Genomic DNA, 50,343 nt, shown 5'->3' on the forward strand with positions numbered 1-50,343 from the left:
ACGGACATTAATCAACGAAAACTATCGCCATCGAGATCGCCCATGCTCATTCATTTAAGAACACTCGCTTTAACACTAAGCACCCTGCTTACGATCATCATTCCACCGGCTTCCGCTGATGAGAAATTCACGAAAACTCCGCTCTACTTCTATGTATTTCTGCACGACGATATCCCACAAGCTGAACGCGAAAATATCGCTAAAGACTACTTCTCGTGGCTGCGCAAGGACCTTGAAAGCTTCACCCGGCGCAGGGTGTACATAGACTTCATACAGAACGTCGCGCCCATAACCCAATACCCGTATCAAGGTGAAAACCTGACAAAAATACTGGACGGCTGGCAACGAGAAGTGAATGACTACATCGACAAAAACAATCTGCCCATGAACAGCAGAACCAAGTATTTGCTGTTAACACACGAAAAAATAAACGGGATGACTTTGGGTGTCGCCAGAGACAAGAGTTACGCAGGCATTGCATCGCTGGGCAGTTACTCTGCCGCCGCGCATGAAATAGGTCATCTGCTCGGCGGGACGCATGAGCACTCAGAAGTTTTATTCAAAGGCAGTTGGTGGTGTGAAACCAATATATTCCCGACCCGCATCAACGTAAGAGCGAACTGTTACCACTACAGCGACAAAAACAAAGAAGCCATCGCCGCTTATTTGAGCGAATCGCCTTAAGCACTCAAGACGCACCCTGTGCCGCACCGCCTTCCAGCTTGCGCCACAACAACCGCACGTTGGCCTTGCGCACCAACGCACAACGGTACAAACGAATTTCCAGCGGCACATGCCATTGTGGGCCACCACACACCACCAACTCACCCCGCGCCAGTTCAGCACGCACGCTGAGCTGCGGCACCCAGGCGATGCCCAGGCCTTCGAGCGCCATGCTTTTCAGGCTGTCCGCCATGGCTGTTTCGTAGACCGTAGTGAAGCGCAAGCTGCGCTGACGCAGCAGCAGGTTCACCGAGCGCCCCAGAAATGCTCCGGCGCTGTAGGCGAGCAACGGCACACTGGCATCGCCTTCAAGGTCGAATAACGGTTGGCCGTTGGCGTCTGCCGCGCAGATGGGCAACATCTCCGTATGCCCAAGGTGCAGCGAGGGGAAAATTTCAGCGTCCATCTGCAGCGCCGCATCCGGGTCGTAGAACGCCAGCATCAGATCGCAACCGCCCTCACGCAACGCATGTACCGCATCGCCAACGTTGGTCGCCACCAGCCGGGTGGCAATGTTCAGCCCTTCGTTACGCAGCTGGGCAATCCAGCGCGGGAAAAAACCCAAGGCCAAAGAGTGCGCCGCCGCGACTTGCATGACTTCGCCCTGCCCGCCCTCCAGGTGATGCAGATGACGCAGCACCTCGCCAAGCTGCTCGACGACGGTGCGCGCGGTTACCAGAAACAGTTGTCCGGCAGCCGTCAGCTCGATGGGCGTGCGCGAGCGATTGACCAACGTCAGGCCCAGTGCCGACTCAAGGCTGCGAATCCGGCGGCTGAAAGCAGGTTGCGTCACGAAGCGACGCTCAGCCGCCTGGGAAAAACTGCGGGTGGCGGCCAGGGCACTGAAGTCCTCCAGCCATTTACTTTCCAGGTTCATCACGTCCTCCAATCACGGCAGGGACGGACTTGCAACGACCCGCCCCGCACCTGCAAAAAAGCAACTACATCTTGTTCATACGCTCGTCACAATCGTAACGTCACATCGACATTATGCCGTTTGTGCATAGGCCAGCGCTTAACAGCATTAGCCCAAAATTGCCCACAAGCCTAGCATCAGCGGCGTTCCGGCATTATCCGTGCCTTTCTTGAGACTATCTCTATCATGTCCTCCGCTGCATCATTGCGCATCGAAAAAGACCTGCTTGGCGTCCTTGAAGTACCCGCTGAAGCGTACTACGGCATCCAGACCCTGCGGGCGGTGAACAACTTCCGTCTCTCCGGCGTTCCGATTTCGCATTACCCGAAGCTGGTCGTGGCCCTGGCCATGGTCAAGCAAGCCGCCGCTGACGCTAACCGCGAACTCGGTCACCTCAGCGAAGCCAAGCACGCTGCCATCAGCGAAGCCTGCGCCCGTTTGGTTCGCGGCGATTTCCACGAGCAGTTCGTGGTGGACATGATTCAAGGCGGCGCTGGCACTTCAACCAACATGAATGCCAACGAAGTCATCGCCAACATCGCGCTGGAGGCCATGGGCCACAGCAAGGGCGAGTACCAATACCTGCACCCGAACAATGACGTGAACATGGCGCAGTCGACCAACGACGCTTACCCGACGGCAATCCGTCTGGGCCTGCTGCTCGGTCACGACGCCCTGCTCGCCAGCCTCGACAGCCTGATTCAGGCATTCGCCGCCAAGGGCCAGGAATTCAACCACGTTCTGAAAATGGGCCGTACCCAGTTGCAGGACGCCGTGCCGATGACCCTCGGTCAAGAGTTCCGGGCCTTCGCCACCACCTTGAGCGAAGACCTCAATCGTCTGCGCAGCCTCGCTCCGGAACTGCTGACCGAAGTGAACCTGGGCGGCACCGCCATCGGCACCGGCATCAACGCCGACCCCCGCTACCAGCACCTGGCCGTATCGCGTCTGGCGCTCATCAGCGGTCAACCGCTGGTGCCTGCCGCCGACCTGATCGAAGCCACGTCCGACATGGGCGCCTTCGTCCTGTTCTCCGGGATGCTCAAGCGTACTGCGGTCAAGCTGTCGAAAATCTGCAACGACCTGCGCCTGCTGTCCAGCGGCCCACGTACCGGCATCAATGAAATCAACCTGCCAGCACGTCAGCCAGGCAGCTCGATCATGCCCGGCAAGGTCAACCCGGTTATCCCGGAAGCGGTCAACCAAGTGGCTTTCCAGATCATCGGCAACGACCTGGCACTGACCATCGCCGCAGAAGGGGGTCAATTGCAGCTGAACGTGATGGAGCCGCTGATCGCTTACAAGATTTTCGACTCGATCCGCCTACTGCAACGCGCCATGGACATGCTGCGCGAGCATTGCATCGTCGGCATCACCGCCAACGAAGCGCGCTGCCGCGAACTGGTCGAGCACTCGATCGGCCTGGTCACCGCCCTGAACCCATACATCGGTTATGAAAACGCCACCCGTATCGCCCGCATCGCTCTGGAAAGCGGCCGTGGCGTACTGGAACTGGTGCGCGAAGAAGGCTTGCTCGACGACGCCATGCTCGCCGACATCCTGCGCCCGGAAAACATGATTGCGCCACGCTTGGTGCCATTGAAGGCCTGACCTTCAGCCCCAGGCAGCAACACGCTCACCAGGCTGAGAGACTAGACACCTCTCTCCCTTTTGAGGGCCCGAAGATCACTCTTCAGGCCCTTTTTTTTGCCAGCTTGTTTTTACTTTTCACTAGACACGCCATAGCCTTGGCCGATCACCCAAAGGAGAAGTGCCATGAATCGCGAAACCCCGCCACCCGCTCAGCAGGTCATGGTGCTCTACACCGGCGGTACCATCGGCATGCAGGCCAGCGCCAACGGGCTGGCTCCGGCTTCGGGATTCGAGGCGCGGATGGCCGAGCAACTGGCTGCCCAACCAGAACTGAAGGTACCGAACTGGCGGTTTCGCGAACTACTGCCGTTGATCGACAGCGCCAACATGACCCCCACCTACTGGCAGCGTCTGCGTGAAGCGGTGATCGAGGCCGTGGATGTCGATGGCTGCGACGCGGTATTGATCCTGCACGGCACTGACACCCTGGCCTACAGCGCGGCGGCGATGAGCTTTCAGTTGCTCGGGCTGAGCGCACCCGTGCTGTTCACCGGTTCGATGCTGCCCGCTGGCGTCGAGAACAGTGATGCCTGGGAAAACCTCAACGGCGCCCTGCTTGCCCTGGGCCAAGGCTTGGCGCCGGGCGTGCAGCTGTACTTCCATGGCGAGCTACTGGCACCGACCCGCTGCGCAAAAATTCGCAGCTTTGGTCGTCATCCGTTCGCCGCGTTGCAGCGCTCGCGGGAGGGTAAGTCGGCGCAGTCTGTGCCCGCTGCACTGGATTACCGTCAGCCGAAAAGCATCGCCAACGTCGCCGTGCTGCCCTTGTTTCCCGGCATCAGCGCGCAACATCTGGATGGTTTACTCGACAGCGGGATTCAGGCGCTGGTCCTGGAATGCTTCGGCAGCGGCACGGGCCCGAGCGACAACCCGGCATTCCTCGCCAGCCTGCAACGCGCCCGGCAACGCGGCATCTGCGTGGTTGCCATCACTCAGTGTCATGAAGGCGGCGTCGAACTGGACATCTACGAAGCCGGCAGTCGTCTGCGCGGGGTTGGCGTACTGTCCGGCGGCGGCATGACCCGCGAAGCCGCGTTCGGCAAACTCCATGCGTTGTTGGGCGCAGGGCTTGCGCAAGATGAAGTACGACGCCTGGTTGAGCTGGATGTGTGTGGGGAGTTGCGATAACCGTCAGGCCGCCTTCGCGGGCAAGCGCGCGCCCATTAGGGCGCGGCATACAACTTGCTCCACTCCCGGTTGTTACCCACCGCCGGAATTCGCTCATGCTGCATTCCCATCTCACCACCCTCAATGCCGTGTCGCTGGTACTCAGCACCTTCGAGGCTGAAGGTTTGTCCGGCGATGCGCTGCTGGCAGGCAGCGGGATCACTGCTGCGGACTTGGGCAGGCCCGATATTCGTATCGCCACCCACCAGGAAATGCAGGTCTGCGCCAATGCCGTTGCACTGCGCAAGGAAATCGGCCTGGAGTTGGGACGGCGCATGCACGTGTCATCCTATGGTGTCCTCGGTTACGCCCTGCTCACGAGTGCCACCTTAGGTGACGCCTTGCGCCTGGCGCTGATGTATCCGGCGCTCTTGGGAACACTGTTCGAACTGCGCCTGCATGACGATGGCGACCGCGTCTGGCTAAGCGCCAGCGATTACCGCGACAGTGAATCGCTGGCGGTTTTTAACGCCGAGCTGTGCCTGGCCTCGCTGAAAGTCATTTGCGATGACTTGCTCGGCAAGCCCCTGCCATTACTCAGCGCACGTTTCGCCCACGACGCCCCTGATTACACCGCCAGCTATCACGAAAGCTTTGCCTGCCCGTTGCAGTTCAACGCCCCCTTGTATGATCACGCCTTCGCCTTCGACAAACGCTGGCTTGAACAGCCGTTGCCGCTGGCAGACCCGATCACCCATCGCGACATGCACGCACGCTGTCGCCGGCAAAATATCGAGTTCACAGGTCGCCAGGCCTGGCTCGAACGCATCCGCCAATTGCTCGCCGCCCAACTTAGCTGCGCACCCGGCCTCGGCGGTCTGGCGCAACAGATGAACTGCTCGGAGCGCACGTTGCGCCGGCACTTGCAGGCACTGGGTAGCAGCTACCAACAATTGCTCGACGAGCTACGCTTCGAGCGAGCCAAGCACTTGCTGCATGAGGCCCGGTTACCCATCCACCGCATTGCCGAGGAACTGGGCTTCAGCGAGACCGCGAGCTTTCGTCACGCCTTCCTGCGCTGGAGCGGCGTCGCGCCCAGCCACTTCCGATTCTGATGCTGTTTGCACCCTCGCCTCGGTTTAGGGCGTGACGCCTCAATAAGAGGCGATATCCGGTCAGTGTTATTGGCCATATTTATCCCCTTTTGGCCGTTGCCGTCGTTCACTGATCCGCCGCGCACCGCAAGAATGAGGCACAGCCACAGCCCTAGGGGAGAATAAGAAGATGCTGACGATCTACTCGGATGATCATCACTTGCACCACGGTCGCTGCGAACTGATAGACGGGCAACTGATGCCCTGCTTTGAAATGCCCTCGCGCGCCGATCACATCCTGCAACGCGTACAGGCACGCCACCTTGGTCCGGTCGAGACGCCGCGTGACGCTGGTCTTGAACCGCTGAAGCGCATTCACAGTGAGGCGTACCTGACGTTTTTCCAGGGCGCATGGCAACGCTGGGCCGAGTTGAACCATGAAGGCGACTTGCTGCCCTTCACCTGGCCTGCGCGAACCTTGCGCGAAGTAATTCCTGCCAACCTGTTGGGTCAGTTGGGTTATTACAGCTTCGATGCCGGCGCACCGATTACCGCGGGCACCTGGCAAGCCGCCTATAGCGCAGCGCAAGTCGCTCTGACCGCTCAGGCCGCCGTCGAAAATGGCGCTCGTAGCGCGTTCGCATTGTGCCGACCACCCGGCCATCACGCCGCTGGCGATTTGATGGGCGGTTACTGCTACCTGAATAACGCCGCCATCGCCGCTCAGGCATTTCTCGATCAGGGCCGGCAGAAAGTGGCGATTCTCGATGTCGATTACCATCACGGCAACGGCACTCAATCGATCTTCTACTCACGCAACGATGTGCTCTTTACCTCGATCCACGGCCATCCTGAAGCCGAGTTTCCCTTCTTCCTCGGTTACGCCGACGAGCATGGCGAGGGGCCGGGCGAAGGTTTCAACTTCAACTACCCGCTGGCCGCTGGCAGCGACTGGGACCACTGGAGCGCTGCGCTGGAACAGGCCTGCAAGCAAATCGAGGCCTACGCCCCAGACGTGCTGGTGATTTCCCTCGGTGTCGACACGTTCAAGGACGATCCCATCTCGACGTTCAAGCTCGACAGCCCGGACTACCTGCGCATGGGTGAGCGCATCGCCCGTCTCGGCTTGCCGACGCTGTTCGTGATGGAGGGCGGTTATGCCGTCGAAGAAATCGGCATCAATGCCGTGAATGTGCTGGAAGGTTTCGAAAGCGCCTGACCCCACCGACTTATCAGGAAGATAACAATGAACAGACTCAAACGTCTTATTGCACCCGCCCTGTGTGCTTCCCTGCTCTGCGGCGCGGTCCAGGCCGAAGAGCAACGCACGCTGCGCGTTTACAACTGGTTCGACTACATCACCCCGCAGACGCTGGTGGACTTCCAGAAAGACACCAAGACCAAACTGATTTACGACATTTTCGACACCAACGAGGCGCTGGAAGCCAAGCTGCTGACCGGCAACTCCGGGTATGACGTGGTCGTACCGTCCAACGTGTTCCTGGCCAAGCAGATCGAGGCCGGGGTATTCCAGCCGCTGGACCGCAGCAAATTGCCGAACTGGCCGCACCTCGACCCCAAGCTGATGAAACTCCTGGAAGCCAACGACCCGGGCAATAAATTCGCGGTGCCCTACATGTACGGCACCATCCTGATCGGCTTCAACCCGGACAAGGTCAAGGCCGCGCTGGGTGACAATGCACCGGTCGACAGCTGGGACCTGATCTTCAAGGAAGAGAACATCAGCAAACTCAAACAGTGTGGCGTGGCCCTGCTCGACTCACCGTCTGAAATCATGCCGCTGGCCTTGCAGCACTTGGGCTTGCCGCCAAACAGCACCAAACCGGCCGACTACGCCAAAGCCGAAGCACTGATGCTGAAGATCCGTCCGTATATCACCTACTTCCATTCATCGAAGTACATGGCGGATATCGCAAATGGCGACATCTGCGTGGCCGTCGGGTACTCGGGCAGCTTCTCGCAAGCGGCCAACCGCGCCAAAGAAGCCAAGAACGGCGTGGTCGTCGACATGCGCCTGCCTAAAGAAGGTGCCCCGATCTGGTTCGACATGCTCGCCATCCCTAAAGGCGCCAAAGACCCTGAAGACGCCTACACCTTCATCAACTACCTGCTGCAACCGAAGGTGATCGCGCCGATCAGTGATTTTGTCGGCTACCCGAACCCGAACAAGGACGCCACTGAGCTGGTCGATCCGGCGATTCGCAACAACCCGAATCTGTACCCGACCGAAGCGGCGATGAAAACCCTCTACACCCTGCAACCCCTGACGCACGATGCGGAGCGGGCGCGTACACGCGCCTGGACCAAGATCAAGTCGGGGACCTGATGCTGGAGCGGGCTTGCTCGTGATGCGGTATGGCTGACATACAGCATCACACCATTCGCATACAGGAAGCACGTAAGGCTTGTCGAACTTACGCCTTCCAGGCGTGCCGCAACTTGGCCAGCGCCTCGTGAATACCGGGTTCAGGCACCGCCGCAAACCCCAATACCAAGCCTGCCCGGTTATCCACGGGCGCGCTTGAGTCTGGCAACCAATAGTCGCTCAGCGGGTTGATTTCGACGCCTACACCTGCAGCCTTGGCCACCAGTTCACGCTCGCGCGCCAGGCTGTCCACGGGCACGGCGACATGCAGCCCCGCCACCACTTTGGGCATCGCCCCGCACCCAGGCACGTCTTCAGGCCAGCCTGCCAACAGCGCATCGCGACGACTCAGAGCCGCACGGCGCATGCGCCGGATGTGTCGCTGGAAATGCCCGGCAGCAATGAATTCAGCCATTACAGCCTGCGTACTGACTTCGGAGTGCCGCATGTCCAACGCCCGCCGTTGACCGAACGCACTCACCAATCCCAACGGCAGCACCAGATACCCCAAGCGCAACGCCGGAAAGGCGATCTTGCCAAAGGTGCCGACATACAAAACACGCCCGTGCCGATCCAGTGCCGCCAAGGGCGCCAGGGGCGCACCGCTATAACGGTACTCGCCGTCGTAATCGTCCTCGACGATCCAGCCTTGGGTGCGCTCGGCCCAGGCCAACAACTCCAGGCGCCGTGCCAGGCTCATCGTCACGCCCGTGGGGTATTGGTGCGACGGGGTGACGTAGGCCAGTGTGTAATCACCTTGCGACAGCGAAGTGCACTGCATGCCCTCGTTATCCACTGCGATACCGTGCAAGCGCGCACCGGCGATGGCAAACGCATGACCGGCCGCGCGGTAGCCGGGATTCTCCACCGCGACCGCATCACCCGGCGCCAACAGCAGCTGTGCACAAAGGCTGATCGCTTGCTGTGCGCCACTGGTGATCACTATTTGCTCAGCGCTGCAGTGCAGACCACGCGAACTGCGCAAATACGCTGAAATCAATTCACGCAGGCGCCAATCCCCGGCCGGCTCGCCGTACCCCAGCGTCCCAAGATCCGGCTTTCGCCAGAAAGCCGCGTGTAACTTACCCCAAACACCGAACGGGAACAGGTCAAACGCTGGCACACCGACCCGAAAGGCTCGCGGCGCATCGCCCTTTGGCTGGGGTAAATGATGCTGTTGCAGAAGGTTGAGCGCTGGGCTGTGGATAACTTTATTGGGTAAAAAACCAGGCATTTCGGGTGTGTTTGTGGATAAACCTGTGGGTAAGCCTGTTAACAACCCTGTGGATGGTTTTGTGGATAAGTAATTTGATGTGCGCTTCGTTGCACTCGGCTTTGTCGGTAATTGCGCAACGTAAGTGCCATCCCCGATACGGCCTTCGATGAAACCCTCGGCGTAGAGCTGGTCATAGGCGCGCATCACGCTGTTGCGCGAAATGGACAGCGACGTCGCCAGGTCGCGAGTAGCCGGCAGACGCGTGCCACTGCTCAGACCACCGTCGAGAATCCGCTGGCGCAAGAGTTGATACAGCTGCCGGCTTAGCCCGCGACGACGATCAAGTTCGATACCCGCAGGGTTGAACGGAAAAGACAGCGCGCTGGCGGACATGACATTGGCCCTACTAAATTGACGTGGAATGGCTCTTACAACCAACCAATAGCCTGCCTAGGATTTAGCCATCAGCCAAGGAAAAGCTTTATGTACATACCTCGCGCATTCAACGAAGACGACCTTTCAACCCTTCATCAGCAAATCGAAGGCACGCGCTTGGGCATTCTCGTGACCCATGGCGCACGCGGTCTCCTGGCCAACCACATCCCGCTGTTGCTCAGCCCTGAGCAAGGGCCTTATGGAACCCTGCATGGGCACTTGGCCAAAGCCAACCCGCAATGGCAGGAGATGGAGAGCGGCACCGAGGCCTTGCTGATTTTCCCTGGCCCGGACGCTTACGTCAGTCCGTCGTTTTACCCGAGCAAGGCTGAACACGGCCAAGCGGTCCCGACCTGGAATTACCTCGCGGTCCACGCTTACGGGCCTGCCGAGGTGTTTCATGACGCCCATCGCCTGCGCGATCTGGTTCGCGCGCTGACAGAGAAGCATGAAGCAGGTCGCGCCAAACCCTGGACGCTGGAGGACGCACCTGCCGACTACATCGACAAGATGCTCGGCGCTATCGTCGGTTTTGCAGTGCCTATCAGCCGACTGGAAGGCAAACGCAAGCTCACCCAGAACCGCAACGCTCCCGATATTGCCGGCGTGCGTGATGGCCTTGCCGCGAGCTCCGCGCCCAATGACAACGAAATCGCCCGATTGATGCGCTAAGGAGAAACCTGTGACCGCTATTCAGATCCGCTCTGTCACCCCGAACGATCACACTGCATGGCTACCGCTGTGGAAGGCGTACCTGAAGTTTTACAACACTGAACTCGCCGACAGCGTCACTGAAAGCACCTGGCAGCGCATTCTCGACCCCAGCGAGCCGACCCATGCCGCGCTGGCCTGGAACGATGGCAAAGCCGTCGGCATGGTCCACTTCATCTACCATCGCTCCAACTGGAGCATCAAAAATGCCTGTTACCTGCAGGACTTGATCGTAGTGCCGGAGCAGCGCGGCACCGGCGTCGGACGACAGTTGATCGAATTCGTCTACACCACGGCGCGTGAAGCCGGTTGTGACAAGGTTCATTGGTTGACCCACGAAACCAATGCCAGGGCGATTCAGCTGTATGAACGCATCGCCGAACGTCCTGGCTTCATCCAATTTCGCAAAGCACTCTAGGACTGGAACCTGCTCATGCCCACCACTGAACTGCACTGGCAACCCGCGACGCTCCCGGACAAAAGCACGCTGCATGGCCGCTTCATCCGCCTGGAAAAACTCGACCCTGTGCGCCACGGCGACGATCTATGGACTGCACTCCAAGGCCCAACCTCGGACCCGGCGCTGTGGGACTATTTGCCCTATGGGCCGTTTTTTGAGCGAAGCGAATTCGATGCATGGCTGAGTCGCCACGCCGCCGACACTGATCCGTGGTTCTACAGCGTGGTCAATCAGCAGACAGGCATTGTCGACGGCTGCCTGAGCCTGATGTCCATCGTCCCCGCCCATGGCCGGATCGAAATCGGTCATGTCACGTTTGGCGCCGCCATGCAGCGCACGCCCAAGGGTACCGAGACGATTTACTTGTTGGCCAAGGCCGCGTTTGCTCTGGGCAATCGGCGCCTGGAGTGGAAATGTAACGACGATAATCAGCGCTCCAAACGAGCCGCTGAGCGCTTCGGCTTCACCTTTGAAGGCACGTTCCGTCAGCACATGGTCATCAAAGACCGGAACCGCGACACCACCTGGTACTCGATCACCGATAACGAATGGCTGGCACTCCAGGCAGCGTTTGAAAGCTGGCTGGCGGTGGATAACTTCCGGGATGGGCAGCAAGTGAGAACGCTGGAGAGCTTCCGGGAACGGTGAAAGCTCATTGCGGGCAAGTGAAACCAACCCGGTCAGTAAAAAAAGCCGAAAAAAAAGGGGAGCCACATGTGCTCCCCCCAGAGTAAACCGTTAAACGCGTATCGAATCAGCCCTCGATTTCGACCAGGATCTCAACCAGGATTTCGCCCGGGTTGACCCGGTCGCCTTTGGCCACGTGGATCGCGAAGACCTTGCCGGCGATGGAGGCTTGTACCTCGGTCTCCATTTTCATCGCTTCGCTGATCAGTACAGCCTGGCCGGCTTTGACGATGTCGCCTTCCTTGACCAAGACATCCACGATATTGCCCGGCATGGTGGTGCTGACATGGCCCGGCGAGCTGGCCTGCGCGCGCTTGCCGATACCGCCACCGACGAATTCGTTGAGGGGCTCGAACACCACTTCTTCCGGCATGCCGTCGATGGTCAGGTAGAAATGACGCTTGCCCTCGGCTTTGACGCCGACGCCAGTGATGTCGACGCGGTAGCTTTCGCCGTGCACATCGATCACGAACTCGGTCGGTACACCCTCGCCGCCCGCCCTGCTCACGCCACCCGCGTCAGGGATCGGCAGCAACACTTCAGGGGTCAGGGTGCCGGCTTCGCGCTCTTCGAGGAATTTGCGTCCAATGTCCGGGAACATGGCGTACGTCAGCACGTCTTCTTCAGACTTGGCCACCGCGCCGATTTCCAGACGCAGCCTGGCCATCTCCGGCTTGAGCAAGTCAGCTGGACGCACATCGATCAGCTCTTCGTTACCGATGGCCTGACGACGCAGCGCTTCATCCACCAGACCTGGCGCCTTGCCGTAGCCGCCTTGCAGGTAGAGCTTCACTTCGTTGGTGATGGTTTTGTAGCGCTCGCCAGCCAGCACGTTGAAAAATGCCTGAGTGCCGACGATCTGCGACGTCGGGGTCACCAGCGGCGGATAGCCGAGGTCTTTACGCACGCGAGGGATTTCGGCGAGTACTTCGCCCATGCGGTTCAGCGCGCCCTGCTCTTTGAGCTGGTTGGCGAGGTTGGAAATCATCCCGCCTGGCACCTGATTGACCTGCACACGCGTGTCGACCGAGGTGAATTCGCTTTCGAACTGGTGATATTTCTTACGCACGGCGTAGAAGTACAAGCCGATTTCCTGCAACAGCTCCAGGCTCAAACCGGTGTCGAACTCGCTGCCCTTGAGCGCAGCAACCATCGACTCGGTACCCGGATGGCTAGTGCCCCACGCGAAGCTGGAGATCGCGGTGTCGATGTGATCGGCGCCGTTTTCAATCGCCTTGAGCTGACACATCGCGGCCAGGCCAGCGGTGTCGTGGGAGTGGATGAACACCGGCAGCGACAGCTCCGTCTTCAGCGCCTTGACCAGCTCGCCCGTGGCATACGGTGTCAGCAGGCCTGCCATGTCCTTGATCGCGACCGAGTCGCAGCCCATGGCTTCCATTTGTCTGGCCTGAGCCACGAAAGCGTCAATCGTGTGAACCGGGCTGGTGGTGTAAGCGATAGTGCCTTGGGCGTGCTTGCCCGCCGCCTTGACCGCTTCGATGGAGACACGCAGGTTGCGCACGTCGTTCATCGCATCAAAAATGCGGAACACGTCGATACCATTGACCGCCGCCTTGGCGACGAACGCACGCACCACATCATCGCTGTAGTGACGGTAGCCCAGCAGGTTCTGGCCGCGCAGGAGCATTTGCAGACGGGTGTTGGGCAACGCCGCGCGAAGCTGACGCAGACGCTCCCACGGGTCTTCCTTCAAAAAGCGAACGCAGGCGTCGAACGTGGCGCCGCCCCAGACTTCCAGCGACCAGTAGCCGACTTTGTCGAGCTTGTCGCAGATTGGCAGCATGTCTTCAGTACGCATGCGGGTTGCGAGCAGCGACTGGTGGGCATCACGCAGGATGGTGTCGGTTACAAAGATTTTTTTGCTCATTGTTGTATTCCTCACAGGCCTGCGTGGGCGGCAATGGCGGCGGCGATGGCCAAAGCCAGCTCTTCGGGTTTGCGCTTGATCGAGTAGTTGGTCAGTTCGGGATGGCTTTCAACAAAGCTGGTATTGAACTGACCGCTACGGAATTCCGGGTTACGCAGGATTTCCTGGTAGTACGCGGCGGTGGTCTTGACCCCTTGCAGACGCATGTCGTCCAGGGCGCGCAAGCCACGGTCCATGGCCTCTTCCCACGTCAGCGCCCAGACGATCAGCTTCAGGCACATCGAGTCGTAATACGGCGGGATGGTGTAGCCGGTGTAGATCGCCGTGTCGGTACGCACGCCAGGACCGCCGGGCGCGTAATAACGGGTGATCTTGCCGAAACTCGGCAGGAAATTGTTTTTCGGGTCTTCGGCATTGATCCGGAATTGCAGGGCGAAGCCACGGTGAATAATGTCTTCCTGCTTGACCGAGAGCGGCAGGCCGGAGGCGATGCGGATCTGCTCACGGACGATATCGATACCGGTGATTTCTTCGGTGATGGTGTGTTCCACCTGCACCCGAGTGTTCATCTCCATGAAGTACACCTCGCCCTCGGCGAGCAGGAACTCCACGGTGCCAGCGTTCTCATAACCCACAGCCTTGGCCGCACGCACCGACAGGTCGCCGATGTAGGCGCGCTGTTCCGGGGTCAGTTGCGGGCTGGGGGCGATTTCGATCAGCTTCTGGTTACGGCGCTGGATCGAGCAATCGCGTTCGAACAGATGCACGACGTTGCCAAAGCTGTCACCGAGGATCTGCGCTTCGATGTGCTTGGGATTGACGATGCATTTTTCGAGAAACACTTCCGCAGAACCAAACGCCTTGGTCGCTTCCGAGATCACCCGAGGGAACGCCTGCTCCAGTTCTTCACGGCTGTTGCAGCGGCGGATACCCCGACCACCGCCGCCAGACGTGGCTTTGAGCATCACCGGGTAACCAATGCGCTCGCCTTCGACCAGCGCTTCAGCGATATCGGCGACGTTGCCTTCAGTGCCAGGTGTCACCGGTACACCGGCCTTGATCATGCTGCGGCGTGCTTCGGTCTTATCACCCATGCGACGGATGACTTCTGCCGACGGCCCGATGAATTTGATTCCACGTTCGGCGCAGATGTCCGCCAGTTCGGCGTTTTCCGAAAGGAAACCATAACCGGGATGCAAAGCATCACAACCGGTTTCTACCGCGAGATTAACCAGCTTGCGTGGGTTCAAATAACCGGCGAGTGGTTCAGCACCAATGCTGTGCGCTTCGTCAGCCCGTTTGACATGCAAGGCATGACGGTCGGCGTCGGAATAGACCGCAACCGAGCGAATGCCCATCTCGGCGCAGGCGCGCACGATCCGGACAGCAATTTCACCACGGTTGGCGATCAGGATTTTTGTTATCACTGGCGTTTCCTCGACCGTTAGAACAGACGAACCGGCTGGGCCGGTCGGCGTGTAACCGCGTGTTACGTGCGGCCACATTGTGATAGCTACCCTATGCCTGAAGAAGGATTAACAAAAATCAATAAAAGTTGGGATATGCATAAGTAAAACCTTATAGTTGGTTTTTTAACCATCTTCAGAGGGGGTCAGCTATGCGTAAGTCATTGATGCGTATGACATTGCGTCAATTGCGGACGTTCAACGAAGTCTGTGATCTGAAGTCTTATAGCCGCGCCGCCGATGAAATGGCCCTCACACAACCGGCCGTCAGCCTACAAATTCGTCAGTTGGAAGAGCTGATTGGCCTGCCGCTGTTCGAGTATGTCGGCAAAAAACTGTACATGACGGAGGCCGCCGAAGCGCTACAAGCCGCCAGCAGAGACATTTTTGGGCGTCTGGAAAACCTGGATATGCAGCTGTCGGACATGCAGGGCTCGCTGCAAGGGCAACTCAAACTGGCCATCGAATCCAGCGCCAAATACTTCGTGCCGCATCTGTTTGCCGCGTTTAAGCGCCAGCACCCCGAAGTGATGCTGAACCTGACGGTGGTCAATCGCGCACAGGTGATCAAGCGCCTGTCGGATAACCGTGATGATCTGGCGATTATGTCGATGGTGCCGCAGGACATGGGCCTGGAGTTCATGCCCTTCCTCAACAACCCGATCGTCGCGGTGGCGCCGTCGGATCATCCGCTGTGTCAGGTCGAGCAATTGACCCTGAAGGACCTTGAACCCTATCCCTTGCTGATCCGCGAAGCCGGTTCAGGCACGCGCAGAGCCTGCGAGGAGTATTTCAAGGAGAAGCGCGTGCACTTCACCCAAACCCTTGAGGTTTCTTCGGCTGAAGCTCAACGCGAATGCGTGGTGGCCGGTCTTGGCGTGGCGTTGTTGACTCGCCATGCTCTGAACCTGGAGCTGGTCACCGGGACGCTGCGCGAGCTTCCGGTGGCCGAATTGCCGCTGTACCGCAGCTGGTGCGTGGTGCAAGCCAAGGCCAAACGGCTGTCGCCGGTCGCGCATGCCTTTCTTGCATTCATCCGCACCGAACGCGCGCAGATCAGCCAGCTTGCTGAGCGTTTCGACGGGAGCCTTCCGAGGCCGTCTGCCACACATTAAGTGAGCCAAACTCGCCAATATCACCCACCTCGAAATAGTCGGAAAGCTTCTGCGCCAGTTTGCGCTGCTCAGAGTAGCTTTCGATCGCACGACGGAATTCCATGCGTCGCTGATCTTCCTGCTGTCGCCGGGTGTTTTTGGACGTATTAGCGGAGGTAGCGCTGGTGGCGCGCTGCTGCTGCGAGTCATCGTAGTGCCGAGGCATATCCTGTCTCCCATTGCGTTTGCGGGAGCTTGAGCATGATCGCCGTCAATGACGGTTGCACGGCGATAAGATGACAGGACGATGAAGCTTTGCGCTGTTGCGAAGGCGAGACGCCCAGCAATCAGTCGTCGAGCGCCTTGACTGACTTGGGCGACAAGCGAAGGCTGCGCAGACTGCGTTTAACGCTTTTAAGATGGTTGACCAGACTCGGGCCACGCGCCATGGCAACGCCCATCGCCAGCACATCGATCACCACCAGGTGGGCAATACGCGAGGTCAGCGGCGTATAGATTTCGGTATCTTCGTGAACATCAATCGCCAGATTGATGCTCGCCAACTCTGCCAATGGCGTCTGGCTCGGACACAAGGTCACCAGCGTGGCACCACTTTCACGGACCAGATTTGCAGTGATCAGCAGGTCTTTGGAGCGTCCGGATTGGGAGATGCAGATCGCCACGTCGGTGGGCTTGAGTGTCACCGCCGACATGGCCTGCATGTGCGGGTCGGAGTACGCCGCAGCCGTCAGCAGCAAGCGGAAGAACTTGTGCTGCGCATCCGCCGCCACCGCGCCGGATGCGCCAAAACCGTAGAACTCTACGCGCTGGGCCGACGCCATCGCCGTCACCGCCAACTGCAACGCGTGGGGATCGAGATGCTCACGAACCTCCATCAACGTGTGCAGGGTGGTGTCGAAGATTTTCAGGCTGTAATCGGCAACCGAATCATCTTCGTGGATCGCGAACTGACCAAAGCTGGCACCAGCGGCCAGGCTTTGCGCCAGTTTGAGCTTCAAATCCTGAAAGCCGGTACAGCCAATGGCACGGCAAAAGCGGACGATGGTGGGCTCGCTGATACCCACGTTGTGCGCGAGGTCAGCCATGGAGCTGTGCATTACAGCCGCAGGGTCAAGCAGCACGTGGTCGGCAACCTTGAGTTCCGACTTACGCAGCAGATGGCGTGACTGGGCGATGTGGTGCAACAGGTTCAAAGGGCTGGACTCGGCTAGTAAGGCTTGGGCGGGATGTAGCATGCTTGTAGTTATACTACATGCCCTGCGGCCCGCCCAGCTAAACGAGCTCGGTTTGACGATCTGCAACCTTTCCGCCGCCCTCATCATGCCAGCGCGGGCATGCCTGCGAATCAGGCAAAGCAGTCCGTCAGGCACACCGAATTGCGGCCTTCGCAGACACGTCAGCCCGGAGGGGACCACGTCTGCTGCCCATGCTCACGCAACAACCGTGTCGCAGCCTCTGCATCCACCGGACGGCTGATAAGGTAGCCCTGCACTTCGTCGCACTCGTGAGCTTTGAGGAAGTTCAGTTGTGCCTCGTTTTCCACACCTTCGGCGACGACTTTCAATTCCAGGCTATGGGCCATGGCGATGATAGCGCGGGTGATGGCTGCGTCTTCGGTGCCTTCGCCCAAGCCACGAATGAACGCCTGGTCGATTTTCACGTAATCCACGGGGAAGCGTTTCAGGTAACTCAACGACGAATAGCCAGTGCCGAAGTCGTCGATGGCCAGTTTCACGCCCAACTCATGCAGCTGATGGAACGTTGCGATGATGTGCTCCACGCCGTCGAGCAGCTGACTCTCAGTCAATTCCAGCTCAAGGTAGCGCGGTGCCAAGCCGGTTTCCTCAAGCACTTGGCGGACCAGACTGACCAACTTGCCCTGACGCAATTGATGGACCGAAAGGTTGACTGACACCCTGATCGGCTCCAGCCCCTGGCGCTGCCATTCACACGCCTGCCAACAGGCCTGACGTAACACGAATTCACCAATCGGCCCGATCAGCCCGGTCTCTTCCGCCAGCCCGATAAAGTCCCCTGGCGGCACCATGCCCATCGTCGGGTGCAGCCAGCGCACCAGCGCCTCAGCCGCGTTCAAACGGCCGGTCGCCAGACACAGCTTGGGCTGGTAGAACACCTGCAGCTGATTCTCGTCGAGCGCCTTGCGCAGCTGATTTTCCAGTTGCAGACGCTCCAGCGTGCTGGCTTGCAGGTTCTCGGTATAGAACTGAAAATTATTGCCGCCCAGATGTTTGGCATGCTGCATGGCCATGTTCGACTGACTGACCAGCGCCGAGATCTCTCGGGCCGAGTCTGGCAACAGGCTGATGCCCACTGACGCGCTGACCACCAACTCATGCCCGGCCACCGAAAGAGGCTGCCGTAATTTGGCCAGCAGGCGGCTGGTGACCCGTGCCAGGCTGGACAGGTTGCCGTAGGCATCGAATAACACCGCAAACTCATCACCGGATAACCGCGCGATGGTGTCGGCCTCGGGCAATGCGCTGGTAAGACGCCGCGCCACTTGCCTCAACAGTTGATCGGCGACTTCGTGGCCCAGGCTGTCATTGAGCAGCTTGAAGCGATCCAGATTGATGTGCAGCAACGCCAGGCTTCTACCGCCCTGTCGCACGCGCTGGCTGGCTTCACGCAAGCGCTCCTTGAACAACGAGCGGTTGGCCAGGCCGGTCAACTCATCGTAGTGCTTCAAATAGCGCATACGTTCTTCGAATTCGCGCCTTGCCGACAGGTCGGCGAAGAAGCCGACAATGTGGCTTACATTACCCCGCACATCGCGCACTACGTTCAATTGGAGCCATTGCGGATACAGCTCGCCATTTTTGCGAGTCTCAACCAGTTCGCCCTGCCAGCTATCGGTTTGCTCCAGCGATTCATGGATCGCTTGAAAATGGCGCCGGGCATCGCGGCTGCACGCCAGCTCAGTGACCTTGCAGCCCTTCATGTCTTCCTGCGGGTAGCCGGTCACTCGGCTGAACGCCCGATTGACCGCCAGCAGGGTGTATTTCGGATCAAGAATGACAATGCCTTCGCTTGCGGCTTCGAAGACCGTGGCGGCCAAACGGCGCTGTTCTTCCAGCTGTTTACTGGCGCTGATGTCGCGGCGGGTACCGAGCATGCGAATCACCCGGCCATCGCTGCTGCGCTCCACGGCGCGGCCACGGTCCTCGATCCAAACCCAGCGCCCGTCACCATGCCGGAAGCGATAGGCAACTTTATAGTCGTCCGTATGCCCCTTCAGATGGTCAATCATCGCGAGTTGCATCAACGGCAAGTCTTCGCGATGTATGCGTGGCTTAAGGTGGCTGAGCATGGCGGTCACGTGTTCCGGTTCCAGACCGAACAATGCTTTGATCTGCGTGTGGTGGACTTCATCGGTTTGCAAGTTCCAGTCCCACAGGCCCAGCTCACTGGCCTCAAGCGCCAGCGCCAGCCTCTCCTCACTCTTGCTCAGCGCCTGATTGGCCTCATCCAGCTCAAGGCTGCGCTGGACGACTCGGGCTTTGAGCCCGACCTGGGCCTCGCGCAATTCCCGCTCGGCCTTGCGTCGCTGTTCGATTTCCCGCGCCAACTCATGGTTGAGCTGCTCATCGTGGGCCTGTGCCTGCTGCAGATGCTCAATCAGCGCCTGATTCTGAAAGCGCTGAACCAACCCCTGACGGATCAAGCGATTAACCTGCAGGGCCACGACAATCAGCGCCACCAGTAATATCAGGCCAAGCCAGCCCCAGCCATGCTGCTCATCGCCATGCAAAAAAAGAAAGGTGATCGGGGGCAACAGGCACGACAAGGTAAAGGTCAGAAACGCCGGGATACTCACCGCGTAAGCAATACTGGCCGACAGCGTCGCGGCACCGATCAAGCCAAACACCCAGGCTTGCTGCTGAAAGCTATCCACCGGGACCAAGGCGATTGCCGCGCTGGCGAGGGTCAGGCCGCTGACGCCTGCACCCAGCAAAAACATCCCACGCCAGATCGGCTGCGCCTGGCGCAACAATGGCGCGGCGTTAAACGCCGCGACCTGGATGACGCGTAAACCCACCAGCGTCGTCAGCCACCCCAGCCAAACGCCGACCAGCAGATAACGCTGCGGGCTCCAGAGCAACCAGGCGCAGACCAGACCGTTGAGTAACATGAACAGGGTGGGCAACAGCGAACCCTGGTAAAGCAAACGTGTGCGTTCCACCGCAATCTGAGTGGCAAATTGCTCGCGGATAACTCGACCTGATGCGGTTGAGGCACCCGAGGAGCTGAGACTGGAGGTCATAGGCAGTGTTCTTATAATGGTGGAGCCCAAACGTCGACGGAGCATACACAAGCCGCTCGACAGACCAAACTCCCTTGACTCATAAAAACCGCAAAGAGGCCGCTCCACAGGGCTGTTTTCAAACCTCCCGGGCACGGCCTGCCATGCGTGCAGCCCTGACTTACCGGTCGTCATCGATAGGGCATTTATCGGCTTAAGCAAAGCTTGGTTTGCCCGACATAGCCCAGCACCCTAGAATGCGTCGATGCGCGATGATCTCTCCCTTCTGCTGAACTCCCTCAACGATGCCCAACGTCAGGCCGTAGCTGCCTCCGTGGGTCGTCAGTTGGTACTCGCCGGTGCTGGCTCCGGCAAAACCCGTGTGCTGGTGCATCGCATCGCCTGGTTGATCCAGGTCGAGCATGCCTCGCCACACTCGATCCTCTCGGTAACCTTCACCAACAAGGCTGCGGCCGAGATGCGTCACCGCATCGAACAGTTGATGGGGATCAACCCGGCTGGCATGTGGGTCGGTACCTTCCACGGCCTGGCGCACCGCTTGCTGCGGGCGCACTGGCAGGAAGCCGGACTGAACCAGAGCTTCCAGATCCTCGACAGTGATGACCAGCAACGCTTGGTCAAACGAGTGATCCGTGAACTGGGGCTGGACGAGCAGCGCTGGCCGGTACGTCAGGCGCAGTGGTTCATCAACGGGCAGAAAGACGAAGGCCTGCGGCCCAAGCATATTCAGGCCAGCGGCGATCTGTTCCTGACCACCATGAAATCGATCTACGAAGCCTACGAGGCCGCCTGCCAGCGCGCAGGGGTCATCGACTTCTCCGAGCTGCTACTGCGCGCCCTGGACCTGTGGCGCGACAATCCCGGCCTGCTGGCGCACTACCAGCGCCGCTTCCGGCATGTACTGGTCGACGAGTTCCAGGACACCAACGCCGTGCAATACGCCTGGCTACGGTTACTGGCCCAGGGCGGCGACAGCTTGATGGTGGTCGGCGATGACGATCAATCGATTTACGGCTGGCGCGGCGCCAAAATCGAGAACATTCATCAGTACTCGTCTGACTTCCCTGACGCCGAAACCATCCGTCTGGAGCAGAACTACCGCTCCACCGCCAGCATTCTCAAGGCCGCCAACGCCCTGATCGTCAACAACAGCGGGCGCCTGGGTAAAGAGCTGTGGACCGATGGCGGTGATGGCGAACCGATCAATCTGTTCGCCGCGTTCAACGAACACGACGAAGCGCGCTACGTGGTCCAAACCATCGAAAGCGCATTAAAGACCGGCCTGATGCGCAGCGACATCGCGATCCTCTACCGCTCCAACGCTCAATCGCGGGTGCTTGAAGAAGCGTTATTGCGCGAGCGGATTCCTTACCGGATCTATGGTGGTCAGCGCTTCTTCGAGCGCGCCGAGATCAAGAACGCCATGGCCTACCTACGCTTGCTCGACGGTCGCGGCAACGACGCCGCGCTGGAACGGGTGATCAACGTCCCGGCACGCGGCATCGGCGAAAAAACGGTCGAAGCCATTCGCGAACATGCCCGTCACGCCGACGTGTCGATGTGGGAAGCGATGCGCCAGCTGATCGCCAATAAAGGCCTGACTGGCCGCGCAGCCGGAGCGCTGGGTGGATTTGTCGAGCTGATCGAGAATCTGACCGCGAAAGTCATGGAGATGCCCCTGCATCTGATGACCCAAACCGTGATCGAGCAGTCCGGGTTGATCACCTACCACAAGGAAGAGAAAGGCGAAAAAGGCCAGGCTCGGGTAGAAAACCTTGAGGAATTGGTCAGCGCCGCGCGCAACTTCGAGAATGCCGAAGAAGACGCCGAGCTGTCACCGCTGGCCGGGTTCCTTGGCCATGCGTCGCTGGAGTCGGGCGATACTCAGGCCGATGAACATGAAGACAGCGTGCAATTGATGACGCTGCACAGCGCCAAGGGCCTGGAATTCCCCCACGTGTTCCTGGTGGGCATGGAAGAAGGCCTGTTCCCCCACAAGATGAGCCTGGAAGAGCCCGGGCGTCTTGAAGAAGAACGGCGACTGGCGTATGTCGGCATTACCCGCGCCATGCAGAAACTGGTGATGACGTATGCTGAAACCCGTCGCTTATATGGCAGCGAGACGCGCAATAAGATCTCGCGCTTCGTCCGGGAGATTCCGCCACCCCTGATTCAAGAGGTGCGCCTGTCCAACAGCGTCAGCCGTCCGTTCGGCGGCACGCAGAACATGGGCACAAGCAGCCTGTTCAATGGCACCGGCATCCCGGAAACCGAGTTCAGCCTCGGACAGCGGGTTCAGCATTCGGTGTTTGGCGAAGGAGTGATCCTCAATTTCGAAGGTGCCGGCGCTCAGGCACGGGTGCAAGTTAACTTCTCAGAAGGCAGCAAATGGCTGATGATGGGCTACGCCAAGCTGGAAGCGATCTGAGCCACTGAACATGTAGGATCAGCCTCAATATCTGAGGCTGCAGAGATATGCCCTACAGGCCACTCTTTGTGAGCCTGTTATAGGCCCAAGCAAAAGCCAGAAACATTTAGGCGCTAGCCATTGTCATTTCTCCTGTGCAACATGGCGCGCGTGCAATCCATAAATGGGAATTCCTTTATGCAACGTTTTCTAAGCATCGCTCTGGCGCTGTGCATCGGGCTCACAATGAGCCTCGAAGCCAACGCAGCGCGCTTCGGTGGCGGCAAGAGCTTCGGCTCGGCGCCCAGCCATCAATCCCGTCAAGCTGCGCCGGCCTCTCCGTCGGCTGCGCCTAACGCCGCTGGTCGCCCTGCTGCCGCTGCTGCTGGCGGTGCTTCTCGCTGGCTCGGCCCGTTGGCTGGCCTCGCGGCAGGCGGCCTGCTCGCCTCGATGTTCATGGGCGGCGGCTTCCAGGGCATGCAGTTCTTCGACATCCTGATCATCGCAGTCATCGGCTTCGTGATCTTCCGGTTCATCGCCGCGCGTCGACGCAAGCAACAAGAGCACATGTCCCCTGCCGGTCATGCGCCGTTCCAGCGTGAAACCCTCGAGCAACCGGCTCAGCCATCGGTTTTCGGCGGCTCGTCTGCAGCCCCGGTTGCAGCTCCGGTGATCAATGCACCGGCCTGGTTCAATGAACAACGCTTCCTCGAAGCCGCTCGCAGCCACTTCCAGTCGCTGCAACAGCACTGGGATGCCAACGAAATGGACAAGATTGCCGAATTCGTCACCCCACAAATGCTCCAGTTCCTCAAGAAGGAACGTGCAGACCTGGGTGATGGCTTCCAATCGACCTTCATCGACAACCTGACCGTGCAGCTTGATGGCCTGGATGATCGCTCGGATAAAACCGTGGCGACCTTGACCTTCTCCGGCGTGTCCAAAACTTCGCGCTTCGACCAAGGTGAAGTGTTCAGCGAAAGCTGGAACATGGAACGTCCGCAGGGTGACAACCAGCCTTGGCTGGTCGCCGGTATCCGCCAGAACGGCTGACGCTCGGCAGTGCTCGCAAGCGAATTGCACCGATAAGCAAAACCCCGGATAACCGGGGTTTTGTTTTTTTTTGGGCAACCGTTGTTTTGAGAAAACCTTACGCTACTGTATAACCCGCGCCATCAAGTTAGAGGATCCAGGCCGTGGAAGAAGTTATTGAAGAACTGCGTGAAAAAAACGAGCGGGTACCCGTACCCCTTGAGTTGCCCGAAGATGATGATCTGGTCGAGATCGAAGAACAGCTGTTCATCAACATTCCCTTCGTCTTCAAAGAGTTTTTGCTGACTGTCAGCGACGTGGTGTATGGCAGCCTGGAACCTGTGACCGTCATGGACCCGCAGTCCCATACCTACCTGCCCGAGGTTGCCGCAACGGCGTGGGATCTGGGCGTGCCTCGCGAGTTGATCCCGATCTGTCAGAACGGCGATGACTATTACTGCGTCGAAGAAGACGGCACTGTCGTGCTGTGGTCCGCGGAAGAAGAACTGGTGACCGAAGAAAGCTGGGAGTCAGTATGGCACTGGGCCCGGGATGTCTGGCTGGAAAGCTGAGACGTGCAACTCAGCGCCGCACACTGCGGCGCTGAAAGGAGTCGCCTCAATGCTCGGGCGGCTCCTGATGGTTACCCAAGGTTTCCAGCAAAGCGATCTGCATCCGCGTATGTACACGGATGCACCAGCGCCACAACACCGCGGCAACGATAGTGGCCACCACCCCAATCACCAGCAGTAATTCGTTAGTCGGCAGGATGCTCGCCGACAGCGCAGCCAGCAGCAGGAAAATCACCAACATCGACAGCAAAGGGATCACTTCTGCGATCACCCGACGCACGCGTTCGGTGTGGCGTCCGGCCATGGCGGGCTTAACGCTCATCTCGGCCAACAACATCGAAAGCGCCTTGAGCTTGCGGTAGGCCGCGATCAAAAACGGCAGCGACACCAGCAACGAAACACCCCAGATCAACGCCTTGTGTTGGCTGTCATCGCGGGGCCAGTCGCTCAAATAACCGCCAATGCCCTCGGCGAAGTAACCGCCACAGAAGAAAATCGCCACCACCAGCGCCAGATTGACCCCGACCTGCAACAAAATCCTGCGGATCATCGACGCCAGCAACGCGCCCTGCCCCTGTGGCTGGATACTGCGCAGCCATTCCCCATACAGCCCGAAGACCCGCGCGATACGCTTAGGCATCATTGCCGCGAGCTTCATCGATAAAGGGTCCGCCGAGCGGATCAGGTAAGGCGTCAGCAAGGTGGTGATCACCGATACCGCCACTGCCACCGGATAGAGAAAGTCGCTGGTGACCTGCAACGTCATGCCGAGGGCGGCGATGATGAAAGAGAACTCGCCGATTTGCGACAAACCCATGCCAACCCGCAAGGACGTGCGCCCATCATTCCCGGCGATAAAGGCACCCAGGCCACACGACAGCATCTTGCCCAGCACCACAGCGACACTGATCACGGCAATCGGCCAGGCGTAATCGAGAAGGATTTTCGGGTCGATCATCAAACCGATGGCAACGAAGAAAATTGCACTGAACATGTCGCGAACAGGTTCAATCAGCTGCTCTATTTTCAGCAACTGCCGCGATTCCGCCATGATCGCACCAATCAGAAAAGCGCCCAGCACCATGCTGTATTCAAGCTTGGCCACCAGTAGGCAAAATCCGAAACACAGACCGAGTACCGTCACCAAAAGCATTTCATTGCTTTCAAATCTAGCCACATACGCCAACAGGCGCGGGACCAGAAGAATACCGATCACCAGCGCTACAACCATAAACAGCGACAGCTTGCCGACGGTGGAAAATACCTCGCCGGAACTCACGGAGCCGCTGACCGCGATGCCGGACAGCAAGGCAATAATGCCAATACCGAGAATGTCTTCGACGATCAGGATCCCAAAAATCAGCTGGGCAAAACGCTGATTTTTCATCTTCAGGTCGTTCAACGCTTTGACGATGATGGTGGTTGAAGAAATCGCCAGAATCGCCCCGAGAAACAGCGAGTCCATGGCGTTCCAGTTGAAGAAACGCCCGATTTCGTAGCCGATCCAGATCATCAGCACGATTTCCAGAAAAGCCGCGATAAAGGCCGTGGCACCGACCTTGAACAGCTTGCGCAGGCTGAATTCCAGGCCCAGACAGAACATCAGGAAAATAACACCCAGCTCGGCCAAGGTCTTGATTGTATCCTCGTCGTGGATCAGGCCGAACGGCGGTGTGTGCGGGCCGATAATGAAACCGGCAACGATATAGCCCAGGACCACGGGCTGTTTCAGACGATGAAAAAGGACCGTTACGACGCCGGCGACCAGCATGATTACCGCCAGGTCCTGGATAAAACTGATGGCATGCATGGCGTGAAACTCCTTTTTTATGCGCTGAAAAACCCGACTCCAATGTAGGAAGTACCCGCGACCAAGGCTTTTTGCAGGTTAACACCGCACCTCTACGGAGAAAGTCGGTGCAATATATGGAAACAGATGGGCGCTTCGGCGTGACGGCGGCGGGTCCGCCAGCGTCCGGATAACTGATCTACAAGAACGCGAGCACCAGCATAGGTGCACTTCTGACACACCCACCCTGTGAGCACGCTATGGAACCCGGAAACACCCAGCTGTCGATGACTGTATTGATGACCCCGGACATGGCCAACTTCTCTGGCAACGTGCATGGCGGCACCCTGCTCAAGTACCTCGATGAGGTCGCTTATGCCTGCGCCAGCCGTTATGCCGGGCGTTATGTGGTAACCCTGTCAGTGGACCAGGTGATCTTTCGTGAACCGATCCACGTTGGCGAGTTGGTGACCTTCCTTGCGTCAGTCAACTACACCGGCAATACCTCGATGGAAGTGGGGATCAAAGTCGTCACCGAGAACATCCGCGAACGTTCGGTGCGCCACACTAACAGCTGCTTTTTCACCATGGTGGCGATAGACGACGAGCGCAAACCCGCTGCCGTACCTCCACTGGAACCGGCCAATAGTGAAGACAAACGTCGCTTCCTCCAGGCCAAGCAACGGCGGCAGATTCGTCAGGAGCTGGAAAAACGCTATCAGGACATCAAGGACGAAGCGCCTTAAGCGCCCACCGGGTCCGCTCGACGCGCACGCATCGAGCGGACCGCAAGCAAAGAAAGCAACAGGGATGAAATTTAAGCTGCACGGTATGACTGTAAATCGTCAGACCCAGTTAAGCTGGACGTTCTTTGTTGGAGCACTTTTTCATGCTGACCTTGGGCAACCTTTTTGTGCTGATGCTGCTGGCCACGGGCGGCGCCTGGCTGTGGCATTCCCATGGTTTGCGCGAGCGAGCACTGGCGCGAGTCAAGCAACACTGTGCCAAACTCGACGTCGAGCTGCTGGACGGCAATGTCGCTCTACGGCGTATAACGTTCGCCCGCGATGCCAACGGCAGAAAGCGCCTGGCCCGTGTGTATAACTTCGAATTCACCGTCACCGGCGAGCAACGCCACCCCGGCACCATCACCATGTTCGGCGCACACACCGCACTCATTGAGCTGGCGCCCTACCCGTTCGAAATCAAAACTCCGCCACCCAGCGCCAATGTGATCGAGATGAGTCAATGGCGTCAGGAACACAATAAGCGGAAACAATGAGCCCGTCGGTATAACGGTTCCCCGTTGTGGATAACTCGCTTTAGAGCAAGCAGACAGCCAGTCCCGCTTGCAACGCGGCCTCGTCCTGAGGCGCGGTGAATATCAGTTCCAGCCGTGAATCGCGGCGCCATTCACTGTTTTGCCAATGAATGGCCGCACCATCCAGCGCATTACCGGACAACCAACCCGCGTTGCTGTGGATAACCAGCTTGGCCCGTCGCCAATCCAGGCTATTGAGCCACTGCTGCACGCGCATCAGCTCGAATTGCTGGCTCGGATGCCAGCGCCAACCAATACTCCAGCCTTCCGCCTGGCCTTGGCTCAAGCAGATCGGCTGACGCGGGTCGGTCCAGATCGCAGGCAATTGCGCCAAACCCTTGGGAGTAACAAAGTTATCCACAGCCGCAGAGGCTTGCGCACCAATGCCCGGCAACTCGGATAACGGCAAAGCCGCTTGTTCGGTCCAGTACAACGGACGGTCCGGCAAGCGCCGGGCCAGCGCCTCGCGGGCGACAACGTCGAGCAGTGCGGACTTGTTCATCACCAACAAACCGGCATCGCCCAAGGCTGCTTGCTGACTGTCAGGCAAAGGCTGACCGGCCACCATCGCGGTCGCATCAAGCACCAGCACACACGGCTGAACAGCCAGGACCCCTTCCCAAGGCGGCTCACGCAGCTGCTCCATCAGTTGCGCCGGGTGGCCCAACCCGGAGGGCTCGATCAGCAGTCGATCCGGCCGCGCCTTACGCAACAGGCGCCCCAGCCCAACTTGAAACGGCGCGCCATTGACGCAGCACAAGCAGCCACCGGCCACTTCGCCAAGTGCGATACCATCGTCAGCCGTGGTCAACAGCGCAGCATCCAGGCCGATCTGGCCGAACTCATTGATCAAGATCGCCCAGCGCTCGTTGGCAGGCTTTTGCGCCAACAATTGCTTGATCAGACTGGTCTTGCCCGCGCCCAACGGACCGGCGATGACATGGGTGGGGATGTTCTGCAGCATGGGGCCAATTCTTCAGAGTGATGGTTACAGGGACAATCAATGCGCGCGATCTGGCTGGCAACACTGTTGTTGATAACATCGAGCGAGGCATGGGCCGAGGCATGCGTCGTACACAGCCACGCCGAACGACTCGACGTCAAAGTCTGCCAGGAAAATCGCAACATCCCGGCGAAGCTGTTTCACGACGGTTTTTGCCAACCACAACTGGCCGGGCAGAAAACCGAAGTGGAATACGTCGATCAATGCCCCGCCGGCGCTTTCGGCGTGTGCAGCAATGCTCAAGTCGCCAATATGCCCTATCACCAGAACATTCACTATTACGGCGTCGCCAGCGATGCGCACTACCTTAAGCCGTTTTGTGAGGGGCAGAGCCAGGGCCAGTGGCTTGCCCCTTAAGGTGCCGCCTCGTCGTGCCATGGTCCGAACGGATCCGCCAACAGCGCCCAACTGTCTACGCCGCTGGTCATTTCCGCATCGGTCAGCAGGCAGCTGTCCAACTCATCGGTGAGCCGCGCGAAGTTGATGTGCTGCCCGATAAACACCAGTTCCTGACGGCAATCACCAGTCTCGGCGGTCCAGTTTTCCATGATCGCAGCGGTGCTTTCCGGGTCCTGCGGCCATTCCTGTTTGGGCACGAAGCGCCACCAGCGACCGGCAAAACCGTAACGCATCAAGCCGCCCGCCTGGGACCAACTACCCGCGTCCTGATGCTTGCTCGCCAGCCAGAAAAAGCCTTTGGAGCGCAGCAATTTGCCGTTGATCCACTCACGGTTGATGAAGTCGAAAAAGCGCTGTGGATGAAAGGGTCGACGGGCACGGTAAGCCGTCGAGGCAATGCCGTACTCCTCGGTTTCCGGCGTATGTTCGCCGCGCAACTCCTTGAGCCAACCCGGCGCCTGCGAGGCGCGCTCGAAGTCGAAACGACCCGTGTTCAGCACTTTTTTCAGCGGAATTTGCCCCATCACCATAGGAATGATTTCCGCCTGGGGATTGAGCCGCTCAAGTATCGCGATCAGCTCCAGACGTTCGCTGGAACTGATCAGGTCGATTTTGCTGATCAGAATGACATCGGCAAATTCGACCTGCTCGATCAGTAAATCGGTGATCGAACGTTCGTCATCCTCGCCCAGGGTCTCACCACGAGTCGCCAGGCTCTCGGCGGCCTGGTAGTCGATCAGAAAATTGATGCCGTCGACCACGGTGACCATGGTGTCCAGGCGAGCCATGTCGGCCAGGCTTTTGCCTTGCTCATCACGGAAGGTGAACGTTTCAGCCACGGGCAACGGCTCGGAAATCCCGGTGGATTCGATCAATAAATAGTCAAAACGGCCGTCCCGCGCCAAACGACTGACCTCTTCGAGCAAGTCCTCGCGCAAGGTGCAGCAGATGCAGCCATTGCTCATTTCGATCAGTTTTTCTTCGGCACGGTTCAGGCTCACATCGCGCTGAACCTCGCTGCCATCGATGTTTATTTCGCTCATGTCATTAACGATCACGGCCACGCGCATGCTTTCGCGGTTGCGCAGCACGTAATTGAGCAACGTGCTTTTGCCAGCCCCGAGAAATCCGGACAACACAGTAACGGGTAGACGGTCAGGCATCAGGTGTTCCTCATCAGGTAGCGTACGCGCTCAAAAAAGGCATCGTCGACTTTGTCGTTATAATATAACATGACATTTCCACCCTGACGACGGACCTTCAATGAACGCGCTGACTCTGCCGGATATCGCCTCCCAAGCATCACGCCAAGCCTTACCACTGGATTGGGTCGGCATGTGCGGCATCGCCCTGCCAATTGTGTTTAATGGCCAGCGAGTGAACGCCACAGCGGATGCAGGCGTGAGCCTCGACGATGGGGAAGTGCGAGGCATCCATATGTCACGGTTGTACCTGGCGCTGGAGATGCTCGATGAAGAAGACCTCACACCCGCATTACTGCACCGGGTTCTTCAGCAATTTCTCGACTCGCACCACGGTCTGTCTGCCAGTGCCTCTGTGCGCATTCACAGCCATTTGCTGCTGAAACGCCCGGCATTGATCAGCCCGTTGGCCGGTTGGAAGTCTTATCCGGTAGGGATTTTTGCTCGGCTGGAGCATGGAGTGTTCCACGTGGAACTAACATTCGACGTCAGCTATTCCTCGACCTGCCCATGCTCTGCCGCCCTTGCCAGGCAGCTGATTCAGGCGCAATTCATCTCTGACTTCGCCAATCGGCCGCTGGAGCATGCGGATGTACTGACATGGCTCGGTACGAGCCAGGGCATTGTTGCCACCCCACACAGTCAGCGCAGTAGCGCCCAGCTTGATGTTCAGCTGGACGTGCACGTGAACGAACTTCCGCTAATCCAACTTATTGATCACGTCGAGACCGCCCTTGGCACTGCAGTGCAAACGGCGGTCAAACGCGCCGATGAGCAAGCGTTTGCCTTGGCCAACGGGCAGAATTTGATGTTCTGTGAAGATGCTGCGCGACGGCTCCATCTGGCACTGAGTCAGGTCCCGGACATCAAGGGTTTCAACCTGAAAGTCATTCACGCCGAAAGCCTGCATGCACACGATGCTGTCGCCCGGAGCCGCTGGCAGCGAGGAATCAAGTCCGCGGTTTAACCGTCCCGCACTGCTGACCCAGCCAAACGGCACGGGTGTCCATGCTGCCATTTTGCTGAGCGCCTGTGGCGTTGAAGGTACCCACGACTTTAGTGCTGAACTCGCGATCACTGGCGAACTGGGCTACCCCTGTACCTTGCGCTTTGGGGCAGCTGAAGCGGAACTTCCACGTCTTGCCATTGCGGTCGGTGATCTGTTGGTTGCAACCAGATTTGGGGTCTGTCAGCGGGATATTGTCAGTCTTGACCTGGTCCTGAGTCAGGCAGACTCGCACGCCCTTCCCGCCCAGCGTCACGCCCTGCTTTTGCATCATCTGTTCCATCATCGCTCGCTGCTCGGGCGGCAGGTTGTTCAACTGGGCAAGCATCAGCTGCAGGTCAGGCAACGGCTGGCCGTCTACCTGCATATTGCTCGACGTCAGTTCCCACAACCCTGGCTGCAACATCTGCGCTTGAGCGATCGGTGCAGCCAGACAAAACAGCAAAGCCAAAACGCGTTTGTTCATCTGAAAAATTCCTGAATATGAAAATGACCGGATTAGCTCCAGCCTGACGATGAGCGTTAGACGACGCAAGCGCCTACCAGTTGCATGCCGAATAAAATAGCGACAATCCCGACGGGCTGTGGTCTGTTAGAGACCTAAAAAGTTTAAAGCAAGGTTGCACATGGATTACCACAGCCCGCACTTCTTCGGCTACTTGATCGCTTTCACTCATCTGCTAGGCCTTATTGCTGCCATCCATGCACTGCTTACCGTACGCACCGCCCAAGGCTCGATAGCCTGGGCCATGCCGCTGTTATTCATCCCCTACGTAGCCCTCATTCCTTATCTGGTCTTCGGCCGTAGCTCATTTGATGCCTACATCAAAGCCCGCCGCCAAGCTAACCGGGAGATGCGTGCGGCCATCGGCGATCTGAATTGGCGGCCCTGGATCGAAGAGGCCGTCACCGCCCGGCGCAGCAGCGCTTATGCCTCGCTACGGGCCATGCCCAAGCTAGGGCGTATGCCGTGCCTGGCGAACAATGAGGTAAAGCTGCTGATCAATGGTGAAGCCACGTTCGCCGCGATCTTCGAGGCTATTCGCCACGCCAGACAAGCGATTCTGATTCAGTTTTTTATCATTCATGACGACGATCTGGGTCGACGCCTGCAAGCGTTGCTTCTGGAAAAGGCCGCCGAAGGTGTGGCCGTCCATGTCCTCTACGACGGGATCGGCAGTCACGCGTTACCCAATTCCTACAGCACCACCCTGCGCGACGGCGGGGTGCAGATCAAGGCCTTCGCCACCCGTAGCGGCTGGCTTAATCGCTTTCAGGTGAACTTCCGCAACCACCGCAAAATCGTGGTGGTGGATGGTCTGCGTGGCTTTGTTGGCGGGCACAATGTGGGCGATGAATACCTGGGCAAACAACCACCGCTAGCCCCTTGGCGAGACACCCATGTGCAGGTAATCGGTCCCGTGGTCGCCTGCTTGCAGGAATCGTTCGCCGAAGACTGGTTTTGGGCCACTCGGCAGTTACCACCCTTGATCCTGCCCGACACCTATCCCGAAAATGGCGTGCTCTGCCAAGTACTGGCCACAGGCCCGGCGGACGCTCAGGAAACCTGCTCACTGTTTTTCGTCGAAGCCATCCATTCCGCCATGGAACGGGTGTGGATCACCAGCCCCTATTTCATTCCCGATGAAGCCGTGTTTGCCGCGTTGCGCCTGGCGGTAATGCGCGGTGTCGATGTGCGGATTCTATTGCCATCGCGTCCTGACCATTACGTGGTCTACGCCGCCTCCAGCCTGTTCGCGTTCGAGGCCGTGCGCGCAGGGGTACGCATCTTCCGCTATGAGCCGGGCTTCTTGCATCAGAAGGTGGTGTTGGTGGACAGCGAGATCACCGCCATCGGCAGCGCAAACCTGGATAACCGTTCGTTCAGGCTGAATTTCGAACTGATGCTGTTGACGGTCGACAGTGACTTCGCCAGCGAAGTGGAGAAGATGCTCAATGACGACTTCGCCCTCGCCCATGAAATCGCCCTGGAGGAGAGAAAGCAAACGCATCGTCTGCAGCAGCTCGGCATGCGCATTGCGCGCCTGATCTCGCCCATTCTCTAAGCGCTGATGTCGTTCCGGGGTCACGAAACCCCGTAGCGACTGTCCCTGAATCACGCGATCAACGGTAGATATCAGCCCGCGTCATGGGCAAATCAAGGCTGCCGTCGGCATACGGTTTGACGGCCAGAATCTGATGCAGATTGATCCAGCCCTTGGCAAACGCATACGCACAGCCGGCCAGGTACAAACGCCAGATGCGTAAGATTTGCTCTGGAACCATGGTCGCAGCCTCCTCCAGCCGGCTTTCCAGACGCTCGCTCCAGTGTTCAAGTGTCCGAGCGTAATGCAGGCGCAGGCTTTCGACGTCGATGATCTCCAGACCCGCTTCACTGAGGTAAGCGCTGATCATCGACACGTGCGGCAACTCGCCATTCGGAAAGACATAACGCTCGATAAAATTGCCCGCGCCACGTCCCACTGGACGGCCATCGGTGTGCTTGGCGGTGATGCCATGGTTCATGACCAAGCCGCCTTCGCGGACCGCACCAAACAAGCGCTTGGCATACAGCTCCAGATTGGCGTGACCGACATGTTCGAACATGCCCACGCTGACGATTTTATCGAAGCGACCGTCCTGAGGCAGATCGCGGTAGTCCAGCAATTGCAGCTCAACCTGGTCCTGCAAGCCTTCCGCTTCGACCCGCTCACGGGCCAAGGCCAATTGCTCGCGACTCAGGGTGATGCCAAATACCTTTACCCCGTACTCGCGCGCAGCAAACCGCGACAGCCCGCCCCAACCGCACCCGACATCCAGCAGGTATTCACCCGGCTGCAAACGCAACTTGCGGCACAGGTGATGAAATTTGTCCTGCTGCGCTTGTTCGAGGGTCTCTGCGCCGGTCTTGAAATAGGCGCAAGAGTAGACCATCTCGCGGTCAAGCCAGAGCTGGTAAAACGCGTTGGACAGGTCGTAATGGTAAGAAATCGATGCCGCATCGGTGGCTTTATCGTGCTCTGAGCGCGCGGGCTGGTCGCTGTCATCCTCATCCAGCAACGCCTGACTCAACTCATCGCAAACCCGGATAACTTCGCGGATTGACCCTAGCAACTCCAGTCGGCCCTCAACGAAGGCGCCACCGAGCAAGTCCAGGCTGGGATGAGTGAATTGCGACACCAGTTGCGGATCTTTCACCACAATGGTGACGCTGGGCGCCGGACCAAGATCAAGCTCATGGCCGTCCCACAGTTTCAGCCGCAGTGGCAGGTGCAAATTTTGCAGGGCTGATGGAAGTTGCGCGAGCATGTAGTAACCCCCTTATCCAGAAGCGCAGGAAAAGAGTAGTCCATCAGCAGCCCAAGCGATGGGGCTGCACAGCTATTGGCTTTATAGCTTCTGACGATGCCATGAAGCGTTGGGTCAACCGCCTTTAACCCGATGTTGCGAGCCAAACTCCAGCCTTCAATGGATTACCCACTGTAAGAATGACCCCTAATCTGTAACAGAGTTCTTCAAAGCTCAAGTTGATTTTTATACTTAACCGAGAGGTCTGGCTCGGCACTCTCGGCTAAAGGGTCAGATATTCAGGCCTGTGGCTTGATTTCCAGTTTCAACAACGGCTCCTGAAAACGCAGCAAACGACCTGCATTGCCAAGGACTAACAGGGTGCTGAGATTATGCAGCACGGCGGCAATCATCGCCCCTTCCGCACCCAGCAAACCGAAAGCGGCAAGGGCCACGATGGCCAGCGTCCAGCCCAGACCGATGATGACGTTGACGTGCAATGTCTGCCGGCATTGGCGGCTCAAGCGCACGCAGGTGCCCAAGCGACGCAGGTCACTGCCGATCAACACGATGTCAGCCGAAGCCAGCGCGATGTCCGCGCCGCCCGCGCCCATCGCAACCCCTACCACGCCGGCTTTGAGCGCCAGCGAATCGTTGATGCCATCGCCCACCACCATGGGCCGAAAGCCGCTCCTGATTTCACCCATGACCCGATTGAGTTTGTCTTCAGGCAACGCCTGGGCCTCGATATCACTGATACCCACTTCGCAGGCCAGGCTGTCGGCCACACTTTGACGGTCGCCGGTCAACAACAGTTGTCGACCCAGCCCCAGCTCACGCAACTCGGCGAGCGCCTGGCGGGCTTCCGGCTTGAGACTGTCGGCCAGCAACAACCAGGCGAGGAAAACACCGTCGACCGCGAGCCCGGCAATCGGGCCATCATGCGTCGGTACCGGTGACGTGCTAATGCCCAACGCATCGAACAGCTCAGGGCGGCCCAATGCGGCTTCGCCATGCTCGGTTCGCGCCACCACGCCCAAGCCCTGACGTTCACGAATGTCGGTCAGCGCCAACAACTGATCTTTGTCCACCAACCCAGCCAACGCGCGGCTGACCGGGTGACTGCTGGCCGAGCCGAGGCTGGCAGCCAATGGCAACACGTAGTTCTGCGGAGTCGATGCCGCTTCGACGGACTGCAAGCGCAAGCTGCCATAGGTCAGCGTGCCCGTCTTATCCACCACAAGAGAGGTCAGGTCCGCCAACTCTTCGAGAAAGGCCGAGCTACGAATCAAAATTCCATGCCGAGCTGCCACCGCGATCCCGGCAATCGCCGTCGCAGGGGCTGATAGCACCAGCGCGCAAGGGCACGCGGCGACCAGCACCGCCAGCATCGCTTGCGCGTCGTTGGTAATGAACCAAGTCACGGCCGCGATCATCAACACCAAGACCATGTAACTGCCGGCATAGCGCTCCAGCAGACGAGTAATCGGTGGCTTGGAGCGCTCGGCGCTTTGCATCAGCGCGATCACTTTTCCTAACGTTGATTCATTGCCAATACGCGTAACCTCGATCCGCAACAGGCCATCAAGGTTGATCGCGCCGCCGAACACGTCCATGCCGACCTTGGCCTCCAGGGGCACCGACTCGCCGGTGATCGGTGCGGTATCAAGACTGGCTTGCCCGGAGCGCACCACGCCATCGGCCGGGACCCGATCACCCGCCCGCACCTCAACCTGATCGCCGGCGACCAAGGTTGAGTTATCCACTTCTCGAACCGTGCCACCGGCGTCAATCAACCGCGCCTGGCTGCGGGTCAGCAGGCCCAGGGATTGAATGGCTTCCTGCGAACCGATGACGCTGCGCTCTTCCAGCACATGGCCGAAGATCATGATGATCGGCAACAAGGCGGCGGTCATCAGATCGCCGGTGGCCCAGGCACCTAGCATCGCCAGCGCGATCAACTGGTCGGTGATGCCGTGCAGACTTGGGTAACGCAGGCTGTGCCAACCGGCACTGACCACCGGCACCGCGACCAGCAACGACGCCACGCCCAGCAGTACCTGACTGACACCGGTCTGTTCGGGCGCAACAAAACGCCAGACCAGGCCCAGACCGAGCAAACCCAGGGCAAGCATCGCCAGGGTCAATTGTCGGGCCGCACTGCGTTGTTCAGAACCGGTCAGCATGCTGACCGCGGACTCAGTGGCTGCGTGGGCACTCATTGTTCTGCTCCCTGAATGATCAGGCGGGAATCGTCATGGGGGTCGACGGTGGTCACCGAGCCTGCCTGGCCGAGAATTTTTGGCAGACGCTCACGATAAATACGTAACAGCAGGCCCGGGTCGCTTTTGTCATGAATCGACTGCGTCAGACTGGTGACCGTTGCCGTGTCGGTCTGTGCTTTGGCCAGGCGTTCGGTGGCCTGGGCATGGGCCACTTGCAAGGTGCGGTCAGACTGTTGCGTCGCGGTCTGGGTGAGCTTTTCTGCGTCGGTACGTGCGTTGGCCACCGCCTGATCCGCTTTCTGACTGGCCGTAAGAACGGCGTTAAAAGCCGCGACCGCTGTCGTGGGCAGACTTGACTGCACATCGACCCGAGCGACTTCGATACCCAGCCCGACGCCGGTCGCGGCCAGATCGGCCAAGCGCTGGTTGATGCCATGAACCAGATCGCCACGCAAACGCTCACGGCGTTCAGCGGCCTTGCTGTCGGGGCTGACCATCTCTGGCCGGGCCACCAGAATCGTGTCCAGATCGCGGGCAGCGGTCAGCGCCACAGCACTGCGATTCACCAGTCGATCCAATGCAGGCAGAACATGCTCGCCCTGCAACACGAAGGCATACGGGTCCGTCACTTTGTAGTACGCCGTCACATCGAGTTGTACGACGCCAGCATCACCGGTCAACAAAAAGCCGGAGCCAGACAGCGCATCGCTCATCGGTGTGGCGAAACTGGCGACCCGATCAGCATCAAGGGCCAGCCTGGATCGCAGTAGCGTTTCGACCCGGCGCTCGATCACCCGGTCCGCAGAGGGCAACAACACCACCTGCTCGAAAGGTTGCGGCCATGCCGTGAGCAGTCCGGCGTTCTGGATGCGTTCCAGCGCCCCGAAACGCATGACCACGGCGCGATTCTGCGGATCGATCTGGCGCACATTCGACAGCGCCCAGCCTAGCGCGGCCAACACCGTGACGGCATACAAACCGAGAAACGCCAGACGGCTCGCCTGCAGCCAGGGGCTGTTGACGGGGGGGCGTTGAGGCGTAACGTCACTCATGGTTGCGATCCGCTTTTACCATCCAGCGTCGGCGGGCCGTCGACCAGCACGCGGAACGGCGCCGCGTCGGTGCGCAGGATCAGCTTGGTGCCCGGCGTCACTACCGTGCCCAAGGTGTCCAGCGAGCGCAGCAGGTTGTATAGCTGCGGCGAACCCGCGTAGGCACGGCCGTAGATTTGCGCCGCTTCGACGCGCGATTGCGCTTCGATGTCAGCAGCTTTGACCGTAGCGTCTGCTTCGACGATGCGCGCATCACGCTCGGCGGCCGCACGGATCTGCGCCGCTTCACGCTTGCCCACGGCCGTACGCTCGGTGGCAATGGTTTCCCGCTCGGCGCGCATCCGGTCTACCGTCGCATTCAGGGTCACGGACGGCAGGGTCAGACGCTCGATACCCACCTGCAAGACGCGGACGCCGTAAGTAGTGAGCAATTGCTGATCGATCTGTTGGCGCAACTGGTTTTCAAAGTCGGCGATCCGTACCTGGCTGGCGTCGGTATTGACCAGGCTGGCCAGATCGAAGCTGCTGGCCGTGGTTTCCAGCGCCGAGCCGACAAACGTGCGGATCTGCCGTGCGGCTTCGTCCGGCTGGTTCTGCACCGCGCGCATGAAGCGCTGCACGTTGTCCGGGTCGCCCTGAACCTGCCAGGCCACATAGGCCTGAACGATGATACGCAGGCCATCGCGGGTACCGACATCCTGCAAACCACTGGAGGTGGTGCGCAGGCGAAGATCCACCGGAATGGTCGCCTCGAACGGTGCCGGCCAGCGCCAGCTCAGACCCGGCTCGAGCAACACGCGGGAGGGGTTACCGAAGCGCGTGATAACGGTGGCTTCGCCCGAGCGTACTTGCACCAGGCTCGCGGCGGCCACGGCAAACGCGATGAGCAGCGCTGCCAATGCGGTTCGACGCCACGGGAACCCGGCTGCCGCAGAGGCATCGCCATGATGATGACCGTGGTGATGTCCCGCGTGGCCATGGTCGTGGCCAGCGTGATTCTGATGGTCTTGATGGCCGTGGTGATCATGGGAGTGAAACAGACTCAAGGGATGACTCCTTAATGAACGGCTTTACGCGGCGCCGTTGGGTCTGCCGGTAGCGTGAACGTGCGTAAATCAATGGTCGGCGCAGTGTCGCCGCCCAGTCGATGATCGAGAACCAGCAACTTGGCGTGGGCCAAACCCTGGCTCAGCTGGGTCAGGTATTGCTCCAGCAAAAATGCCTGACCGGCGTGGGCATACGCCTGGCGTTCAGCGCTAAAGCGCAAGTCCGCCCCCTGCGCCGTGGCCAGCACCTCGCGCGCACCGGCGGTGGCCTGGTCTTGCGCCACGCTGGCATTGAGTTGCGCCAGATTGGACTGATCGCTGGCGGCACCGCGCTCTCGGGAAATCAACGCCTGAGCACTGATTTGTGCGGCTTGCACGCCATGGTAGGCATTGGCCGCACCGGCTGGCGGATGAATCGACTCGACCACGGTCGCGAGAATTTCCACGCCGCTGTCCAGCGTCCTCAGATCCGCTTGCACCGCATTACCAATATCGGCAGACAGCGTAGCGCGCTGCTCGCCGAGTAACTGATCGAGGGTACGCGAGGCAAAATCATGCACCAACACCCGGCTCGCCGTGCTGCGAATCAGCGTCGGCACGTCGGCACTGTTATAGGTCGCCGCCATCGCCGCCTGATCCGTCAGGCCAATGCGATAAACGAATCGCACGTCCATGTTGACGATCTGGAAGCTCTGCTTCTGCGCAGAGGACCCAGTGCCGGACGGGTCACCCGTGCTGCTGGCGATCACCTGAGAATTTTCATTGATATGGCTCGCATCCCACAAGCGATTGGCGCTCAGCGGAGCCGGGCCTTCGGCAGGCTCACGAACCTGTTCGGCAGCGTTGCCCTCGGTGACACTGGTTGCCAGCTCATGCACCACGCCGTTTTCCACCGCCAGCACCCGACCGAATGGCCATGGCAAGCCCGCATGCAACCCAGGGCCGAACACCTCCACCGGCTTGCCAAAACGCTCGTAGATGCCGCGCCCCTGTATGGGAATTTCATGCACACCGGTCAGCGTCCAGCCGAGCGCCACCACCACTCCCATAACCGGCAAAAAGGCGCGGCGCATGTAGGTAAACGCCCAAATTTGACGCAGATCGATGCCGAATCGATTGTGCAGTTCATTCCGCAAAGCCAGCAACGGCTGCGGCGGCCAGCGCAGCAGGCCAGCCATAAAACTCTGGGCCAACAGGCGCGGCTCGATACGTTCGTTGCGCGGGCTGAACAAGGACGTCAATGCACGCAGCAGCAACTCCAGCGCCACCAGACCGGGTAATAGACCCATCAGCACGGCAAGCCGCGCCGGCCAGATGCGGTCGGGCGTCGAGAAGAACAGGCACAGCGCACTGAGCAGCAGGCAGGCAATCGCCACCCGCGTCAGTTGTGCCAATGACTCGGCTTCAGGCCATTCAGCCGTGAGCTCATGGCTCAACTGACGCTCCAGCACCAGCAGCCCGAAAGCCAGCAGGAGGCTGATCCCCCCCGCCACGTTGCCCGTCGGCCCAAGGCTCGAACCGACAAGGTTCAAGTTCCAGACCCTATTTACCGCAAACATCACCAACAGCGCCCAGCCGCCAAGCCACAACGTTGGCAAACCAACCTGGGTCAGCAGCGACGAGCCACTGCCGCTAATCCGGCCGAGCAAGCGCTCGTACCAGCCGGGTGCTTGTGCCGGAGCCGATTCTTCCTCTTCAGGGGGTTGCCCGACGACGCCCGCGCCCCGCTCCGCGACCAGGGTCTGCGCGCGCCAACGGGCACACCAGTAAGCCGACTGCAAACCCGCGACCACCAACCACAGGGCTGCAGCGTTGTTGACCAGCACTGCCGACCACAATGAAGTGGATGAAAAAAGCATGACAAACAACGCCAGGATAAAGGCCAACAACCCCAAGCCTGCCAGGCCATAAGCCAGCCGCAACAAACGTCGGGCGTGAAACTCGGCTCTTTGAAAGCGCGGCAAGCCATCAAGGCCCACACTTTCAACATCCAGATCAACCCGCATCGACACTCCAGACCTTGTTCAATAGTGAAGACAAACTGCCCATCAAAAACCGCCCTTTGCATCGACCCTGGCAGCGTGTTGCCGGGCAATGCTCCATGAACGTTACGATATAACAGAAATCTCGGGATTTTTGTCGACCGATTGCACCTTTTGCGGACACGCTGGCTTGACCTTCACGCGTCGCCCTAATCATATTTCGGTCATCATTCAATTGCTTAACGTGATCAGAATGGTTTTCCGCAGGCCGTCTACGCGTCCTCCGTTATCCAGAAGTTAGCCCATGAGTAACGATGACGCTGCCATTCCATTGAGCAAATAATTGAGGGGCAACGGCTATGCCCTTGGCACCTCGAAACCGACTTTCTCAAGAAATATTCATCCATTAATATCGCCTCCTGATAAACCGATATCGATTTTTTCACCCATTTCGCGAACCAGCGGCCCACTTTGTTATCTAGTAATGGGCAGTTCCATGCGACCGAGGGCTTGATCGGGCGCATTTCCCACGCGTATGTGCAGGGCGGCACAGCATCACCTGAGAGGCGTCACCTTTATGAATCGCAGGAATCTTCTGAAAGCATCGTTGGCCCTGGCGGCCTATACCGGCTTGCCCGCTGCCGGGCTGTTTGCCGCACGCGCTATGGCAGCCACGGCCGACGGCGAGATCGAGCATTTCGATTTCGAGGCCCTGCAAGCTCATGCCAAGCAACTGGCCGGCAACCCCTTCGTCGATACCAGCCAACAATTGCCGCCGACCTTGGCGAAGATGACCCCACAGCAATTCAACGCCATCCAGTACGATCCCGCGCACTCACTGTGGAACGACATCAAGGGTCAACTGGATGTGCAGTTTTTCCATGTGGGCATGGGCTTCAAACAGCCCGTGCGCATGTACAGCGTCGACCCTCAAACCAAGGAGGCGCGCGAGGTGCACTTCCGCCCGCAGCTGTTCAACTACGAAAGCAGCGGCGTGGATAAGGCCCAGCTCAAGGGCGATCTGGGGTTTGCCGGCTTCAAGTTGTTCAAGGCACCGGAAATTGCGACTCACGACGTTTTGTCATTCCTCGGCGCCAGCTACTTTCGTGCCGTCGACAGCTCCGGGCAGTACGGCCTCTCCGCTCGCGGCCTGGCCATCGACACCTATGCCAAGCGCAAGGAAGAATTCCCCAACTTCACCAAGTTCTGGTTTGAAACACCGACCAAGGACCATACCCGCTTCGTCGTCTACGCCCTGCTGGACTCCCCCAGCGCGACAGGCGCCTATCGCTTCGACATCGATTGCCAGGCCAGTCAGGTGGTCATGGCCATCGACGCGCACATCAATGCGCGGCAAGCCATCGAGCAGTTGGGGATCGCGGCGATGACCAGCATGTTCAGCTGCGGCACCCATGAACGGCGAATGTGCGACACCATTCATCCCGAGATCCACGACTCCGACCGTCTGGCTATGTGGCGTGGCAACGGCGAGTGGATCTGCCGCCCGCTGAACAACCCGGCCACCCTGCAATTCAACGCCTTTGCCGACAAAGACCCCAAAGGCTTCGGCCTGGTACAGACCGATCACGAATTCTCCAGCTATCAGGACACGGTGGACTGGTACAGCCGTCGGCCGAGCCTGTGGGTCGAGCCGACTACCGCGTGGGGCGAAGGCTCTATCGACCTGCTGGAAATCCCCACCACCGGCGAGACGCTGGACAACATTGTGGCCTTCTGGACACCGAAAGCCCCCGTCACCGCAGGAACTTCGCTCAACTTCGGCTACAAACTCTACTGGAGCGCCCTGCCGCCCGTTGGCACCCCGTTGGCCCGCGTGCACGCTACCCGCTCAGGCATGGGCGGCTTCATCGAAGGTTGGGCTCCAGGCGAGCATTACCCGGAAGTCTGGGCCCGTCGCTTTGCCGTCGACTTCACCGGCGGCGGTCTGGAAAGACTGGCCGAAGGCACAGGTATCGAGCCAGTGATCACGGTATCCAGCGGCGAAGTGAAAGACTTCAATGTGCTGCTGATCCCGGACATCAAAGGCTACCGCATAACGTTCGACTGGTACCCCAACAGCGACTCGGTCGCGCCGGTCGAACTGCGTCTGTTCATTCGCACCCATGACCGGACACTGAGTGAAACCTGGCTTTATCAGTATTTCCCTCCCGCAGCCGACAAACGCCGCTATAACTAAGTAACCAAGGGAAGGATTTAAGGCTGGCGCGTGCAAAAGCGTCAGCCTTCTTTACAGGTATGTAAAGTTTTAGAGCCATAGAGCTCCCCTGGTTCTGGCTTGTTGATGCACTAAAAAACCACGTCAATTTTTCATCACCTATATATTTCAATAACTTGGGATTACAAGAAATCACAGGCAAAGGTCTTCCGTTAAAAGATTGACGAATTGATTTGACAGCGTTCGCAAGTGACGTTGATATACCGCTAATTGCCTCTCACATCACGCCCTCCGTCCTCGATTGAACCCCCATTAGTGGCTGTTCTATAGGCGGTAGCTTTGCCGTGCGCGATGGCGAACAAACATCCTTTATCTACGCGCTTCAGAGGGCAGCAAAACATGATGTCGAACTCCCCTTCCGCCTCAACTGAAAAGCCTTCGATTCTTTCATTCAATAAATCGACATTGGTCATCTGGGTGGCCATCAGCCTGATCGTGGTCGAAACCTTCTCCGGCGCCCTACGCTATTACTTCGATATGGCGGGGATTTCGACGCTGCTGTACCTGCCTAAAATGGGGTGTGCCGTGCTCTTCGCGCTGGAGCTACTGACCTTCAAAACCTCGCGCCTATTCTGGATCGGGTTGTTGTTACTGCTGTTATCCAGTCAACTGGCCCTCCTCCACGGCGCCAGCCTGAACAATGTAGGTTTCAGCCTGTTCGCCATCAGCCCGTTCCTGTTCGCGATAGTCTGCAGCGAGCACCTGATCAATCAAAGAAGCCTGTTAGGCAAGTGTGTCGCCCTGTGCCTGGTCGCCTCGGTGGTCGGGGTTCTTCTGGATAAATACACCACGGTGCCCTGGAAGGGTTACACCTACCAACTCGGATCGATTGAGCTGAGTGCCAACCGTGCGTGGACTGCAGACGACGTCGATCGACTCGCCGGGTTTGCTCGTGTGTCCAACGTATTGTCGATCACGATTGCGATCTTCAGTCTCTATCTGCTGATGTTCATCCGCTCCCGGATGTTGTTCGCCACGGTGTGTGTCGTAGCGTTTTTCAGCATTCTCCTGACCACCAGCAAAACCCCAACCGTGGCCTTTCTATGCACCCTGGGGCTGCTGGCCCTCATTCGCTACCGCTGGACCAGCGCATGGATTTTCGTGATCGCGGTGTCGATGGGCGTGATTTTGCCCGCCATGGGGGTGCTACATGACTTTGACCCCAATGCGGCCAGCAGCAACAGTGGCGGAGGCCTGGCCTCGTTTTATGATCGCCTGGTCAATACCTGGCCACATCTGATCATCCTGATCGCCAATGAGGGCTGGAGCTGGCTGGGCGTGGGTTTCGGTATGTTCGGCAGTGCTGTTTTTGTGTCCCCTGTGCCCCATGCCGATATGCTCGGCACATCGGACAACACCGCCGTTTACCTGTGGGCTATTTTCGGCTTCGCGGGGGTGTTGCTGTACATGCTGCAACTGCCGCTACTGTTCCTGCTGCGTGATTACTCGACAACCCGTATGGACCGCGCGCTATTGGCCGTCACCTTTTGCATCTGTGTGATCAGTTGGACCACGGACATGTTCGAGGTCACCATGTCCAACCTGTTTCTGGGGCTGGCAATCGGTCACACACTCAACCGCACACTCAGCCCCCAAGACCACGCCAGCCCCGCACTGGCGCTCACGCCCCCCCTCGACACCCTGTCGTCAGCCCTGCCCGACCAGCGTTGAGAAGCCCAATGAAAACAAACCTTCGCCTCAGTATTTTCGTATGCCTTATGGGCCTGCTGCTCACCAACACAACCCGCGCCGAAGACGTCTTCATCGTGGGGGTTGGCACCCACTTGATGGAATCCCAAACCCTACAGAAACGCGCCCTGCAATCCGCTGCAGACGCTGGCATCACGTCCGTGCGCGACGATGCCTTCTGGTCGACCGCCGAACCTGCGCGCAATCAGCTGCGTATTCTTCCGTCGTGGGAAACGTACCTTAACGGCGCCAGAAACCTGCAGTTGAGCACCATGCTGATTTTTGGTTACGGCGCCGTTCCCTACGACGGTGCCAAGCCGCGCACGCCCAACGTCAAAGCCGCCTACCATAACTACATCGATTTCGTGAGCCGCCGGTTTGGGAGCAGAGTCGATTTTTACGAAGTCTGGAACGAGTGGGACATGGAAGGCACGAAAGACCCGGCGTTGAGCGCCGACTATGCCGCGCTGGCCAAAAGCGTCGTCCCATGGGTTCACAAAAACAATCCACATGCAAAAGTACTCGCCGGCGCCGTGACATCCAAAGGCATGCTCGACGGCTTCGTTGATCGCTTGATCGATGCCGGGACGCTGAACGAGGTGGACGGTCTGTCCCTGCACCCTTACGTGCATTGCATGAGCATGGCGCGCAACACCCCTGAAAGCTGGGCCAACTGGATGCGGGGCTACGAAGCCCAGGTGCGTGACCGTGCCAAAAAAGCGGTCCCGATTTACCTGACCGAAATGAGCTGGCCCAGCCACCAAGGCAACTGCGGGATCAGTGAAGCCAAACAATCGTCCTACCTTGCGCGCAGCTATTTCCTGGCGCGGACCATCCCCAATATCAAAGGGATGTGGTGGTATGACCTGCTCAACGACGGCCAGGACAAAGGCGAACAAGAACATAACTTCGGCCTGCTGCGACCGGACCTCCAGCCAAAACCCGCTTACAGCGTCCTCAAGGCCATCAGCCCGATACTGCGCGAATACACCTACGACGCCGACGCCAGCGTCCAGGCCGACGACGTCTACCTGCTCAACTTCCACAAAGGCCCGGAGCGCGTCGTCGTCGCCTGGACAGCCAGCCGATCACGGCAGAAAAACGTGCTCAGCAGCACCCAACTCAAAGGCAACGTTCAACTCATCGACACCGCAGAACCCGGCAAAGGCCTGCATGACAGCGGCGAGCCTTGGGCCTGCAATGCCTCCGGGTGCAGTGCGTCAGTGACCCTGAGCGACTTTCCGAAAATCATCCGATTGGGCACGCCAAGCGTGGTGTCCAAGCGCTGAGCGCTCAGCCGTTCGATTTGAGTTAATCCAGCTCCGCCAAAAATGCCCGGCAGACCGAAACGTCTGTGCGGGCATTTTTTTGGGTACGGAAAAATCCATTGAAGCTGGAGGGCATGGCGTTATTAACCCCTGCCGTCCTCCAGAAACACCCTTCGCAAACTGGCCCTGGCCGCCGTCCACTTGCTGGAAACAGCACAGGCTTTGGTCGAGTCAGCGCTGGTCAGGAATCAACCGGTTTCGGCCAGGAAGGGCTGAAGGGAGGCGAGTTAGAGCGCTGTGTCTAACGGATTCCACTGCATCGCTATCGAATGCCAGCGCCAACTTTATTGTTTCTATTCCATTCAAATATCCCCCCCGCCACCCCAAAACCGCCGTTCTCACGAACAGCGGTTTTTTTATGGGTCAACATTTCAGACCTTTCCTGCAACACGGCAAGGATTTGGCCTACAGACGATAAAAAACCTTTCACCGAACATGCCTTGGACAACTCTCCTTACAAAAGCCAGGACAGCGGAATGCCGACATTAGCTAATCAGCCAGACTTTAGCCTGACCATTGCCAGGCTAAAGCGGGATTACAACCTGCAGGTTCTTCAATTCACGGGGCAGGAAGGGTTAAACCAGCCATTTTGTTTCGATATTGAACTGGTCGGTGACCGCCCGGCGCTGGACCTGAATGACTATCTGCATAAGTCCGCGTTCCTCTCCCTCGGCGGTAAAAAGGGTTATGGCTTTCATGGCCTGATCCACGAGTTCGTTCAAGGCCAAACCCACTGGAAAGCCACCCATTACCACCTGAAACTGGTGCCACAGCTGTTTTACCTTGAGCACCGGACCAACCAGCGCATCTTTCAAAAAAAGACAGTGAAACAAATCATCGCCCAGGTGCTGGAAGAGCACGGCATCCTCTCGGATCGCTATCGCTTCGAGCTGGATGCCCGACACTATGAGCCCCGGAACTATTGCACCCAGTACAAAGAGAGCGACTTGTATTTCGTACAACGCTTGTGCGAGGAAGAAGGCCTCAGTTTTCGCTTCGAACACAGTCAAAACAGCCACATCCTGGTCTTCGCTGACCACCAGGACCGGTTCAATCGTCTGCCTGAGTCCACGGTTTATGTACCCGACAACGGCATGAACGCCGAGACCGTGGCCGTTAAGTCGTTCAGCGTGGGGATCAAAGGCAGAACCTCGCGGGTCACCCGCCGTCACTACGACTTTGAAACATCGAGCCGTCCTCTGGAATCAGCCTCCAGAGGCGATGATCGCGAGGCGTGGGATCACTTTCAGGAGTTGGAAAACTTCACCTACCCCGCGTATTTCAAAACCGCAGACCACGGGCGGCAGGTTGCGCGTAAATCGCTGGAAAGACTCCAATTGAACGCGTGCGTGGCGCGCGGGGCAAGCGACCAGCCGATGCTGCTCAGCGGCCACTTGTTTGCCCTTGAGGACCATCCGCGCAAGGACTGGAACACTCACTGGCTGCTCAATCACGTCACTCACCGTGGCCGGGCTCCGCAAGTGATGGAAGCCCTTAACAGCACGGCCCCCGAAGCGAAGGACGGTTTTGTCCAGGGCTACCAGAACACCTTCACCGCCACCCCTGAGCACGTGATTTATCGACCGCCACTGGATCACCCCAAGCCCGTGGTACTGGTCAGCCAGACCGCCACGGTCTGCGGCCCCAAGGATGAAGAGATTTACTGCGACGAATACGGCCGGGTCAAAGTTCGTTTCCGGTGGGACCGGTCCGGCTCAACCGACGAACTCAGCAGCTGCTGGGTGCGCGTGGTCACTGGCTGGGCGGGCAGTGGCTACGGCAGCAGCGTCATTCCACGGGTCGGCATGGAAGTGGTGATCGGCTATGACGAAGGCGATCCCGACTCGCCGATGCTCACCGGTTACCTGTTCAACAAGGCCAACACCGTGCCTTACCCGCTGCCCGCCAATAAAACCCGCAGCGTATTCAAATCACTTTCCTATCCCGGCGGAGGGGGTGGAAATGAAGTTCACATTGAGGATCGCAAGGGCAAAGAACGCATCTACCTGCACGCCCAACGCGACTTCCTGACCCTCGCCCGCAACGACCACACCCTTGAGGTGGATAACGAACAGCACACCACCATCAAAGCCAACGCCTACAGCGAATACCACGCCGAAGAACACCACACCACCCATGGCCTGCGCAAAACCCAGCTCAACGCCGACGACTCGCTGAACATCGCGGGCAGCAGCTATACCCAGGTCGGGCAAGCCGCCGTCATCCGCGCCGGGCAGGATCTGCACCTGCAATCGGGTATCAACGTGGCCATCGATGCCCAGGGTTTTCTCACGCTCAAGGGCGCAGGCCAGCACCTGGTGTTCACCCCGGCCGGGATTTTCAGCAGCAGCCTGATCACCGTCGGCGGTGCCCCCATCCCCGGCACCCCGCCCTCGATTCAACGGCCACAACTGCCCGGCGAAAGCGCACAAGAAGCCGCCGGCCGATTGATGGCGCTGTCGCCGTCGTTGCCGGAATTTTCCTGGGAGCACGAACCGGAGCCCGTTGAGGTGCTGCCGGAGCCAGCGGTGTGTGAAAAGTGCTTCCAGGCGGCTCAAAAAAAACTCGAGGGCTTTGCGACCCGCTAATGCTCCAGTTCTTTTACCTACCAACTTCGGGACCCCACCATGGACTTTGAAATCCCCGCGTGTCTGCGCGACCTGAAACAACACGCCGACGCAGCAAGCCTCGACCACCTCGACATGATCATCAACGCCACGTTGCTGGATTACCCCTTGCTGCAACGGCTGGCCGAACTCGACCCGCCGCCCTTGCACACCCCGTTGCTTGAGGGCACGCCTGAACACGCACTGGCCGCACAAGGCCCTGTGCATGTTCGCGTGTTCTGGGCACATACGGCCCAAATGAACTGGCTGGGCGCGTTTGTCAGGGCGTTCGAACGCGAGTCCCGCGTGCTGTCGCTGTTAAGCCCCTGGCCGTTCGACGCGTTGAGTGAGCACCTGCGTTATTACACCCAGGCGCATTGGGACAAAGGCGCCAAGAGCGGCATCCTGCGTTACTACGACAACCGGTTGTTCAAGCACATCAGTGGCGTGTTTATCGAAGACGCGGCTCGCGATTTCCATGCCCCCGTCATCAGTTGGCACTGGACCGACCGCGATCGCAAAGCGCAGATCATCGGTGGCTACAACCTCCCCTTTCACGAATTTACCCGCCCCCGTACGCCCTTGATGATGGACGCGTTTCAGGTCGAGTCCGTGTGCACCTGGAGTGCTGCCGAGCAATGGGAAGAAACCCACGGTCTGCGCAAACGGAACTACCGGGTCGGCAAGGAACAACGGGTATCCCTGCTGTATTTGGGGCACCTCGCCGCCAGTGACCGCCGCCTTAAAGGCGAGGAACACCGGGCATTTATGATCGAGTGGCTGGCCCGACACCTGCCCGAAGACCTGCCGCAGAACGGTGGCTTGGCATGAGGCGCCCGTTCGCGCTTTGCCTGCTGACCTGCCTTGCGCTGCAAGCGTGCAGCCAATCACTGCCCGACCGACTGGGTGCGCCTATCGAGGGCTACAGCCATACCTCGGCGGCGATCAACTACTTCATGGTCAACGGCAATGGCGGTCCGAACATCGGCCCTTACGGCGGGGGCGGCAAGCAGAACTGCTGCGTGAGCCTGCCGCGCAAGTGGCATCCCGGCCTGACCGTGGTGGTGGAGTGGGAGAAGGATCCGAATGTTGGTGCCTCGAGGTATTGGACCGAACCTCGATTCTCCGACGCATGGTTCAAGCGAATGGACGAACACGAAACCAAATACACCCGCCATCGCGCCGTCGTGGAGGTGGCGCCGTATGAGCAACTCGGGTTGGTCAATGTGCACTTTCTGCCTTGCGATCAAGTCAAGGTGGCCGCCAGTCCTAGCTACCACGGTCGCCCAAATCACCCCTACAACTACCCAATGAAAATGGAAGTCCCTGCCGTATGTCCCGCACCCTAAACCCTGGCGCCTCACGCCGAAGGTCAGCACTTTGGGTGGCGGCTGCGCTGACCTGCCTTGCGCTTCAAGCGTGCAGCCAATCATTGCCCGACCGACTTGGCGCGCCTATCGAGGGCTACAGCCATACCTCGGCGGCGATCAACTACTTCATGGTCAACGGCAACGGCGGGCCGAACATCGGGCCTTACGGCGGGGGCGGCAGCCAGAACTGCTGCGTGAGCCTGCCGCGCAAGTGGCATCCCGGCCTGACCGTGGTGGTGGAGTGGGAGAAGGATCCGACGCCCTTTGATTCCGCAACATGGTCCGAACCGCGCTATTCCGACGCATGGCGCGCACGGATGAAAGAACAGAAATCCAAAAATACCCGCCATCGCGCCGTCGTGGAGGTGGCGCCGTATGAGCAACTCGGGTTGGTCAATGTGCATTTTCTGCCTTGCGATCAAGTCAAGGTCGCCGCCAGTCCCAGCTACCACGGGCGCCCCAATCACCCCTACAACTACCCCCTCAAGATGGAAGTCCCTGCCAAATGTCCCGCACCTTAAACCCTGGCGCCCCACGCCGAAGGCCAGCGCTTTGGGCGGCGGCTGCGCTCGCTTGCCTTGCGCTGCAAGCCTGCAGCAAATCACTGCCCGACCGACTGGGCGCGCCTATCGAGGGCTACAGCCATACCTC

At 59.0% G+C, this 50,343-nt stretch carries 41 protein-coding genes; 25 read left to right on the forward strand and 16 right to left on the reverse strand.

Annotated features, from left to right (window positions below):
- Nucleotides 1-42: 42 nt before the first annotated feature.
- Nucleotides 43-684 carry a hypothetical protein gene (locus QN399_RS11035; protein WP_322177031.1) on the forward strand — a complete coding sequence of 214 codons (642 nt, stop codon included), beginning with the start codon at nt 43-45 and terminating at the stop codon, nt 682-684.
- 4 nt (nt 685-688) lie between these two features.
- On the opposite strand, the gene QN399_RS11040 is transcribed toward QN399_RS11035, so the two are convergent.
- Nucleotides 689-1,600, reverse strand: coding sequence for a LysR substrate-binding domain-containing protein (locus QN399_RS11040; RefSeq protein WP_322177032.1), 912 nt, complete (start codon nt 1,598-1,600; stop codon nt 689-691).
- 225 nt (nt 1,601-1,825) lie between these two features.
- Between QN399_RS11040 and aspA the strand changes: the two genes are divergently transcribed.
- The 5 genes from aspA (at nt 1,826) to QN399_RS11065 (ending at nt 7,840) form a co-directional block, all read left to right on the forward strand.
- Nucleotides 1,826-3,250 carry an aspartate ammonia-lyase gene (gene aspA, locus QN399_RS11045; RefSeq protein ID WP_322177033.1) on the forward strand — a complete coding sequence of 475 codons (1,425 nt, stop codon included), beginning with the start codon at nt 1,826-1,828 and terminating at the stop codon, nt 3,248-3,250.
- 165 nt (nt 3,251-3,415) lie between these two features.
- Nucleotides 3,416-4,420 carry an asparaginase gene (locus QN399_RS11050; protein WP_322177034.1) on the forward strand — a complete coding sequence of 335 codons (1,005 nt, stop codon included), beginning with the start codon at nt 3,416-3,418 and terminating at the stop codon, nt 4,418-4,420.
- Nucleotides 4,421-4,515: 95 nt separating this feature from the next.
- A complete protein-coding gene (locus QN399_RS11055) occupies nt 4,516-5,514 on the forward strand; it encodes an AraC family transcriptional regulator (protein ID WP_322218605.1) in 999 nt (332 codons plus the stop codon).
- 169 nt (nt 5,515-5,683) lie between these two features.
- The gene (locus QN399_RS11060) at nt 5,684-6,712 is read left to right on the forward strand and encodes a histone deacetylase family protein (protein WP_322218608.1); all 1,029 of its coding nucleotides are present in this window, start codon (nt 5,684-5,686) and stop codon (nt 6,710-6,712) included.
- Nucleotides 6,713-6,739: 27 nt separating this feature from the next.
- Nucleotides 6,740-7,840, forward strand: a complete 1,101-nt coding sequence (locus tag QN399_RS11065; RefSeq protein WP_322177037.1) for a polyamine ABC transporter substrate-binding protein — start codon at nt 6,740-6,742, stop codon at nt 7,838-7,840.
- 88 nt (nt 7,841-7,928) lie between these two features.
- Here the strand turns inward: QN399_RS11065 and QN399_RS11070 are convergent, their stop codons facing one another.
- The gene (locus QN399_RS11070; RefSeq protein WP_322177038.1) at nt 7,929-9,488 is read right to left on the reverse strand and encodes a PLP-dependent aminotransferase family protein; all 1,560 of its coding nucleotides are present in this window, start codon (nt 9,486-9,488) and stop codon (nt 7,929-7,931) included.
- A 90-nt stretch (nt 9,489-9,578) separates the two neighbouring features.
- Here QN399_RS11070 and QN399_RS11075 point away from each other — a divergent pair, with 90 nt between their 5' ends.
- From QN399_RS11075 to QN399_RS11085, 3 genes are read left to right on the forward strand one after another with little or no spacing between them, the layout of a single operon-like run.
- Entirely contained in the window at nt 9,579-10,202 is a 624-nt protein-coding gene (locus QN399_RS11075; protein WP_322177039.1) for an FMN-binding negative transcriptional regulator, read from the forward strand.
- A gap of 10 nt (nt 10,203-10,212) precedes the next feature.
- The gene (locus tag QN399_RS11080) at nt 10,213-10,659 is read left to right on the forward strand and encodes a GNAT family N-acetyltransferase (protein ID WP_322177040.1); all 447 of its coding nucleotides are present in this window, start codon (nt 10,213-10,215) and stop codon (nt 10,657-10,659) included.
- Nucleotides 10,660-10,674: 15 nt separating this feature from the next.
- Complete coding sequence (locus tag QN399_RS11085) at nt 10,675-11,349, forward strand: GNAT family protein (protein ID WP_322177041.1); 675 nt, start codon at nt 10,675-10,677, stop codon at nt 11,347-11,349.
- Between the two features lie 106 nt (nt 11,350-11,455).
- Here QN399_RS11085 and oadA read toward each other — a convergent pair whose 3' ends face one another.
- Together oadA and QN399_RS11095 are read right to left on the reverse strand one after the other, a co-directional pair.
- A complete protein-coding gene (oadA, locus tag QN399_RS11090) occupies nt 11,456-13,276 on the reverse strand; it encodes a sodium-extruding oxaloacetate decarboxylase subunit alpha (protein ID WP_322218616.1) in 1,821 nt (606 codons plus the stop codon).
- An 11-nt stretch (nt 13,277-13,287) separates the two neighbouring features.
- The gene (locus QN399_RS11095) at nt 13,288-14,703 is read right to left on the reverse strand and encodes an acetyl-CoA carboxylase biotin carboxylase subunit (RefSeq protein ID WP_219064594.1); all 1,416 of its coding nucleotides are present in this window, start codon (nt 14,701-14,703) and stop codon (nt 13,288-13,290) included.
- A gap of 191 nt (nt 14,704-14,894) precedes the next feature.
- On the opposite strand from QN399_RS11095, the gene QN399_RS11100 reads away from it, so the two are divergent.
- Nucleotides 14,895-15,857 carry a LysR family transcriptional regulator gene (locus QN399_RS11100; protein ID WP_330200933.1) on the forward strand — a complete coding sequence of 321 codons (963 nt, stop codon included), beginning with the start codon at nt 14,895-14,897 and terminating at the stop codon, nt 15,855-15,857.
- Here the strand turns inward: QN399_RS11100 and QN399_RS11105 are convergent.
- The 3 genes from QN399_RS11105 to QN399_RS11115 form a co-directional block, all read right to left on the reverse strand.
- Nucleotides 15,799-16,062 carry a PA3496 family putative envelope integrity protein gene (locus QN399_RS11105; protein ID WP_322183148.1) on the reverse strand — a complete coding sequence of 88 codons (264 nt, stop codon included), beginning with the start codon at nt 16,060-16,062 and terminating at the stop codon, nt 15,799-15,801. The two genes, QN399_RS11100 and QN399_RS11105, sit on opposite strands and share 59 nt — an antisense overlap.
- A 121-nt stretch (nt 16,063-16,183) precedes the next feature.
- On the reverse strand, nt 16,184-17,050 hold the full coding sequence (hexR, locus tag QN399_RS11110) for a transcriptional regulator HexR (protein ID WP_322182953.1): 867 nt from the start codon (nt 17,048-17,050) through the stop codon (nt 16,184-16,186).
- A gap of 203 nt (nt 17,051-17,253) precedes the next feature.
- Nucleotides 17,254-20,139 carry an EAL domain-containing protein gene (locus tag QN399_RS11115; RefSeq protein WP_322177044.1) on the reverse strand — a complete coding sequence of 962 codons (2,886 nt, stop codon included), beginning with the start codon at nt 20,137-20,139 and terminating at the stop codon, nt 17,254-17,256.
- Between the two features lie 244 nt (nt 20,140-20,383).
- On the opposite strand from QN399_RS11115, the gene uvrD reads away from it, so the two are divergent.
- From uvrD to QN399_RS11130, 3 genes are all read left to right on the forward strand, one after another.
- The gene (gene uvrD, locus QN399_RS11120) at nt 20,384-22,567 is read left to right on the forward strand and encodes a DNA helicase II (protein ID WP_322177045.1); all 2,184 of its coding nucleotides are present in this window, start codon (nt 20,384-20,386) and stop codon (nt 22,565-22,567) included.
- Between the two features lie 177 nt (nt 22,568-22,744).
- The gene (locus QN399_RS11125; protein WP_322177046.1) at nt 22,745-23,599 is read left to right on the forward strand and encodes a Tim44 domain-containing protein; all 855 of its coding nucleotides are present in this window, start codon (nt 22,745-22,747) and stop codon (nt 23,597-23,599) included.
- A gap of 143 nt (nt 23,600-23,742) precedes the next feature.
- The gene (locus tag QN399_RS11130) at nt 23,743-24,150 is read left to right on the forward strand and encodes an SMI1/KNR4 family protein (RefSeq protein ID WP_322218623.1); all 408 of its coding nucleotides are present in this window, start codon (nt 23,743-23,745) and stop codon (nt 24,148-24,150) included.
- Nucleotides 24,151-24,196: 46 nt separating this feature from the next.
- On the opposite strand, the gene QN399_RS11135 is transcribed toward QN399_RS11130, so the two are convergent.
- Nucleotides 24,197-25,960: a cation:proton antiporter gene (locus tag QN399_RS11135; RefSeq protein WP_322218626.1), complete on the reverse strand. Its 1,764-nt coding sequence runs from the start codon at nt 25,958-25,960 to the stop codon at nt 24,197-24,199.
- Nucleotides 25,961-26,199: 239 nt separating this feature from the next.
- On the opposite strand from QN399_RS11135, the gene QN399_RS11140 reads away from it, so the two are divergent.
- A complete protein-coding gene (locus QN399_RS11140; RefSeq protein WP_322177048.1) occupies nt 26,200-26,685 on the forward strand; it encodes an acyl-CoA thioesterase in 486 nt (161 codons plus the stop codon).
- 143 nt (nt 26,686-26,828) lie between these two features.
- On the forward strand, nt 26,829-27,221 hold the full coding sequence (locus QN399_RS11145; RefSeq protein ID WP_322177049.1) for a DUF3301 domain-containing protein: 393 nt from the start codon (nt 26,829-26,831) through the stop codon (nt 27,219-27,221).
- 40 nt (nt 27,222-27,261) lie between these two features.
- Here the strand turns inward: QN399_RS11145 and QN399_RS11150 are convergent, their stop codons facing one another.
- Nucleotides 27,262-28,224, reverse strand: a complete 963-nt coding sequence (locus QN399_RS11150) for a CobW-like GTP-binding protein (protein ID WP_330200934.1) — start codon at nt 28,222-28,224, stop codon at nt 27,262-27,264.
- A 39-nt stretch (nt 28,225-28,263) separates the two neighbouring features.
- On the opposite strand from QN399_RS11150, the gene QN399_RS11155 reads away from it, so the two are divergent.
- Nucleotides 28,264-28,620: an NADH:ubiquinone oxidoreductase gene (locus QN399_RS11155; RefSeq protein WP_322177051.1), complete on the forward strand. Its 357-nt coding sequence runs from the start codon at nt 28,264-28,266 to the stop codon at nt 28,618-28,620.
- Here QN399_RS11155 and zigA read toward each other — a convergent pair.
- Nucleotides 28,617-29,825, reverse strand: a complete 1,209-nt coding sequence (zigA, locus tag QN399_RS11160; RefSeq protein WP_322218629.1) for a zinc metallochaperone GTPase ZigA — start codon at nt 29,823-29,825, stop codon at nt 28,617-28,619. The two genes, QN399_RS11155 and zigA, sit on opposite strands and share 4 nt — an antisense overlap.
- 100 nt (nt 29,826-29,925) lie before the next feature.
- Here zigA and folE2 point away from each other — a divergent pair, with 100 nt between their 5' ends.
- On the forward strand, nt 29,926-30,831 hold the full coding sequence (gene folE2 / locus QN399_RS11165; protein ID WP_322177053.1) for a GTP cyclohydrolase FolE2: 906 nt from the start codon (nt 29,926-29,928) through the stop codon (nt 30,829-30,831).
- On the opposite strand, the gene QN399_RS11170 is transcribed toward folE2, so the two are convergent.
- On the reverse strand, nt 30,815-31,336 hold the full coding sequence (locus QN399_RS11170) for a DUF3617 domain-containing protein (protein WP_322177054.1): 522 nt from the start codon (nt 31,334-31,336) through the stop codon (nt 30,815-30,817). The two genes, folE2 and QN399_RS11170, sit on opposite strands and share 17 nt — an antisense overlap.
- Nucleotides 31,337-31,496: 160 nt before the next feature.
- Between QN399_RS11170 and cls the strand changes: the two genes are divergently transcribed.
- Complete coding sequence (cls, locus tag QN399_RS11175; RefSeq protein WP_330200935.1) at nt 31,497-32,936, forward strand: cardiolipin synthase; 1,440 nt, start codon at nt 31,497-31,499, stop codon at nt 32,934-32,936.
- A 58-nt stretch (nt 32,937-32,994) separates the two neighbouring features.
- On the opposite strand, the gene cfaB is transcribed toward cls, so the two are convergent.
- The 5 genes from cfaB to QN399_RS11200 form a co-directional block, all read right to left on the reverse strand.
- On the reverse strand, nt 32,995-34,179 hold the full coding sequence (gene cfaB / locus QN399_RS11180) for a C17 cyclopropane fatty acid synthase CfaB (RefSeq protein WP_322218634.1): 1,185 nt from the start codon (nt 34,177-34,179) through the stop codon (nt 32,995-32,997).
- A 278-nt stretch (nt 34,180-34,457) separates the two neighbouring features.
- Nucleotides 34,458-36,380 carry a cation-translocating P-type ATPase gene (locus QN399_RS11185; RefSeq protein ID WP_322218636.1) on the reverse strand — a complete coding sequence of 641 codons (1,923 nt, stop codon included), beginning with the start codon at nt 36,378-36,380 and terminating at the stop codon, nt 34,458-34,460.
- Nucleotides 36,377-37,435: a protease modulator HflK gene (locus QN399_RS11190; RefSeq protein WP_322218639.1), complete on the reverse strand. Its 1,059-nt coding sequence runs from the start codon at nt 37,433-37,435 to the stop codon at nt 36,377-36,379. The genes QN399_RS11185 and QN399_RS11190 overlap by 4 nt, the downstream gene beginning before the upstream one ends.
- Nucleotides 37,432-38,481 carry a protease modulator HflC gene (locus tag QN399_RS11195; protein WP_322177058.1) on the reverse strand — a complete coding sequence of 350 codons (1,050 nt, stop codon included), beginning with the start codon at nt 38,479-38,481 and terminating at the stop codon, nt 37,432-37,434. The genes QN399_RS11190 and QN399_RS11195 overlap by 4 nt, the downstream gene beginning before the upstream one ends.
- An 11-nt stretch (nt 38,482-38,492) precedes the next feature.
- Nucleotides 38,493-40,487 (reverse strand): protease modulator HflK, encoded by a 1,995-nt coding sequence (locus tag QN399_RS11200; RefSeq protein WP_330200936.1) that lies wholly within the window; start codon nt 40,485-40,487, stop codon nt 38,493-38,495.
- 553 nt (nt 40,488-41,040) lie between these two features.
- On the opposite strand from QN399_RS11200, the gene QN399_RS11205 reads away from it, so the two are divergent.
- From QN399_RS11205 to QN399_RS11235, 7 genes are all read left to right on the forward strand, one after another.
- A complete protein-coding gene (locus tag QN399_RS11205) occupies nt 41,041-42,660 on the forward strand; it encodes a glucan biosynthesis protein D (RefSeq protein WP_322177060.1) in 1,620 nt (539 codons plus the stop codon).
- A 381-nt stretch (nt 42,661-43,041) separates the two neighbouring features.
- Nucleotides 43,042-44,370 carry a hypothetical protein gene (locus QN399_RS11210; RefSeq protein WP_322177061.1) on the forward strand — a complete coding sequence of 443 codons (1,329 nt, stop codon included), beginning with the start codon at nt 43,042-43,044 and terminating at the stop codon, nt 44,368-44,370.
- 8 nt (nt 44,371-44,378) lie between these two features.
- Entirely contained in the window at nt 44,379-45,677 is a 1,299-nt protein-coding gene (locus QN399_RS11215; protein WP_322177062.1) for a hypothetical protein, read from the forward strand.
- 515 nt (nt 45,678-46,192) lie between these two features.
- Nucleotides 46,193-48,304: a type VI secretion system tip protein TssI/VgrG gene (tssI, locus tag QN399_RS11220; protein ID WP_330200937.1), complete on the forward strand. Its 2,112-nt coding sequence runs from the start codon at nt 46,193-46,195 to the stop codon at nt 48,302-48,304.
- A 39-nt stretch (nt 48,305-48,343) separates the two neighbouring features.
- Nucleotides 48,344-49,153 carry a DUF4123 domain-containing protein gene (locus tag QN399_RS11225; protein ID WP_330200938.1) on the forward strand — a complete coding sequence of 270 codons (810 nt, stop codon included), beginning with the start codon at nt 48,344-48,346 and terminating at the stop codon, nt 49,151-49,153.
- Nucleotides 49,150-49,671 carry a DUF3304 domain-containing protein gene (locus QN399_RS11230; protein ID WP_330200939.1) on the forward strand — a complete coding sequence of 174 codons (522 nt, stop codon included), beginning with the start codon at nt 49,150-49,152 and terminating at the stop codon, nt 49,669-49,671. The genes QN399_RS11225 and QN399_RS11230 overlap by 4 nt, the downstream gene beginning before the upstream one ends.
- Entirely contained in the window at nt 49,656-50,213 is a 558-nt protein-coding gene (locus QN399_RS11235) for a DUF3304 domain-containing protein (RefSeq protein ID WP_322177066.1), read from the forward strand. The genes QN399_RS11230 and QN399_RS11235 overlap by 16 nt, the downstream gene beginning before the upstream one ends.
- Nucleotides 50,214-50,343: the final 130 nt, after the last annotated feature.

This window comes from Pseudomonas sp. 10C3, assembly GCF_036346185.1.
GTDB lineage: Bacteria > Pseudomonadota > Gammaproteobacteria > Pseudomonadales > Pseudomonadaceae > Aquipseudomonas.

Bases quoted from the DNA above. Each gene is read 5' to 3' on its own strand.
- QN399_RS11075 (WP_322177039.1), top strand. From the start codon at position 9,579: ATGTACATACCTCGCGCATTCAACGAAGACGACCTTTCAACCCTTCAT.
- QN399_RS11085 (WP_322177041.1), top strand. From the start codon at position 10,675: ATGCCCACCACTGAACTGCACTGGCAACCCGCGACGCTCCCGGACAAA.
- QN399_RS11170 (WP_322177054.1), bottom strand. From the start codon at position 31,336: ATGAACAAACGCGTTTTGGCTTTGCTGTTTTGTCTGGCTGCACCGATC.
- QN399_RS11040 (WP_322177032.1), bottom strand. From the start codon at position 1,600: ATGAACCTGGAAAGTAAATGGCTGGAGGACTTCAGTGCCCTGGCCGCC.
- QN399_RS11125 (WP_322177046.1), top strand. From the start codon at position 22,745: ATGCAACGTTTTCTAAGCATCGCTCTGGCGCTGTGCATCGGGCTCACA.
- QN399_RS11235 (WP_322177066.1), top strand. From the start codon at position 49,656: ATGTCCCGCACCCTAAACCCTGGCGCCTCACGCCGAAGGTCAGCACTT.
- uvrD (WP_322177045.1), top strand. From the start codon at position 20,384: ATGCGCGATGATCTCTCCCTTCTGCTGAACTCCCTCAACGATGCCCAA.
- QN399_RS11190 (WP_322218639.1), bottom strand. From the start codon at position 37,435: ATGAGTGACGTTACGCCTCAACGCCCCCCCGTCAACAGCCCCTGGCTG.
- QN399_RS11230 (WP_330200939.1), top strand. From the start codon at position 49,150: ATGAGGCGCCCGTTCGCGCTTTGCCTGCTGACCTGCCTTGCGCTGCAA.
- zigA (WP_322218629.1), bottom strand. From the start codon at position 29,825: ATGCCTGACCGTCTACCCGTTACTGTGTTGTCCGGATTTCTCGGGGCT.
- QN399_RS11215 (WP_322177062.1), top strand. From the start codon at position 44,379: ATGAAAACAAACCTTCGCCTCAGTATTTTCGTATGCCTTATGGGCCTG.
- QN399_RS11225 (WP_330200938.1), top strand. From the start codon at position 48,344: ATGGACTTTGAAATCCCCGCGTGTCTGCGCGACCTGAAACAACACGCC.
- QN399_RS11150 (WP_330200934.1), bottom strand. From the start codon at position 28,224: ATGCTGCAGAACATCCCCACCCATGTCATCGCCGGTCCGTTGGGCGCG.
- QN399_RS11105 (WP_322183148.1), bottom strand. From the start codon at position 16,062: ATGCCTCGGCACTACGATGACTCGCAGCAGCAGCGCGCCACCAGCGCT.
- QN399_RS11115 (WP_322177044.1), bottom strand. From the start codon at position 20,139: ATGACCTCCAGTCTCAGCTCCTCGGGTGCCTCAACCGCATCAGGTCGA.
- QN399_RS11205 (WP_322177060.1), top strand. From the start codon at position 41,041: ATGAATCGCAGGAATCTTCTGAAAGCATCGTTGGCCCTGGCGGCCTAT.
- QN399_RS11050 (WP_322177034.1), top strand. From the start codon at position 3,416: ATGAATCGCGAAACCCCGCCACCCGCTCAGCAGGTCATGGTGCTCTAC.
- folE2 (WP_322177053.1), top strand. From the start codon at position 29,926: ATGAACGCGCTGACTCTGCCGGATATCGCCTCCCAAGCATCACGCCAA.
- QN399_RS11155 (WP_322177051.1), top strand. From the start codon at position 28,264: ATGCGCGCGATCTGGCTGGCAACACTGTTGTTGATAACATCGAGCGAG.
- QN399_RS11135 (WP_322218626.1), bottom strand. From the start codon at position 25,960: ATGCATGCCATCAGTTTTATCCAGGACCTGGCGGTAATCATGCTGGTC.
- oadA (WP_322218616.1), bottom strand. From the start codon at position 13,276: ATGAGCAAAAAAATCTTTGTAACCGACACCATCCTGCGTGATGCCCAC.
- QN399_RS11070 (WP_322177038.1), bottom strand. From the start codon at position 9,488: ATGTCCGCCAGCGCGCTGTCTTTTCCGTTCAACCCTGCGGGTATCGAA.
- QN399_RS11100 (WP_330200933.1), top strand. From the start codon at position 14,895: ATGCGTAAGTCATTGATGCGTATGACATTGCGTCAATTGCGGACGTTC.
- QN399_RS11065 (WP_322177037.1), top strand. From the start codon at position 6,740: ATGAACAGACTCAAACGTCTTATTGCACCCGCCCTGTGTGCTTCCCTG.
- aspA (WP_322177033.1), top strand. From the start codon at position 1,826: ATGTCCTCCGCTGCATCATTGCGCATCGAAAAAGACCTGCTTGGCGTC.
- QN399_RS11060 (WP_322218608.1), top strand. From the start codon at position 5,684: ATGCTGACGATCTACTCGGATGATCATCACTTGCACCACGGTCGCTGC.
- QN399_RS11140 (WP_322177048.1), top strand. From the start codon at position 26,200: ATGGAACCCGGAAACACCCAGCTGTCGATGACTGTATTGATGACCCCG.
- QN399_RS11055 (WP_322218605.1), top strand. From the start codon at position 4,516: ATGCTGCATTCCCATCTCACCACCCTCAATGCCGTGTCGCTGGTACTC.
- QN399_RS11185 (WP_322218636.1), bottom strand. From the start codon at position 36,380: ATGAGTGCCCACGCAGCCACTGAGTCCGCGGTCAGCATGCTGACCGGT.
- QN399_RS11200 (WP_330200936.1), bottom strand. From the start codon at position 40,487: ATGCGGGTTGATCTGGATGTTGAAAGTGTGGGCCTTGATGGCTTGCCG.
- cfaB (WP_322218634.1), bottom strand. From the start codon at position 34,179: ATGCTCGCGCAACTTCCATCAGCCCTGCAAAATTTGCACCTGCCACTG.
- QN399_RS11210 (WP_322177061.1), top strand. From the start codon at position 43,042: ATGTCGAACTCCCCTTCCGCCTCAACTGAAAAGCCTTCGATTCTTTCA.
- QN399_RS11145 (WP_322177049.1), top strand. From the start codon at position 26,829: ATGCTGACCTTGGGCAACCTTTTTGTGCTGATGCTGCTGGCCACGGGC.
- QN399_RS11035 (WP_322177031.1), top strand. From the start codon at position 43: ATGCTCATTCATTTAAGAACACTCGCTTTAACACTAAGCACCCTGCTT.
- tssI (WP_330200937.1), top strand. From the start codon at position 46,193: ATGCCGACATTAGCTAATCAGCCAGACTTTAGCCTGACCATTGCCAGG.
- cls (WP_330200935.1), top strand. From the start codon at position 31,497: ATGGATTACCACAGCCCGCACTTCTTCGGCTACTTGATCGCTTTCACT.